Genomic DNA, 56,907 nt, shown 5'->3' on the forward strand with positions numbered 1-56,907 from the left:
GACAACGAACAGTTGTCGGCTAGAGCTTGAACCACACAACAGAAAAGTGTGCTTGTTCGCTCGAAACCATTAGGGTTTCGGTGGTCATAGCGTGAGGGAAACGCCCGGTTACATTCCGAACCCGGAAGCTAAGCCTTACAGCGCCGATGGTACTGCAGGGGGGACCCTGTGGGAGAGTAGGACACCGCCGAACAATCTTTGGAGGACCCCTGGTCCCAGCGTTCAGCTGGGACCAGGGGTCCTTTTGTTTTTAGAATGCTTGCAGTACCGATGACAGGAGTCACCATGTCCACCAACTCTCCCGACGACCGACCGGAGCGCGATCAGCAACGCCGGGACAGTGGTGACCGCGGCGATCGAGGCTACCGGGGGGACCGCGGCGGCTTCCGCCGTGACAACGACCGCGGCGGGAACGACCGCGGCGGCAATGACCGTGGTGCCAATCGCGGTGGTGGTTACGCCCGCCGTGACGATCGGCGCGATGACAACCGCGGTGGTGGCGGCGATCGTGGTGGCTTCCGCCGGGACGACAACCGCAGTGGTAGTGGCGACCGTGGGGCTCGTCCTCCGTTCCGTCGCGATGACCGGCCGGCTGGTCCTCGCCGGGACGACCGGGACCGTGGCGAGCGGGTAGAGCGCCGCGACGACCGTGGCGGTTTCCGCCGTGACGACAACCGTGGCAGCAGCTACGCGCCGCGCCGTGACGACCGTCGCGATGACCGACGCAGCGACGACCGCGGAGACCGCGGCGGCTTCCGCCGCGATGACAACCGCGGTGGTGGTGGCGACCGTGGTGGCTTCCGCCGCGATGATCGTGGTGACAGCCGTGGTGGGGATCGCGGTGGCTTCCGCCGTGACGACAACCGCGGTGGTGGTGGCGACCGTGGTGGTTTCCGTCGCGACGACAAGCGCAGTGGTGGTGGCGATCGTGGGGCTCGTCCTCCGTTCCGTCGCGATGACCGGCCGGCTGGTCCTCGCCGGGACGACCGGGACCGCGGTTTCCGGCGTGACGGTGACCGGCCTGCCTTCCGCCGTGATGACGACCGCGGCGGGGACCGCGGCGAGCGGGTAGAGCGCCGCGACGACCGTGGCGGCTTCCGCCGTGACGACAACCGTGGCAGCAGCTACGCGCCGCGCCGTGACGACCGTCGCGATGACCGACGCAGCGACGACCGCGGAGACCGTGGCGGCTTCCGCCGTGACGACCGTGGCGGCTTCCGCCGTGACGACAGCCGCAGCGGTGGTGGCGACCGTGGTGGCTTCCGTCGCGATGATCGTGGTGACAGCCGTGGTGGGGACCGTGGTGGTTTCCGCCGTGACGACAGCCGCAGCGGTGGTGGCGACCGTGGTGGCTTCCGCCGGGACGACCGTGGTGACAGCCGTGGTGGGCCCCGTAGGGACGACCGTGGTGGGCGGCCCGGTGGGTTCCGTGAGCGGGACGACCGGCGCGGTGGCGATGACCGGCGTGGCGGTGGCGGGCGGTTCCGTGATGAGCGGGACCGCGATCGTGAGCCGATCAAGCGGCTGCCGATCCCCGAGGACGTCACGGGCGAGGAGATCGACAAGGACGTACGGCAGGAGCTGCAGAGTCTGCCGAAGGGGCTTGCGGAGGACGTCGCCAAGAACCTGGTGATGGTCGCCCGGCTCATCGACGAGGACCCCGAGGGCGCCTACGGCTACTCCAAGGTGGCCCTGCGGCTGGCGTCGCGTGTCGCCGCCGTACGAGAGGCGGCCGGGTTCGCGGCGTACGCCAATCAGAAGTACAGCGAGGCGCTCGCGGAGTTCCGGGCCGCGCGGCGGATGACCGGGAACGTGGAGCTGTGGCCCGTGATGGCCGACTGCGAGCGTGGGCTCGGGCGGCCGGAGAAGGCGCTGGACATGGCCGGGGCGCCCGAGGTGCACAAGCTCGACAAGGCCGGCCAGGTGGAGATGCGGCTCGTCGCTGCCGGTGCCCGGCGTGACATGGGGCAGCTGGACGCGGCGATCGTGACGCTGCAGAGCCCCGAGCTGGCCTCCAACTCGGTGCAGCCGTGGACCGCGCGACTGCGGTACGCGTACGCCGACGCGCTGCTCGCGGCCGGTCGGGAGGGCGAGGCGCGGGAGTGGTTCGCCAAGGCCGTCGAGTCCGACAAGGACGGCAGCACGGACGCCTCCGACCGGCTCGCCGAGCTGGACGGGGTCGAGTTCGTGGACGCCTTCGCCGATGAGGAGGACGAGGGCGACGGTGAGGCCCCGACGGCCGCGACGGCTGCGGAGGTCGTGGAAGACGAGGACGACGAGGACGTTGAGGAAGACGACCTCAAGGACTGACCTGCGTTGTCGGTGCACCAGGTGAACATGTGAACAAAGGGGCGGGATCCCGGATCCCGCCCCTTTGTTGTGTCATACGTCCAGTGCGCGCAGGACCAGCCCCGACGCCGGTTTCGGGCCGAACGACGTCGACTTGCGAGGCATCGTGACGCCCTGGCGGGCGAGGTCGCGGACGACCTCCTCGCGGACCGGGTGCATCAGGACCGCCGTGCCGCCGTCGCGTTCCGCCTTCTCGACCGTGGCGGCCGTGTCGTGGATGTAGGCGATGCGCGCGGGGTCGTCCTCGGGGATGTGCCAGACGTGGGCGAGGAGCGTGGCGTGCAGGACCGTGGCGTCCAGGGTGCGCCAGGCGGTGGGGTGGTCCTGGGGGACGGTGCGGGCCAGGAGGTCCGGGTCCGGGCGGTCCACCAGGTGGAAGGCGCCGTCGCCGGCCAGGAGGAAGGCGTTTCCCGCGCAGGCCGCGTCGGCGAGGGTGTCCAGGGCCTCGGCCAGGGGGCCGTCGAGGCGTCGTACGCGGAAGAGGCCGTCGAGGAGCGCCAGGGACCGGGACACCGGGATCCCGTGCAGGAGGCGGTGGATGGCGCGGACGCGCAGGGGGTAGCGGGCCGTGTCGACGAGGAGGACCAGGCCGTGGTCCCAGGGGCTGGGGGAGGGGTGCTCCGCGCGGAGCCGGCGGTAGGTCGCCCAGCGGTGGTGGCCGTCGGCGATGAGGGCCTGGTGCCGGGTCAGGTCCGACTGGATGCGGGCCACTTCGGCAGGGTCGGTGATCGACCACAGGCGGTGGCGGTAGCCGTCCTCGGTGGTGGTCGCGAGCAGCGGGGGTTGCTCCGCCGTGCGTTCGATCGCGGTCGTCGTGACGGACTCCGAGCCGTTGCCGCGGTAGGTGAGCAGCAGGGGCTCCAGGTTCGCGGAGGTGGCGCGCATGAGGGCCGCGCGGTCGGCGACGACGTGCGGCATGACGTCCTCGTGGGGAAGGACCACGCCCTCCGAGGGCTCCGACAGACGCAGGGTGCCGATGATTCCGCGCTGGAGCAGGCCGGCGCCGTCCTGTTGTTCGTAGACGTACAGGCCGGGCTCGGCGTCGGCGGCCAGGATGCCCTCGGCGAGCCAGCCGCGCAGGGTGCGGGCCGCCTGTTCGTTGCGTTCGGCCGGGGTCGTCGCCTGCGGGAGGATCAGCCGGACGATGTTGTACGGGTCGTTCGACTGGAGCTGGTGCAGGCCGTCGGGGCGGACCACGACGTCGTACGGCGGTGAAGTCACGGCGGCCAGGCTGCCGACCCGGTCGGGGTCGTAGCGCAGGCCTCGGAACGGGGTGAGTTCCAGGCCTCGGCGCGCCGTTGCTTCCGGGTGACCTGCTGAGTTCATCCCGGCATCGTACGGGTGTCGGTGCCATGGGGGATGATCGGGGGAAAGCCGTCGAACGAGGAGCGATGCGGAATGAGCCAGCGCGCAAGGACGAGGCCCGAGGGCAGTGGGCAGGCCCTGAGCGAGGCGTACGACACCGCGCTGCTCGACCTCGACGGGGTGGTGTACGCGGGCGGGAACGCGATCGCGCACGCCGTCGACTCGCTGGCCACCGCGCGTGAGGGGGGCATGCACCTCGCCTACGTCACCAACAACGCGCTGCGTACGCCCGATGCCGTGGCCGAGCACCTCACCGAGCTGGGGATACCGACGGGGGCCGATGACGTCATCACCTCCGCCCAGGCCGTCGCGCGGCTGATCAGCGAGCAGGTGCCGGCCGGGGCGCGCGTGCTCGTCATCGGAGGCGAGGGGCTGCGGGTGGCCCTGCGCGAGCGGGGTCTTGAGCCCGTGGAGTCGGCCGACGACGATCCGGCGGCGGTCGTGCAGGGGTTCGGCGGGCCGGATCTGCCGTGGGGGCGGTTCGCCGAGGCCAGCTATGCCGTCGCGCGCGGGGTGCCCTGGTTCGCGTCCAACACCGACCTGACGATTCCGAGCGGGCGGGGGATCGCGCCGGGCAACGGCGCGGCGGTGGAGGTCGTGCGGATCGCGACCGGTGCCGAGCCGCAGGTCGCGGGCAAGCCGCTGCCTCCCATGCACCGCGAGACGATCCTGCGGACCGGTGCGAAGCGGCCGCTGGTGGTCGGGGACCGGCTGGACACCGACATCGAGGGCGCGTTCAACGGCGAGGTGGACTCGCTGCTCGTGCTCACCGGTGTCACCGACGGCCCCCAGCTGCTGGCCGCGCCGCCGCAGCACCGGCCGACCTATGTGGACGCCGATCTGCGGGGCATGCTGACCGGCCAGCCCGAGGTCAGCGAGGCGGGGGACGGCTTCCGGTGCGGGGGTTGGACGGCGAAGGCAGGCCAGGAGCGGCTGGAACTCGACGGTGACGGCGAGGCCCTGGACGGACTCCGGGCGCTGTGCGCGGCGGCCTGGACGGCGGCCGGTGAGGGTGTGTGCGAGCTGGACGCGGGGAAGGCGCTGGCCAGGCTGGGGCTGTGAGCCGCTGGGCCCGGAGAGATTCCTGTGAGTCCGGGAGCGGCCGGGTGGGCTCGGGAGCGGCAAGCCCTCGGGATCGTAGCCCGTTGCCAGGGTAGGCTAACCTAACTGCGTGTTGGTCGACAGTCCTCCCGAACAGCGCGCGGAGACCGCCCCCGCGCCCCCAACCCGCCGGGCGATACGAGTCCTTGGGCTCCTGGCGTCCGTAGTGATCCTGGTGCTCGTCGCGACGGCGAGCATCGCGGTCGGGGCAAAAGGGCTGTCCATGGAGCAGGTCTGGCACGGACTGTTCCAGGACACGGGGACCTACGGGGACGTCGTGGTGGCCGACCGGCTGTCCCGGACCGTCCTCGGGCTGCTCGCGGGCGCCGCCCTCGGCCTGTCCGGAGCGGTGCTCCAGGCGCTCACCCGCAATCCGCTGGCCGACCCCGGTCTGCTCGGCATCAACGCGGGCGCGTCCGCCGCGGTCGTCACCGCGATCACCTTCTTCGGCGTCACCTCGCTCAGCGGCTATGTGTGGTTCGCCTTTCTCGGCGCGGCCGCGGTCGGTGCCCTGGTCTGGTTCCTGGGCGGGAGCCGTGGTGCCACCCCGGTCAGGCTCGCGCTGGCCGGTACGGCGATCAGCGCGGCGCTCTACGGCTATCTCCAGGCCGTGATGATCACCGACGACCAGGCGCTCAACAAGATGCGCTTCTGGACGGTCGGTTCGCTGTCCTCGGCGAACAACTCGACCATCCTCCAGGTGCTGCCGTTCCTCGCGATCGGGTCGCTCCTCGCCCTCGCCCTCGCCCGGCCGCTCAACGCGATGGAGATGGGCGACGACACCGCCAAGGCCCTCGGCGCCCACCTCAACCGCACCCGGGCGCTGGCCATGCTCTCCGCGACCGTGCTGTGCGGGGCCGCGACCGCCGCCTGCGGACCGATCGTGTTCGTCGGCCTGATGGTGCCGCACATCGTGCGCTCCTTCACCGGCCCCGACCTGCGCTGGATCCTGCCGTACGCGACCGTCCTGTCGCCCGTGCTGCTGCTGGGCTCCGACGTCATCGGCCGGCTCGTGGCCCGGCCCGCGGAGCTCCAGGTCGGCATCGTGACCGCGCTCATCGGCGGCCCGGTCTTCATCTTTCTCGTACGACGGCGAAGGACGGCGCAGCTGTGAGGACCACCCGTGCCATCAGGACGCCCGGGGGGCTCTCCGTCCGGCTGGACGTGCGGGCCACCGTCGTCATCGCCCTGATCCTGCTCGCCGCGCTCACCGCGAGCGTCGTGCTGATCGGCACCGGCGACTTCCCGATCCCCGCGGGGGACGTGCTGAAGACGCTGGTCGGCAACGGCAACGCCGGGCAGGAGTTCATCGTCAACGAGCTGCGGCTGCCGCGGGTCCTCGTCGGTCTCCTGGTCGGCGCCTCGCTCGGACTCGGGGGTGCGCTCTTCCAGGCCGTCTCCCGCAACCCCCTGGGCAGTCCGGACGTGCTCGGCCTCAGTCAGGGGGCCACGGCCGGGGCGCTCACGATGATCGTGCTGTTCTCCGGGAGCGCGGCCCAGATCACCCTGGGCGCGCTGGTGGGCGGGCTCGTGACCGGGCTCGCCATCTATCTGCTCGCCTGGAGGCAGGGGGTGCACGGATACCGGCTGGTCCTGGTCGGCATCGGTGTCTCCGCGATCGTGACGGCCGTCAACGGCTATCTGCTGACCAGGTCAACCCTCACCGAGGCTGCCCAGGCCGTCGTCTGGATGACCGGCTCGCTCAGCGGCCGGGACTGGGCGCAGGTGTGGCCGCTGCTGTGGCTGTGCGCCGTCCTCGTCCCGCTCGTCCTCGTCAACGCGCGCGGCCTCAGGATGATGGAGATGGGCGACGACGTCTCCCACGCGCTCGGAGTACGCGTCGAGCGCGTCCGGCTGCTGCTCCTGGTCGCCGCCGTCCTGCTCACCGCCGCCGCCACCGCGGCCGCCGGACCGGTCAGCTTCGTCGCGCTCACCGCCCCGCAGCTGGCCCGCCGCCTCACCCGCTCGCCCGGCCCCAACCTGCTGCCCTCCCTGTGCATGGGCGCCACCCTCCTGGTCACCGCCGACTGGGTCTCGCAGAAGGTCTTCGGCGCCGACCAGCTGCCCGTGGGCGTGGTCACCGGAGTCCTCGGTGGCGTCTACCTGCTGTGGCTCCTGGTCACCGAGCGCAGGGCGGGCCGGATATGAACACCCCGAGGAGTACAAGGAGCACCGTGAACCGCCTGTCCGCCGACACCGTCACCCTCGCCTACGACCAGCGGGTCATCGCCGAGCAGTTGTCGGTGGAGATACCCGACCACTCCTTCACGGTGATCGTCGGCCCCAACGCGTGCGGCAAGTCCACCCTTCTGCGGGCCCTCTCGCGGATGCTCAAGCCCAGCCAGGGCAAGGTGCTGCTCGACGGGCAGGTCATCCAGTCGATGCCGGCCAAGAAGGTCGCCCGCACTCTGGGTCTGCTCCCGCAGTCGTCGATCGCGCCGGACGGGATCACCGTCGCCGACCTGGTCGGCCGCGGCCGCTACCCCCACCAGGGCATCCTGCGCCAGTGGTCCACCGAGGACGAGCGGGTCGTACAGGAGTCCATGCGGCAGACCGGGGTCGCGGAACTCGCCGAGCGGTACGTCGACGAGCTGTCCGGCGGTCAGCGCCAGCGGGTGTGGATCGCGATGGCGCTCGCCCAGCAGACCCCGCTGCTGCTCCTGGACGAGCCGACGACCTACCTCGACATCCAGCACCAGATCGACGTCCTGGACCTCTGTGCCGAGCTGCACGAGGAGCAGGGGCGCACCCTGGTCGCCGTCCTGCACGACCTCAACCACGCGGCCCGGTACGCCACGCATCTCATCGCGCTCAAGAGCGGGAGGATCATCGCCGAGGGCGCCCCGAACGACATCGTCACGGCCGAGCTGGTCGAGGAGGTCTTCGGGCTGCGCTGTCAGGTCATCGACGACCCGGAGACGGGCACGCCGCTGGTGGTGCCGGCCGCGCGCAAGGCACGCGCGCGCGTGGTCGCTACAGAAGCTTCCTGAGCTGGAGCAGGTCGCGCAGGCCCGCCTCCAGCTTGACCCGGCCCGCACCCCAGGCCTTGGCGAAGTTCAGCTCGCCGTTGACCAGCGCCACCAGGTCGTCGCCCGCCATGGTCAGTCTGATCTGGGCCTTCTCCTTCGGAGGGCCTTGGACCGTGTCCCGCACGACGATCCGGCCGCCCGTCATCCGGCCGACGAAGGTGACGTCGAGATCGGTGATACGGCAGCTCACCGAGCGGTCCATGGACGCCGCGGTGGCGACGTCCCCCTCGGCGTTGCGCATGTTGTCGGAGAGCTTCTCGAGTGCGGCTCGGCACTCCTCGATCGTGGCCATCGCGATCGACGGTACCCCAGTGGTTCGAGGTAGCGTCTGGGCATGAGCGACGCTGTTCCAGAGCCTTCACAAGAGGTCGCGGTCGACCCCGAGCACGACCCCGCCGCCCCCGCGCCTCTGCACGTGGTCCGCACCCCCACCGGTGACCCCGAGGTGGACGCCCGGCTGGAGCGGCTCGGTGACGCCGACCACCTCGCCACGGACGGACACATGGAGGTGTACGAGGATGTACACCGAGGGCTGCGCGACGCGCTCACCGCGCTCGACGCGCGCCCGGGACCTCCGGCGCCCTCGCCGTCGTACGACCAGAGGGCGCCTTCACCCTCGTATGGCACTAGGAGCTGAACCGAACGTGGCAGGAGTCGCACGCCGTCGGCTGGACGCGGAGCTGGTCCGGCGGAAGCTGGCGCGCTCGCGTGAGCATGCCAGCCAGCTGATCGCGGCCGGACGGGTCACCGTCGGCAAGACCGTCGCGACCAAGCCCGCCACCCAGGTGGAGACCGCGGCGGCGATCGTGGTGCAGAGCGACGACGGCGATCCCGACTACGTGTCCCGGGGTGGGCACAAGCTTGCGGGTGCCCTTCAGGCGTTCGTACCGCGGGGGCTCGTGGTCGAGGGGCGGCGGGCGCTGGACGCCGGCGCGTCCACCGGCGGGTTCACCGATGTGCTGTTGCGCGCCGGGGCCGCGCACGTGGTCGCCGTCGACGTCGGGTACGGACAACTCGCGTGGTCTCTTCAGAGCGATGAACGCGTCACCGTCAAGGACCGTACGAACGTACGCGAGTTGACGCTCGAAGCGATCGATGGGGAACCAGTGGATCTTGTCGTGGGGGATCTGTCCTTCATCCCGCTCGGACTGGTACTGCCCGCCCTGGTGCGGTGCGTGAAGCCGGACGCCGATCTGGTGATGATGGTGAAGCCGCAGTTCGAGGTGGGGAAGGAACGGCTGGGCAGCGGGGGAGTCGTACGGAGCACGCAGCTGCGGGCGGAGGCCGTGCGTGGAGTGGCCGAGAAGGCGGGGGAACTCGGGCTCGGGGTGAACGGGGTCACGGCCAGTCCGTTGCCCGGGCCCTCGGGCAATGTCGAATACTTTCTGTGGCTGCGTGCCGGGGCGCCCGCCCTGGACCCGGCCGATGTCGACCGTGCAGTTGCGGAGGGGCCGCGTTGAGCCAGAACCGAGCTCGTACTGTTTTCCTGCTCGCCCACACCGGGCGGCCCGCGGCCATTCGCAGTGCCGAGCTGGTCGTGAAGGGGCTGCTCCGCTCCGACATCGGCGTGCGCGTCCTGGAGTACGAGGCCGCCGACCTGCCGCTGCCGCCCGAGGTCCAGCTCGTCAAGGAGGCGACTCCGCAGTGCCTCGAAGGGTGCGAGCTGCTCATCGTGCTCGGCGGTGACGGGACGCTGCTGCGCGGCGCCGAGTTCGCCCGCGCGTCCGGGGTGCCGATGCTCGGCGTCAACCTGGGCAGTGTCGGGTTCCTCGCGGAGGCCGAGCGGGACGATCTCGACAAGGTTGTCGACCGGGTGGTGACCAAGGCGTACGAGGTCGAGGAGCGGATGACCGTCGACGTCGTGGTTCACCGGAACGGGGACATCGTCCACACCGACTGGGCGCTGAACGAGGCCGCCGTGCAGAAGGCGGGCGCCGAGAAGCTCCTTGAGGTCGTACTGGAGATCGACGGGCGGCCGGTGACGGGGTTCGGGTGCGACGGCATCGTGCTGTCCACGCCCACCGGGTCCACGGCGTACGCGTTCTCCGCGGGCGGGCCGGTGGTCTGGCCCGAGGTCGAGGCGCTGTTGATGGTGCCGATCTCGGCGCACGCGCTGTTCGCGAAGCCGTTGGTGACCTCGCCGAACTCCGTGCTGGCCGTGGAGTTGTTGCCGCACATCCCGCCGGGGGTGTTGTGGTGCGACGGGCGGCGGACGTTCGAGTTGCCGCCGGGGGCGCGGGTGGAGGTTCGGCGGGGGGCTGTGCCGGTTCGGCTGGCTCGGCTGCATCATGCGTCGTTCACCGACCGGCTGGTGGCGAAGTTCGCGTTGCCGGTGTCCGGGTGGCGGGGGGCGCCGCATTAGCGCTCTGTAGGGGGTGCTTTGGGGAGTTTGTGCGACCTGAGGTCGTATGTGGCTTGTCGCGCAGTTCCCCGCGCCCCTAAAAGCCTGACACTCCCCCGGGTGACAAGGGCACCTCGCACTCGCCCGCCCGGACCTCGTAAGGTCTTCACCGTGCTGGAAGAGATGCGGATACGGTCGCTCGGAGTCATCGATGACGCCGTCGTCGAGTTGTCGCCCGGGTTCACCGCTGTCACCGGTGAGACGGGTGCGGGCAAGACCATGGTGGTCACCAGCCTGGGGCTGTTGCTCGGTGGACGGGCTGACGCGGCGCTCGTGCGGATCGGGGCCGAGAAGGCGGTCGTGGAGGGGCGGATCACCGTGTCCGCCGGCGACTCCGTCGTCGTACGGGCCGAGGAGGCCGGGGCCGAGCTCGACGACGGGGCGCTGTTGATCAGCCGTACCGTTTCCGCCGAGGGGCGGTCCCGGGCGCACCTGGGCGGGCGGTCGGTGCCCGTGGGAGTGCTCGCCGAGCTCGCCGACGAGCTGGTCGCCGTCCATGGGCAGACCGATCAGCAGGGGCTGCTCAAGCTGAACCGGCAGCGGCAGGCGCTCGACCGGTACGCGGGTGACGCCGTCGCCGTGCCGCTCGCCAAGTACACCGAGGCCTACCGGCGGCTGCGGGCGGTCTCCGTCGAGCTGGACGAGATCGTCACGCGCGCGCGTGAGCGGGCCCAGGAAGCCGACATGCTGCGGTTCGGGCTCGACGAGATCGCGGGCGTGGAGCCGCGGGCCGGCGAGGACGTCGAGCTGGCGGAGGAGGCGGAGCGGCTCGGCCACGCCGAGGCGCTGTCGTCCGCGGCCACGGCCGCCCATGCCGCCCTCGCCGGGAACCCCGAGGATCCCGAGGGCATCGACGCCGCGACGCTCGTGGCGGGCGCCCAGCGGGCTCTGGAGGCCGTACGGTCGCACGATCCGGCCCTGTCCGCGCTCGCCGACCGGATCGGGGAGATCGGGATCCTGCTGGGCGACGTGGCCGGGGAGCTGGCGGGCTACGCCGACGACCTGGACGCCGATCCGCTGCGGCTGTCGGCCGTCGAGGAGCGCCGGGCCGCGCTCACCGCGCTGACCCGGAAGTACGGCGAGGACGTGGCCACGGTGATCACGTGGGCCGAGCAGAGCGCCGCGCGCCTGACCGAACTGGACGGCGACGACGAGCGGATCGACGAGCTGACCGCCGAGCGGGACGCGCTCAGGGCCGAACTGGGCGGTCTGGCGCAGGCGTTGACCGACGCGCGAACCGATGCCGCGGAGAGGTTTGCGGCGGCGGTGACGGCAGAGCTGGCCTCGCTGGCGATGCCCCACGCGCGCGTGTCCTTCGCCATCCGGCAGACCGAGGACGCGGAGGGCGTGGAGGTCGGCGGGCGTGCGGTCGCCTACGGGCCGGCCGGTGTGGACGAGGTCGAGCTGCTGCTCGCCCCGCATCCGGGTGCGCCGCCGCGGCCCATCGCCAAGGGCGCGTCCGGCGGTGAGCTCTCCCGGGTGATGCTGGCCGTCGAGGTCGTGTTCGCCGGGACGGACCCGGTGCCGACGTACCTCTTCGACGAGGTGGACGCCGGTGTCGGCGGCAAGGCGGCGGTCGAGATCGGGCGGCGCCTCGCGCGGCTCGCGAAGACCGCGCAGGTCGTGGTGGTGACCCACCTGCCCCAGGTCGCGGCCTTCGCGGACCGGCAGTTGCTGGTCGAGAAGACCAACGACGGGTCCGTCACCCGCTCCGGTGTGAAGGTGCTGGAGGGTGAGGACCGGGTGCGCGAGCTGTCCCGGATGCTCGCCGGACAGGAGGACTCGGAGACGGCCCGGGCACACGCGGAGGAGTTGCTGGCCACGGCCCGGGCGGACGCGTGAGGGGTACGTCCCTCGTGGTCACCGCTGCCCTGACGCGCGCCGGGACGGCCGTCCTTCGCGCCAGGGTGCCGGGCGGGCGGGAGCGGTGGGAGCGGACGAACTACGCCGGGCGGACGGTCGAGTTGTACGCCGGGCCCGCGGCCGCCGTGGCGGTGGCCCTGGGCGCGGCGCGGATACGGCCCGCCGCCGGGTGGGCGGTCGCCGTCGCCGGGCTCTGCGGGGCGTACGACGACCTCGCCGGGGACCACCGGCGGGGGTTCCGGGCGCATCTGGGCGCGCTGCGGGACGGTGAAGTCACCAGCGGGGCCGTCAAGTTGTTCGGGATCTCGGCCGCCGGGCTGGTCGCGGGCGCGTTGATGAAGGAGCGGGTCGTCGACAAGGCGCTCGCGGGTGTGGTGATCGCGGGAGCCGCCCATTTCGTCAACCTCGTGGACGTACGCCCCGGTCGGGCGGCCGGGGCGGTGCTCGCGTTCGGGGTGCCGGGGATGGCGAGGTCGGAGTTGGCCGGCGTCGCCGTGGGCGCCGCGGCGGCCCTGTTGCCGGACGACCTCGGTGAGCGCGCGATGATCGGCGATGTGGGGGCGCATGCGTTGGGGGCGGCGTGGGGAGCGGCTGTCGTCGCCGGGAGCGGGAGGGCGGGGCTCCTCGCGCATGCGGCCGCCGTTGTCGCCGCGGCTGTCCGGGGGGATCAGGTGAGTCGTGTGTCGGCTGCGGGCGGGTGGGGATTCTCGCGCGGTCGCCCGCGCCCCCTCGGGTCGGACAGCTTCGGGTCGGAAGAGGGGTCCCGTCACTCTTGTGAGTGACCCCGACGCGCCGGGCACGCCCGTCCCTCTTTCGCCGCATGCACGGAACACCCGTACGTCCTGGCATCCTTGGCAGAGAACCTGTCACGCGTAGGAAGCGCGCGGTACACCCCTCCGCTCGATCCCTTCTGTACGTTTCCTCGTGACCGACCGACCCGAACCAGGAGCCCGGCCACGTGACCCCCGTGAGCAGCCACTCACCGCACGGCCAGTCGCCGCTGCGCACCGTGCAGGTGCTGGGCGGCGGCAATGCCGGCAGCAGCGCACATGTGCGCTCCCTGACCTCGGGGCTCGTCGCGCGGGGCGTGCGGGTGACGGTGTGCGCCCCCGCCGAGGCGGATCGCTCCTACGACTTCTCCGGGGCCGGTGCCGAACACGTGCACGTACCGCGCAGCAGCGACCCGACCTCCGTGGCCGTGCTGCGGGCGGCCTGCGCGGACGCCGATCTGGTGCACGCGCACGGGCTGCACGCCTCGTTCCGCGCGGTGCTCGCGCTCAGCGGGCGGCGGACCCCGCTCGTCGTCACCTGGCACGACCGGGCGTACGCGGAGGGGGCGCGGGCACATTTCGTGCGCCTTCTGGAACGCCGGGTCGTGAAGGCGGCCTCCGTGGTCCTGGGGTCCACCTCGGCGCTCGTGGACCGGGCCCGCAGGACCGGGGCCCGGGACGCGCGACTCGCCGCAGTCGCCCTGCCCGGGCCGCGCGGAGTCGTCGAGCAGGAGGACCCCGACCGGCTGCGTCCCAAGGTGCGGGCCGAACTCGGCGCCATCGGGCGGCCGTTGCTGATGGCGGTCGGCGCCCTGGAGCGGCACAAGGGCTACGAGACACTCCTGGACGCCACCCGCGCGTGGCGCCGTCTCGACCCGCTGCCGCTGCTCGTCGTCGCCGGGGAAGGGCCGCTGCGGGCGGTCCTGCAGAGCCGTATCGAGACAGAAGGGCTGCCGGTTCGGCTCATCGGCCGGCGCGACGACATCTCCGAACTGCTCACCGCCGCCGATCTCGCCCTCCTGCCCAGCCGTTGGGAGGCGCGCTCGGTGCTCGCCCAGGAGGCCCTCCACGCGCGGGTGCCGCTTGTCGCGACCGAGGTCGGCGGCATCCCCGAACTCGTCGGCGACGCGGCCGAACTCGTCCCGTACGGCGACCCGGAGGCGCTCGCCGAGGCCGTCGTACGGCTGCTCGGCGATCCCGAGCGCTGTGAGCTGCTGAAGGAACGAGGGGTGCGGCAGGCGGCCACCTGGCCGACGGAGGACGAGACCGTCGCGCAAGTGCTCAGCGTCTACGACGAGTTGACCCAGCCCCGGCCGCTCATCTGAGAGCCCGTTCGAAGCGGGCTAGGGTCTGTCGTTTGGGTCAGGCCGGCCGTGAGGTGCGGTGCTTTTCTGGCGACGCCGGGCTGATCCAAACGACAGACCCTAGGGCACGTGCCGGCGTGCCCGCAGCGCCAGGCTCAACGCCAGTACGGTCTGCGGGTCGTCGAGGTCCGTGCCCAGCAACTCGCCGATGCGGGCGAGGCGGTTGTACAGGGTCTGCCGGTTGAGGTGGAGCTCGCGGGCCGTCTCCGCCTTGCGGCCCGCGTGGGCCAGATAGGTCTGCAGGGTCGGCAGCAGGGGCGGCTTGGAGCGGTCGTCGTGGGCACGCAGCGGGCCGATGGCGCGGTCCACGAAAGCCGCGAGGTCCGGGTGGTCGCGCAGCCGCCACAGCAGCAGGTCGATGTCGAGGCGACGGGCGTCGTACCAGGGACGGTCCGACAGGCCCTGTGCCGCCGTCGCCGTCTCGGCCGCGTGCCGCAGGCCCGCCGAGGCCGCCGCCCAGCCGCCGGCGACTCCGACGACCACGACCGGCGGCTGGGCGCCCGGGCGTTGCATCCCGGCCCGCTCCACGCCCGCCCGCAGCGCCGCCGCGACCCGGTCCGCGACCGCCGACCGCTCCGACTCCGAGCGCAGGCCGAGCAGGACCGGCACCCGGCCCTCGACAGGCCGGACGCCCAGCAGGACCGGCACGCCGACCGAGGCCAGCTCCTCGGAGACCGCGCGGGCCAGCACCGCCCAGCCGCCGCCGGGCGCGAGAGCGTCGCCGAGCCGCATCACCACGGGCAGCAGCGGCCCGCTGCCCGGCTTGAAGCCCAGCACGCGCGCCTGTGCCGGCGCGTCCTCCGGGGTGATGCGGCCCTCGGCGAGGTCGGTCAGGAAGTCGCCGCGGCCGCGGGCCGCCAGCTCCTCCTCCTGGCGGGCCTGCATCAGGACGACGGCCAGGATGCCCGCCGCGCGTTCGGCCGCCATGCGGTGCACGGGGGCCAGCGGGGCCCGTACGGGAAGCAGGACCAGCCGCGCCCGTACAGATCCCGCGCCGGGCCCGCCCCCGGGGACGTCCACCAGAGCCGAGCCGGCCGGCGGGGTGTCCTTGTGCTGGCCCCGCAGCCCCTCCCAGACCTGCAGCGGGTCGGCGCCCTCGGGACCCTCCCCGGCCGCGTACAGGAGCTGCCCGTCCGTCGTCTCCAGGAAGACCGGGTTGCCGCTGAAGTCGGCCAGGATGCCGAGCACCTGAGGGATGCCGCCGCCGCCCAGCAGGGCCTCGGTACAGCGGCGGTGCACCTCCTCGGCCCGCTGGAGCAGCGCGTAGTGGCCGTTGACGATCTCGGTGTGGATCTCCTCGGTGACCGCCACGAACGGCACCTCGCGGTGCAGTTGGACGAGGGGCAGGCCGGTGGTGCGGGCCGTGTCGACGAGGGCCGCGGGCAGCCGGGTGAAACGCGGGCCCAGCTCGACGACCAGGGCCGCGATGCCGCGCTCGGCCAGGGTGCGCACGAACGCCCGCTGTTCGGCCGGACGGGTGCCGAGCCCGTAACCGGTGGTCAGCAGCAGCTCCCCGCCCTTCAGCAGGGAAGCGATGTTCGGCACCTCTCCCGCGTGCACCCAGCGCACGGTCCGCTGCAGCCGGTCCGCGCCCGCGAGGATCTCCGGGAGCCCGCTGCGCAGACCGGGCAGCTCCAGTGCGCGCTGCACGGTGATCCCGGCGCCCTGGGTGTCGAAACCGCTGTTCGTGCCGCTGTCCATGAGCCGGACGCTACCCGAGGCGTGCCCGGGGCCGCGGTGGGGTAGCGGCCGCGCATGGACTTCAGCGTGGTGGCCGTGGCACGGGAGGACGACAGTCCGGTCGGGGAGCCGCTCAGGGTGGCGGTGGCGGCCGACCGGCTCGGGTACCGGGAGGTGTGGGCGGGGGAGGGCCCGACGTGGGACTCCTTCGTCCTCGCCACCGCGATCGGGCGGGCCACCGAGCGGGTCGCGCTGACCGCGGGTCCGGTCCCGGTGAACGTGCGCGACCCGTACACCACGGCCCGCGGTGCCGCCTCGGTCGCGGCCCTCGTCGGCCGCCCGGTCGGGGTGGCACTGGGCACGTCCAGCAAGCGGGTGGTCGAGGGCGTGCACGACCGGCCCCGGGCCCGGCCCGCCGCCGTACTGGAGGAGCAGGCGGCGGCCGTACGACGCTTTCTGCACGCCTCTCCGGGCGAGCCGGTCGTGCCCGGCAGCCCCTTCCACCGCCGTCTGCCCCCGCCCGGCGGGCCGCTCACCGTCGCCGCGTTCGGGCCCCGCGCGATCGCCACGGCCGCCGCGCACGCCGAACGCATGCTGCTGGACGTGGTCTCCCCGGCGCAGGTGCGGGCGCTTCGCGCGCAGCTGGACGCGGCGGCCGGGAAGGCGGGCCGTACGCGCCCCTCGCTCGCCGCCTGGCTGCCGGCGGCCGTCGACCCCGACCCGCGGTCGCTGGCGCAGGTGCTGGGCGGCATCGCCGGATATCTGACCGTGCCGGGCTACAGCGAGGTCTTCGCCGAGGCGGGGTTCGGGGATGCCGTGGAGCTGGCCGCGGGCGGGGCGGACCGGCAGACCCTGGTGCGGGCCCTGCCCGCGGCGGCCGCTGGCACGGTCGGGCTGGTGGGCGACCTGGACGCCGTACGGGCCCGGATCGACGCCTACGCGGAGGCCGGGCTCGACGAGATCGCCCTCGTACCGGCCACGGCGGGGGACCCGGGCGGCGAACGCACGCTGACGGCGCTCAGGCCGGCCTGAGCCGAAGCCGCCGCCCCGCAGGACCCGGAAGAGATCCGGGTCCTGCGGGGTGAGGGTCAGCCGCCGTACGCCCCCGACGCCGTCAGACGCAGGGCCGTGTCGATGAGCGGGACGTGGCTGAAGGCCTGCGGGAAGTTGCCGACCTGGCGCTGCAGGCGCGGGTCCCACTCCTCGGCGAGCAGACCGAGGTCGTTGCGCAGGGACAGCAGCTTCTCGAAGAGCTTGCGGGCCTCGTCCACGCGGCCGATCATCGCGAGGTCGTCCGCCATCCAGAACGAGCAGGCCAGGAAGGCCCCTTCGTCGCCGGGGAGGCCGTCGACGTTCTCGTCGCCGCTGGTGGTGGGGTAGCGCAGGATGAACCCGTCCGACGTGGACAGCTCACGCTGGATCGCCTCGATGGTGCCGATGACCCGCTTGTCGTCCGGCGGCAGGAAGCCCATCTGCGGGATCAGCAGCAAAGAGGCGTCCAGCTCCTTCGAGCCGTACGACTGCGTGAAGGTGTTGCGCTCCTTGTCGTAGCCCTTCTCGCACACGTCCCGGTGGATGTCGTCGCGCAGCTCGCGCCACTTCTCCAGCGGGCCGTCCGCGTCTCCGGACTCGATCAGCTTGATGGTGCGGTCCACGGCGACCCAGGCCATCACCTTGGAGTGCACGAAGTGCCGGCGCGGGCCGCGCACCTCCCAGATGCCCTCGTCCGGCTCGTCCCAGTGCTGCTCCAGGTAGCGGATCAGCTTGAGCTGGAGCAGGGAGGCGTAGTCGTTGCGGGACAGGCCCGTCATGTGGGCCAGGTGCAGGGCCTCGGTGACCTCGCCGTACACGTCGAGCTGGAGCTGGTGCGCGGCGCCGTTGCCGACCCGGACGGGGCCCGAGTTCTCGTATCCCGGCAGCCAGTCCAGCTCGGCCTCGCCCAGTTCCCGCTCGCCCGCGATGCCGTACATGATCTGCAGGTTCTCGGGGTCGCCCGCGACGGCCCGCAGAAGCCACTCGCGCCAGGCGCGGGCCTCCTCGCGGTAGCCGGTGCGCAGCAGCGAGGAGAGGGTGATGGCCGCGTCGCGCAGCCAGGTGTAGCGGTAGTCCCAGTTGCGGACGCCGCCGATGTCCTCGGGCAGGGAGGTCGTCGGGGCCGCGACGATGCCGCCGGTGGGGGCGTACGTCAGCGCCTTGAGCGTGATCAGCGAGCGGATGACGGCCTCGCGGTAGGGGCCGTGGTACGTACAGTGCTCGACCCACTCGCGCCAGAAGTCCTCGGTGGCCTCCAGGGACTGCTCGGGCTCCGGCAGCGGCGGCGGCTGCTTGTGCGAGGGCTCCCAGGAGATGGTGAACGCGATCCGGTCACCCGGGGCGACCGTGAAGTCGGAGTACGTCGTCAGGGACTTGCCGTACGTCTCGCAGTCGGTGTCGAACCACACCGAGTCCGGGCCCGCCACGGCGACCGTGCGCCCCTCGTGCTTGTGGACCCACGGGACGACACGGCCGTACGAGAAACGCATCCGCAGGGCCGAACGCATGGGCACGCGGCCCGAGACGCCCTCCACGATCCGGATGAGCTGGGGAGCGCCGTCACGCGGGGGCATGAAATCGGTCACCCGGACCGTGCCGCGTGAGGTGTCCCACTCCGATTCCAGGATCAGCGAGTCGCCGCGGTAGGTGCGCCGGGCCGCGGTGGGGGGCTCGGCGTCGGCCGCGTGCGCGGGGCCGAGGCGCCAGAAGCCGTGTTCCTCGGTGCCCAGCAGGCCGGCGAAGATGGCATGCGAGTCGAAGCGGGGCAGGCACAGCCAGTCCACCGTGCCGTCCCGGCAGACCAGGGCTGCGGTCTGCATGTCTCCGATGAGTGCGTAGTCTTCGATGCGCCCGGCCACGTGCAACTCCAGTCGAACGGCCACGTCACCCCCTCAGGGAAAAAGGGGGCTGTCGCTTGGTGCGGTCAAGGGGGTCGTTGTAATGCGTCGTTGAGCGGTGAAGCAAAACAGTCCTGCCGCTGTGAGGCAAAACGACAACTGTTGCTCAACGAACTGACGAGCTCTCGTTGTTCCGGCACTTACGGGTGGGGGTGGTCCCGAGTTTCCGGCCGGGCTCGGCAGCGAGTGTCCGAGCAGGATACGACGCACGTAGATGATCTGTGTGCCGCTCCGGGCAACGCGGCTGGGCCGAACGGGTGAGCAACGGGTGAGAAGCGGGTGCGTTCGTGCGGGTCCGTGTCCGTGTGTGTGCGGAGCGTGGCCGGAAGCCATCTCCCCGAGGCGCTGATACCCTGGTAGCCCGTGGACCGGTGGGCGTCTGACCCCCGAACCGCACCTCCAGATCGCGACCACGGGAGCCCCCTCTTGGCCATGACCGCTGCTTTTCGAAACAGCACTGCCACGACGACCAAGCACATCTTCGTCACTGGGGGTGTCGCCTCCTCGCTCGGCAAGGGACTGACGGCCTCCAGCCTCGGCATGCTGCTCAAGGCGCGGGGCCTGCGCGTCGTGATGCAGAAGCTCGACCCGTACCTCAACGTCGACCCGGGCACGATGAACCCCTTCCAGCACGGTGAGGTGTTCGTCACCAACGACGGCGCCGAGACCGACCTGGACATCGGCCACTACGAGCGCTTCCTCGACCGTGACCTCGACGGCTCCGCCAACGTCACCACCGGCCAGGTCTACAACACGGTGATCGCCAAGGAGCGGCGCGGCGAGTACCTCGGCGACACCGTCCAGGTCATCCCGCACATCACCAACGAGATCAAGCACCGCATCCGGCGCATGGCGACCGACGAGGTCGACGTCGTCATCACCGAGGTCGGCGGCACGGTGGGCGACATCGAGTCGCTGCCGTTCCTGGAGACGGTCCGCCAGGTCCGTCACGAGGTCGGCCGTGACAACGTCTTCGTCGTCCACATTTCCCTCCTGCCGTACATCGGCCCGTCGGGAGAGCTGAAGACGAAGCCGACCCAGCACTCGGTTGCGGCCCTGCGCAACATCGGTATCCAGCCGGACGCCATCGTGCTGCGCTGCGACCGCGAGGTGCCGACCGCCATCAAGCGCAAGATCTCGCTGATGTGCGACGTCGACGAAGCCGCCGTGGTCGCCTGCCCCGACGCCCGTTCGATCTACGACATCCCGAAGACCGTGCACGGCGAGGGCCTGGACGCCTATGTCGTCCGCAAGCTGGACCTGCCCTTCCGGGACGTGGACTGGACGACCTGGGACGACCTGCTCGACCGCGTCCACAACCCCGACCACGAGATCACCCTCGCCCTGGTCGGCAAGTACATCGACCTGCCCGACGCCTACCTCTCGGTCACCGAGGCGCTGCGCGCGGGCGGCTTCGCCAACAAGGCCCGCGTCAAGATCAAGTGGGTCACCTCCGACGACTGCAAGACCCCGGCCGGTGCCGCGGCGCAGCTCGCCGACGTCGACGGCATCTGCATCCCGGGCGGCTTCGGCGACCGCGGTGTGCTCGGCAAGGTCGGCGCGATCAAGTACGCCCGCGAGAACAGGATCCCGCTGCTGGGCCTGTGCCTGGGCCTGCAGTGCATCGTGATCGAGGCCGCGCGCAACCTGGCCGACATCCCGGACGCCAACTCCACCGAGTTCGACTCGGCCACCGGCCACCCGGTCATCTCCACCATGGCCGAGCAGCTCGACATCGTCGCCGGCGAGGGCGACATGGGCGGCACCATGCGGCTCGGCATGTACCCGGCCAAACTCGCCGAGGGCTCCATCGTCCGTGAGGTCTACGACGGCAAGGAGTACGTCGAGGAGCGGCACCGCCACCGCTACGAGGTCAACAACGCCTACCGCGCGGAGCTCGAAAAGAAGGCGGGCATCCTGTTTTCCGGCACCTCGCCGGACGGCAAGCTCGTCGAGTACGTCGAGTACCCGCGCGACGTCCACCCGTACCTGGTCGCCACCCAGGCCCACCCCGAGCTGCGCTCGCGTCCGACCAGGCCGCACCCGCTGTTCGCCGGCCTGGTGAAGGCGGCGGTGGAGCGGCAGAGTTCCAAGTAGCACGACAGTTGTACGGTGGCCGGGGCGCGCGCATTCAAAGAGCGAGCGTCCCGGCTTCTTTTGCGCACGTGGGGAAGGACAGGGCATGACGATCGAGGACACTCCGGAGGAGTGGGAGATCCGGGCGACGAAGACCCCCTTCGTGGGCAACAAGACCTCCGTCCGCACGGACGAGGTGGTCATGCCCGACGGGTCCGTGGTCGGCCGCGACTACCAGGTCCACCCCGGTTCCGTGGGCGTCCTCGCCCTCGACGACGAGGACCGGGTCCTGCTCATCCGGCAGTACCGGCATCCCGTACGGCAGAAGCTGTGGGAGATCCCGGCGGGGCTGCTGGACGTGCCCGGTGAGAATCCGCTGCACGCGGCCCAGCGCGAGCTGTACGAGGAGGCGCACGTCAAGGCGGAGGACTGGCGGGTGCTGACGGATGTCTACACCTCGCCGGGAGGCTGTGACGAGGCGATCCGGATCTTCCTGGCCACGGGGTTGTCCGAGGCGCAGGAGGAGCGGTTCAAGGTCGAGGACGAGGAGATCGACCTGGAGTACGCGCGCGTGCCGGTCGCCGAGCTGGTGCGGGGGGTGCTGGCGGGGGAGCTGCACAACAACTGCCTGGTGGTGGGGGTTCTGTCGTTGGTCGCGGCGCGGGCCTCCGGCGGGTTGGACGGGTTGCGTTCCGCTGAGGCGGAGTGGCCTGCGCGGCCTTTCGAGGCGTGACGGGTTCCCGGGATTGCGCCGTTGTGGTGGCGGTCCGTTGCCGGGTGCGGGTTCGTTGTGGTTGATCGCGCAGTTCCCCGCGCCCCTGGCGGTACTGCCGAACTCGGAGATCCTATGATCCGTTGATCCGATTGGGGGACTCTCGCGGCCCCACCGCCGCGCTCCGCCAGGAACGTTGCAGAGCGTGAACTAGGCTTTTGGTGCCCGAACCGGGGTCACCGGCGGGCTTTGCGCGTGCGGTGGGACGGGAGTGTGGCCCGTGACGGATCAGGCGGTGGACGCAGGCGGCACACGGGTGTCCGACGAGGGCCGATTCCTGGGCCGGACACGGGAGTTGAAGGAGCTGCGCGCCGACATCGAGCGGGCGGGACTCGACACGCTCTCCGGTAGGAAGGCACCCCGCGCGCGCGTGCTGCTGATCGCGGGGCGCCCCGGGTCCGGCCGTACCGCGCTCGCCGAGGAACTCGTCCGGGTGGTCGCTGACCGTTACGGCGACGGGGTGCTGCGCGTCCGGCTGAGCGAGCCCGACGGCACCCCTGTTCCGGTCGCGAACGCCGCCCGGGAACTGCTCACCGCGCTCGACGTACGGGCACCGGCCGGAGCCGCCGAGGACGACCTCACGGCGGTGCTGCGCGAGGCCCTCGCCGAACGTCGCGCGCTCGTTCTGCTCGACGACGCGGTCGCCGCGGAGCAGGTGGACGCCCTGCTTCCGGACACCCCGGAATGCCTGGTCGTGGCCGTGTCGGGAGGCCCGCTGACCGGGATCGCGGACGTCCGTCCGTGCACCCTCGGGGGGCTCGACACCAAGTCCGCGCTGGAGCTGCTGTCCCGGCACACGGGGTCGGTCCGGATCACCGTGGACCCCCGTGCCGCCGAGGGGCTGGTCGAGGAGTGCCAGGGCCACCCCGCCGCGCTGATGCTGGCCGGGGGCTGGCTCGCCGCCCGGCCCAAGGCGGCCGTCTCCGATCTGGCCAAGCAACTGCATGCGGAGAGTGACGAGGGAAGCCCGCTCAGCCGGGTCTTCAAGCTCGTCTACGCGTCCCTGCCCGCCGCGGCCGCCCGGACCCTGCGCCTGCTCGCCCTCGCCCCGGCCGGACTCCTCGACCCGCACACCGCCTCCGCGCTCGCCGGCTGCTCGGTGAGCGGCGCCCGCTCCACCCTGGACGACTTCGTCGGGCTCGGTCTGCTGCACGCGGTGGACTCGCCCCTGCCGCAGTACGAGGTCCCCGGCTGTCTGTACCCCCTGCTCAAGGCCCTCGCCGACACCCAGGACCGCCCGGCCGAACTCCAGCTGGCCCGCGCCCGCATGCTGGAGCGGACCGTACGGCTGCTCCAGTCCTCCCGCGCCATCACCGAGACCGACAGTCCCGACGCCCGCGAGAAGCTCCAGGGCATGCCGAACTCGGTGCGCTTCCCGAACCCGCGGGCCGCCGAGGACTGGCTGCGCATCCGCAGGCCCGCCCTGCTCGCCGCGGCCCGCCTCGCGGTCGCCGACGGGGAGCTGGACACCCTGGCCAGGCGCCTGATGTCGCAGCTCGTGCGCACCATGGTGGCCCACTTCGGCATGAAGGCCGCGGCCCCCGACCTCTACGGCATCCACGGCCTCGTCCTCGACATCGCCGAGCGGCGCGCCCTGCCCCGCGAGAAGGCCGCCGCCCTGCTGAACCTCGCCGACCTGGACGCCGGGACCGGCCGCACCCGGGAGGCGCTGGCGCGCTATCGGGCGGCCCTGGACGCCGGACGGGAGGCGAACGACCCGTACGCGACCGGCCGCGCGATGGAATCCGTAGGCGGCGCGCATCTGGAGCTCGGGGACTACGACCGGGCCGCCGACTGGTTCGGCCGGGCCCTCGCCCAGCGCCTCGCCCGGGACGAGCGCGCGGAGGCCGCCCGGCTCTACGGCCGGATCGCCGCCGCGCACACCTACGCGGGCCGCTACGGCGAGGCGGTCAGGAACTGGCGGGCCGCGCTCGCCGGACACCGCAAGGAGGGCGATGTCGCGGCCCACGCGCGGGCGTTGAGCGAACTCGCCCGGGTCCAGGAGTACGCCGGACACCCCGAGGAGTCGCTGCGCACCTGCCAGGAGGCCGTGGAGTGCGCACGGCGGGCCGAGGACGTCCGGCTGCTGGCCGCGCTCCAGCTGCGGCTCGCGGACACGCTCGACCGCCTCGGCGATCCCGCGGCCGCCCAGCTGCACCGGGGCGCCGCCGAGCGGCTGCTGGGGGAGGAGCTTTCCCAGGAGGAACCCGCCTCTCAGCAGGCCGAGGATCCGAAACACGCCGCTGATGCCTGCGAAATCCGTAGTACATCCGCTGAAGATTGATGCAATGAAAGGCTAGACAGCGGGAACACCTTCATTAGACTGGCTCTGCCGCACCTTCTCCTGCGGTGTCTCCTGGTGTGCTCACGCATGCCCGGGTATGTGTTGTATTGCCCCACACACTCTGAGCCAAGGACCGTGATCCACGTGAAGGTCGGCATCCCCCGCGAGGTCAAGAACAACGAGTTCCGGGTGGCCATCACCCCCGCCGGTGTGCACGAGCTGGTGCGCCACGGCCACCAAGTCGTCATCGAGCGCGGCGCCGGTATCGGCTCCTCCATCCCGGACGAGGAGTACGTCGCCGAGGGCGCCCGGATCCTGGACACCGCCGACGAGGTGTGGGCCACCGCCGACCTGCTGCTGAAGGTCAAGGAGCCGGTCGCCGAGGAGTACCACCGCCTGCGCAAGGACCAGACGCTCTTCACCTACCTGCACCTGGCCGCCTCCAAGGAGTGCACCGACGCGCTCATCGAGTCCGGCACCACCGCGATCGCCTACGAGACCGTCGAGCTGCCCTCCCGCGCGCTCCCGCTGCTCGCCCCGATGTCCGAGGTCGCGGGCCGGCTCGCCCCGCAGGTCGGCGCCTACCACCTGATGCGCTCGGTCGGCGGCCGCGGTGTCCTGCCCGGCGGTGTCCCCGGCACCCAGCCCGCGCGTGCCGTCGTCATCGGCGGCGGTGTCTCCGGCTGGAACGCCACGCAGATCGCCGTCGGCATGGGCTTCCACGTCACGCTGCTCGACCGCGACATCAACAAGCTGCGCGAGGCCGACAAGGTCTTCGGCACCAAGGTCCGGGCGATCATGTCCAACGCCTTCGAGCTGGAGAAGGCCGTCCTCGACGCCGACCTCGTCATCGGCGCGGTGCTCATCCCGGGCGCCAAGGCCCCGAAGCTGGTCACCAACGAGCTCGTCTCCCGGATGAAGCCCGGAAGTGTCCTTGTCGACATCGCGATCGACCAGGGCGGCTGCTTCGAGGACTCCCGGCCGACCACGCACGCCGAGCCGACCTTCCAGGTGCACGACTCGGTCTTCTACTGCGTCGCCAACATGCCGGGCGCGGTGCCCAACACCTCGACCTACGCGCTCACCAACGCGACCCTGCCGTACATCGTCGAACTCGCCGACCGGGGCTGGGTGGAGGCGCTGCGCCGGGATCCCGCGCTGGCGAAGGGTCTCAACACCCATGACGGCAAGGTCGCTTACCGCGAGGTCGCGGAAGCGCACGGCCTGGAGCACACCGAGCTCGAGACGCTGCTCGGCTGAGTCCGTGACCTGGGCCGATAGCTAAGTCACCTTTTCGTAAAGGCGATACGTCAACAAGGCGCGTCAACGAGGCACATGCGGCCGGACCTTGCCCCACAAGGTCCGGCCGGATGTGTGTATGGTCACTTTGCGACTCTCGGTCAACTCGCGTCGAACGTAACCCTTGAACCGATTCGTACACCGGCGAAACCTGCCGTGCGACTGCCGTACGCCCTTGACAGCGGGATGTTTCATTGCCGACACATCCTGCCGGGTCCGGCGGATTGTGTTGCTGTGAACACCCGACACGCCATAGAGTCGCCAACCGTCGGCATGGTGCCACGCTGACCTTGTCTAGAAGTTTCCTGGTCACCAAGGAGGTAAGACGACTTGTGAATGAGTCGACATTTTCTCCCGGGGGTGGTCAACCAGGAATGCCTGCCGGGGCCCAGAGCCCCGCAGGGTTCGAGGCTGTCGGCTCCGTCGCGGTGCGCACCTTCGCAGCCCACCAGAGTCGTCCGCAGACCGTGCGGACAGCACACCAGAGCATGGATGGCCATCACGTGAACGCCATGGCCGGCGACGGAAGTGGCGCGCCCCACAACCACTTCGCCGACTACGACGAATTGCCCGAGGGGCACTTCTACGACCCCGACGCCGAGTACGAGCCGGATCCTGAGTACGCAGCCACGCTCGCGCCCGACGCGGCCCGTCAGCGCCGCGAGCGCGTCGGTCCGACCGGACGCCCGCTGCCGTACTTCCCGATCCCGGGCCCGCTGACCGACCACGGCCCCGCGAAGATCATCGCGATGTGCAACCAGAAGGGCGGCGTGGGCAAGACGACGTCGACCATCAACCTGGGTGCCGCGCTCGCGGAGTACGGCCGGCGCGTGCTGCTCGTGGACTTCGACCCGCAGGGCGCGCTGTCGGTGGGTCTCGGTGTCAACCCGATGGAGCTCGACCTCACCGTCTACAACCTGCTCATGGAGCGGGGCATGGCGGCCGACGAGGTCCTGCTGAAGACCGCGGTCCCCAACATGGACCTGCTGCCGAGCAATATCGACTTGTCGGCGGCGGAGGTCCAGCTGGTCTCCGAGGTCGCCCGAGAGTCGACATTGCAGCGTGCCCTGAAGCCGCTCATGGCCGACTACGACTACATCGTGATCGACTGTCAGCCCTCGCTCGGCCTGCTCACGGTCAACGCCCTGACGGCCGCGCACAAGGTGATAGTGCCTCTGGAGTGCGAGTTCTTCGCCCTGCGTGGTGTCGCACTGCTGACGGAGACCATCGAGAAGGTCCAGGAGCGGCTCAACCCGGAGCTGGAGCTCGACGGGATCCTCGCCACGATGTACGACTCGCGCACGGTCCACAGCCGTGAGGTGCTGGCCCGTGTGGTCGAGGCGTTCGACGACCACGTGTACCACACGGTCATCGGGCGCACGGTGCGCTTCCCGGAGACCACGGTCGCCGGTGAGCCGATCACCACGTACGCCTCCAACTCCGTCGGTGCCGCCGCCTATCGCCAGCTCGCCAGGGAGGTGCTCGCCCGGTGTCACGCCGAGTGAGTCTGCCGGGGGCCGACGAACTGTTCCGTACGACAGGGGGGATGGCGCTCCAGGCGTCCACTCCCCGGCGGGGGGCCAACGGCGAGGCCCGGGTACCGGCTCCCGCGGGGGAGCCGGACGGGGCCGAGGACGCGCCGCAGTCCGTGCCCGCACAGGGCGGGGACGGCGACGGGGCCGAGCATGTGGCGGCCGACGCCGAGTCCGCGGAGGCGGGCGAGTCCCGTCTCCGGGCGGCCGCCGCGGAGCGCACCGCGCGACGTCAGGAGGCGCAGGAAGGTTCTGCCCAGGCCTCCGGCGGTGCGCAGCCGCGCGGCAAGCGCGGCCGGTCGCCCGCCCGGCGGCCCAGTGGGCGCGAGCGGCACGACGAGAAGATCACCGTGTACGTGTCGGCCGAGGAGCTCATGGATCTGGAGCACGCCCGTCTGGTGCTCCGGGGTGAGCACGGGCTGGCGGTGGACCGCGGGCGGATCGTGCGCGAGGCGGTCGCCGTGGTGCTGGCGGATCTGGAGTCCCGCGGGGACGCGAGCATTCTCGTCCGCCGGCTGCGCGGGCGGTAGCGGTAGCCTGCGGGGGCTATGACCTCGAACGACGTTCCCCCCGGCTCCGGCGCGACGGCCGGCCGTCGGCGTGCGCTGGGGCGGGGACCGGTTGCTCCGCAGGTCGAGCGGGACGATGCGGCGGCGCCGGTCTCGGATGGGACGCCGGTCTCGGAGGCCCCGAGGATCGAGCCCAGGGCGGCCGGGACGGCGGGAGCCGAGGTCGCGGATGACTTGGTCGTAGGGACTGGGGTCGCGGGCGCTGAGGCCGGGGCGGCGGAAGTCGCGGGGGCCGAAGGCGCGGAAGCCGCGGGCGCGAGGGCTGAGGCTGCGGGAGCCGAGGTCGCGGGGTCCGCGGTTGTAGAGACCGGGGTCGCGGTAGTCGAGGCCGGGGCGGCAGGGGCCGAGGGCACGGAAGCTGCGGGCGCGAGGGCTGAGGCCGCGGCTGCGGGGCGCTCGGGGTCCGAGGTCGTAGGGACTGGTGCTGCGGTAGTCGAGGCCAGGGCCGCGGAGACAGCAGGGGCCGGGACTGCGGAAGTCTCGGGGGCCGAGGGCGCGAAGGCTTCGGTAATCGGGGCCGGGGCGGCAGAGGTCGTAGGGGCCGTGGACGCCGAGGCCGGGACTGCGGACGCCGTGGATGCACGGGCCGGGACTGCGGAAGTCTCGGGGGCCGAGGGCGCGGAAGCCACGGGCGCAGGGGCCGAGGTCACAGCTGAGGAGATCGCGGGGGCAGCGGTCGTAGAGGCCGGAACTGCCGACGCTGAGGCCAGGGCTGTGGAGGCCGTGGGGTCCGGGGGCGTAGGGACCGGAGTCGCGGACGTCGAGGCCGGGGCGGCGGAGGCGGTAGGGCCCGCAGGTGCTGAAGGCGTGGGTGCAGGGGCCGGGTACGCGGACGCGGAGGTCGCGCAGGGGGGCGTCGTAGCGGCCGAGGGCTCTGCCGGGGGTGGTGAGTCCGACGGGGTCTTCAAGGTTCGGCTTGCCAACTTCGAGGGGCCCTTCGACCTTCTTCTCCAGCTGATCTCCAAGCACAAGCTGGACGTGACCGAGGTCGCGCTCTCCAAGGTCACCGACGAGTTCATGACGTACATCCGGGCCATGGGGCCGGACTGGGATCTCGACGAGACGACCGAGTTCCTCGTCGTCGCCGCCACCCTCCTCGACCTGAAGGCGGCCCGGCTGCTGCCCGCCGCGCAGGTGGAGGACGAGGCCGACCTGGCGCTGCTGGAGGCCCGGGACCTGCTCTTCGCGCGGCTGCTCCAGTACCGCGCGTACAAGCAGATCGCCGACATCTTCAACCGGCGGCTCGACGAGGAGGCCCGGCGCTACCCCCGTACCGTCGGACTCGAACCGCACCACGCCGAGCTGCTGCCCGAGGTCGTCATCAGCATCGGGCCCGAGGGGTTCGCGAAGCTCGCCGTGAAGGCGATGCAGCCCAAGCCCAAGCCGCAGGTGTACGTCGACCACATCCACGCGCCCCTGGTGAGCGTCCAGGAGCAGGCCGGGATCGTGGTCGCGCGGCTCAGGGAACTCGGTGAGGCCAGTTTCCGGCTGCTGGTGGAGGACGCCGACGGCACCCTGACCGTCGTGGCGCGCTTCCTGGCGCTGCTGGAGCTGTACCGGGAGAAGGCCGTGGCGCTGGACCAGGAGACCGCTCTCGGGGAGCTGCTCGTGCGGTGGACCGGCGGTGAGGGAGAGGCGGAACCGGTGGTGACCGACGAGTTCGACCGGCCGCCCGAGCCGCCCAAGGAGGAGAAGGCGTGAGCGAGGACACCACCGAGGTCCCGGCGGGGCTGTCGGCCGTCGCCGAGCTCGACCTCAAGCCGGCCCTGGAGGCCGTCCTGATGGTCGTGGACGAGCCCGCGACCGAGGAGCACCTGTCGAAGATCCTGGAGCGGCCGAAGCGGCAGATCACCCGGGCGCTCAGGGAACTGGCGGGCGAGTACGCCGCCCAGGGGCGTGGCTTCGAGCTGCGGCATGTCGCGAACGGATGGCGGTTCTACACCCGGGCCGCGTACGCCCCGGCCGTGGAACGGTTCGTCCTGGACGGCCAGCAGGCCCGGCTCACCCAGGCGGCGCTGGAGACTCTGGCGGTGGTCGCCTACCGTCAGCCGGTCAGCCGCAGCAGGGTTTCCGCGGTGCGTGGAGTGAACTGTGACGGTGTGATGCGCACCCTCCTCCAGCGGGGCCTGGTCGCGGAGGCGGGCACGGAACCCGAAACAGGTGCGATCCTGTACGTGACGACGAACTACTTCCTGGAGCGGATGGGCCTGCGCGGTCTGGACGAGCTCCCGGAGCTCGCGCCCTTCCTCCCGGAGGCGGAGGCGATCGAGGCCGAGACCCAGGAAGCCGTACCGTCGTTCGATCCGGACGCTCCGGATTCCGAGGACCCAGACGACAACTAGACGGAAACTTGATGCGAAGCAGCAGCGGCAGGAACAGCAGCGGAAACAACGGCGGGAGCCGTGGTGGCAACAGCGGCGGCCGCGGCGGGAGCAGCGGGGGCCGCGGCAACTACCGCGGCGCCGGCAACGACCGCGACGACAAGCAGGGCGGCCGGCCGAAGAAGCCCCGCCCCGAGGAGCGGCGCTACGACGTGGGCCCCGGCGGCACCCACGAAGGACCGAAGTCCGGGCGCGGTGCCTCCGCGCGCGGCGGCGCCAAGGGCGGCCCCAAGCAGGGCCAGAGCACCGGACGCGGCCGTTCGGCTCCGGCGAGTTCCCGTGAGTACGACGCCCGGGCCGAGGAGCGCAACCGGGAGCGGTACGCCGGCAAGAAGGACGTGAAGCCGCCGAAGACCTTCCCGGGCGCCGAGCAGGAGGGCGAGCGGCTGCAGAAGATCCTCGCGCGCGCGGGCTACGGCTCGCGGCGGTCCTGCGAGGAGCTCATCGAGCAGGCGCGGGTCGAGGTCAACGGCGAGATCGTGCTGGAGCAGGGCAAGCGGGTCGACCCGGAGAAGGACGAGGTCAAGGTCGACGGCCTGACCGTGGCGACGCAGTCGTACCAGTTCTTCTCGCTGAACAAGCCCGCCGGTGTCGTCTCGACGATGGAGGACAACGAGGGCCGGCAGTGCCTCGGCGACTACGTCACCAACCGTGAGACGCGGCTCTTCCACGTGGGACGGCTCGACACCGAGACCGAGGGCGTGATCCTGCTCACCAACCACGGCGAGCTGGCGCACCGGCTGACCCACCCCAAGTACGGCGTGAAGAAGGTCTACCTCGCGCACATCGTGGGCCCGATCCCGCGGGACCTGGGCAAGCAGCTCAAGGACGGCATCCAGCTGGAGGACGGGTACGCGCGCGCGGACCACTTCCGGGTCGTCGAGCAGACCGGCAAGAACTACCTCGTCGAGGTGACCCTCCACGAGGGGCGCAAGCACATCGTCCGCCGGATGCTCGCCGAGGCGGGCTTCCCGGTCGACAAGCTGGTGCGCGTCGCCTTCGGTCCCATCACCCTGGGCGACCAGAAGTCGGGCTGGCTGCGGCGGCTGTCCAACACCGAGGTCGGCATGCTGATGAAGGAAGTCGACCTGTAGTCCCTCCACGCGTGTGTATGCGGCCGGTTCCGGAATCCTCCGGGGCCGGCCGATGCGTTTTCGCCCTGCCCCTGGTCTGTATCCATGACGGAGGGAGCGGGGATGGACGCGAGGCAGGGAAACCGCGGCGAGAGGTACCCGACAGTGCTGGAGGGCCGTGTGCGGCCTTCGCGGCCGGTCAGGCTCCCCGGGGTCCGGGAGGCGCCTGCGAGGCCACTGAGGGGCTGCTGCGGCGGTCGGGCGGAGGTGCTGTCATGAGCGCCGGGGAGTTGCTGGAGCGTTCGCTCGCCTACGCGCTCGGCAGCGTGGCCGGGGCGCGGCGCGTGAGTCTCGACAGGGGTACGCCGTGCGCCGAGTGGGATCTGGGTGAGCTGCTGGAGCACCTCGACGACTCGCTGGACGCGCTGTACGAGGGGCTCAGCGGCGGGCGGATCGGTCTGCTCCCGCACACGGACCGGGTCTGCGGCTTCCGCACCCGCGCGTGTGCCGTGCTCGGCGCCTGGGCCGCCGGGCCGCCCGAGGGGGTGCTGGTGGGCGAACGCCCGCTGGACGTACGGGTGATGGCTGCCGTCGGCGCCGTCGAGATCACCGTGCACGGATGGGACGTGGCCCGGTCCTGCGGTCGGCCGCGGCCCGTTCCGGAGGGCCTCGCGGCCGAACTCCTGTCCGTCGCCCGGTGCGTGGTGGGGGAGGAGGACCGGGGCGTGCGGTTCGGTGCACCGGTGGCTGTCCCGTCCGGCTCGCCCGCCGGGACACGGCTCCTCGCCTTCCTGGGCCGGTGCCTCTAGGGGCTTGTCGAGCACCCCGAAGCCCCTTTATAGTCGTGATGACTATTAGTCATGCTGACCATAAAGGGGGCGAGTGCGAGTGGACTACGACAAGTACGCCCACGAACCCTTCGCCGTCACCGTCGACCTCGCCGTCCTCACCATCGCCGAGGGCGCCCTGCACGCGCTGCTCGTGGAGCGAGGGCAGGAGCCGTACGCCGGACACTGGGCGCTGCCCGGGGGGTTCGTGCACCCGGACGAGTCCGCGGAGACGGCGGCCCGGCGTGAACTCGCCGAGGAGACCGGGCTGTCGGACCTCTCCGGCCTGCACCTGGAGCAGCTGCGGACCTACAGCGAGCCCGACCGCGACCCCCGGATGCGGGTCGTCTCCGTCGCGTTCGCCGCACTGCTGCCCGATCCTCCCGAGCCGCACGGCGGCAGCGACGCGGCCGAGGCCCGCTGGGTGCCGTACGGCAAGGCGGGACCGCTCGCCTTCGACCACGACCGGATCCTGGCCGACGCCCACGAACGTGTCGGCGCCAAGCTGGAGTACACCTGCCTCGCCACCGCCTTCTGCCCGCCCGAGTTCACCCTCGGCGAGCTCCAGCAGGTGTACGAGACCGTGTGGGGCACCACCCTGGACCGGCCCAACTTCCGCCGCAAGGTGCTCGCCACGCCCGGCTTCGTCGAGGCCGTCCCCGGCGCCGCGCGGCTGACCGGCGGCCGCGGCAAACCGGCGGCGCTCTACCGCGCGGGACCGGCCGCCACCCTGCACCCCCCTCTCCTCCGACCGTCCCCGGAAGGACGCCCGGCATGACCATGATCCTGACCAAACGCGCCGCCACCGGCACCCTCGTCGGCCTCGCCCTCGGGGACGCCCTGGGCTTCCCGACCGAGTTCAACGACGTGCGGTCGATCCTCGCCAGGTGCGGGCCGTGGCGGGAGATGGAGCTGTGCACGCCGGCCGTCGTCAGCGACGACACCCAGATGACGCTGGCCGTTGGCAGAGGACTGCGCGCGGCGATGGACCGGGGCGTGCTCGGGCCCGAGATGGCGGAGCCGATCCGGCGGGAGTTCATCGCCTGGAACCGTTCCCCGGAGAACAACCGTGCCCCCGGCAACACCTGCCTGCGGGCCTGCGACCTGCTGGAGCGCACGGATCTGCCCTGGCAGGACGCGAGCCAGATCGGCTCCAAGGGTTGCGGCGCCAACATGCGCGTGGCCCCCGTCGGGCTCGTCCCCGGACTCAGTGACGAACAGCGCGCGGGCGCCGCCCAGTTGCAGGCCGCGCTCACCCACGGACACCCGACGGCGCTCGCCGCGTCCGACCTCACCGCGCGTGCCGTGCGGCTGCTCGCGCAGGGCGCCGGGCCGGGTGAACTGGTCGGGCTCCTGCGGTCGTACGCGCTGGTGAACCGGGGTCAGTACCACGAGCGTTGGCTCGGCGGTCTGTGGGAGAGGAGCCAGGATCCGACGCGCGGGCAGTTCATCGCGCGCGGCTGGGACGAGTGCCTGGCCGTCCTCGACCGGCTCGACGACGCCGTGCGCAACGCCTCGCCGGAGGAGGACCCGTGCCTGGCCACCGGGGCGGGCTGGATCGCCGAAGAGGCCCTGGCGACCGGGCTGTTGTGCTTCCTGCAGTTCCCGGACGAGCCGCTGACGGCCCTGCGGCGGGCGGCGTGCAGCTCCGGCGACTCCGACTCGATCGCCTGCCTGACGGGCGCCTTCGCGGGCGCCCATCTGGGAGCGGAGGCGTGGCCGGTCGAGTGGGCCGACCGGATCGAGTACGGCAGTGAACTGGTGACCCTCGGGGCGCTCTGGGACTCCTGAGACTGCGGCCGGCGGACCGGCCGGGTCGGCGAGGGCTTGTGCCGACCTAGGTCAGATCGCGCTGGTACCAGGTGCCCGGCTTGCCGCCGAGTTCGGATGGATCGGCCGGACCGACGGGGACGAAACCGGCCTTGACCAGCACTTTCCGGGACGCGATGTTCTCGTGGGCGGTGGCCGCCCGCAGGGTGCGCAGCCCGTACCGCGCCGCCGCCAGGTCGCACAGCTCCAGGACGGTCGCGGTCGCCGTACCGCGGCCGGTCGCGTGCTGCGCGACCCGGTAGCCGAGTACGGCACCACCGTCCTCGAAGTCGTACAGGTTGAACCGCCCCAGCACCGAACCGTCCTCGGCGACGAGCACGTGGAAAGCGCAGATGCCGGCCTCCTGCTCGGCCAGCAGGGCGTCGAACCGGTCGGTGAACCGGTCGAAGAAGTCGTCACCGCGGTCGGAGACCGCGGCGGCGAAGTACGCGCGGTTCGCCAGCTCGAAAGCCAGGACCGCCGGGGCGTGACCAGCACGCAACTGTTTCAGCTCGGGCACCGCCCGACTCTATCCGGACGCCGCGCCGGGGCCGGGCGCTAGGCGAGCTCGATCGAGTCCCCGTTGACCTTGATCTGCTTCTCGGGCAGCGGGCGGTTGGCCGGCGGGTTGGCCACCGAACCGTCCGTGATGTTGAACTTGCTGCCGTGGCAGGGGCAGTTGATGGTGCCGCCGGAGACGCTGGTCACCTGGCAGCCCTGGTGGGTGCAGATGTCCGAGAAGGCCTTGAACTCGCCCTTCTTCGGCTGGGTGACGACGACCTTCTCGTCCTTGAAGATCTTCCCGCCGCCGACCGGGATCTCGCTCGTCTTCGCCAGTTCGGTGCCGGCCTGCACCGAGCTGGAGCCGGAGGCGCCGTTCCCGTCGCCGTACTCGCCGCACCCGGCGGTCAGCGTCGCCGCACCCGTCGCGAGAAGGATCGTGCGCCGCGTCGGGCTGTGCGTCATGTCGTGACTCCGAAGGTGCGGAAGAACCAGAGGGCGGAGGTCAGCCACAGGATCGTCAGCGCGCTGAAGACGAGCCCGCCGACGATCGGCAGCAACCACCCGGGAAGGCGCTCCGAGCGGAGCAGCAGCATCTTGGCACTGAACACTCCGAAGAAGAAACAACCCAGGAGGGAGTGCCACAGAACGCGTGATTCGTACGACTGGAAGCCCAGCGCGTACAGGCAGTGCACCGCGACCGGCACCGCGACGAGGAACGCCACTCGGCCGGACCAGCGGTGCGCGGTGGCGGCCCAGCGCGGGCCCGGCAGCTTGCCGTACAGCATCAGCGCCGACACGAGCTGCACGAGCGCGAAGAAGACGCGACCGTCGCGAGCCATGACTTCACCGCGCCGGTACTGCTGAAGCCGGCGAGGTTGAAGGCCGTCCCCGCCGGGTCGTGGACCTTGCCGTAGGCGCCGAGGGCGACCGCCACCGCGGCGGCGACCAGGGCCGGGATCAGATAGCGGGCCGCGCCGGGGCGGCGCTCGGGTTCGGGCGAGGGCCAGCTCTGGGTGGCCGCATTCGGGTCGACGGTCATGATCGGCTCCCTCGGGAGGAGGTCAGGGGGTTACCGGGCGGGCCGTGAGCTGCTGTCCGTCGACCGTCACCGCACCGGTCCCGGGGTCGATCTCCGGTGCCGGGGAGGACTTGCCGTCGCGCTTGAGGATGCCGACCTGCTCGCCGTCCGGCAGGACGATCCAGCCGCCCTCGATCCGTGCGCCGGCCACCGTGCTGTTCGCGCGGTAGAGCCCGGACGACTTCTTCGTCCTGCCGATGCCGAAGGCGTGGTTCCCGCTGCCGACGTGGGCAGTGCCGCGGATCTCCTTCGTCCCGCGCACCTTGCCGTCCAGGCTCGCGCCGCCCTTTCCGGTGAGCCGCAGGCTGCCGTCGTCCCGCACGTCGCCCTGGAGCCACGACTCGATGTTGTGGCCGTCGCAGACGTACGCGATCGCCTTGCCGTCGCGCACCGTGATCGCGACCGCGGAGGAGTCGTCGTCGGTACGGCCCGTGTAGACGCCCTCGGGCACCGGAGTCCGGGCCGGGGACGGGCTGGGCGGCGCGGACGTCGGCGCGGTGCTCGGTGACGCCTTGGTGCCGGGCGACGACTTCACGGACGCCGACGGCTCGACCGACGCCGAGGTGGGCTTCTCTCCCGTCGTCGCGTTGAGCGAGAGCATGAACAGGCCGACCAGCAATCCCGCGAGCAGGGTCAGCAACGGTCCGGAACGCTTCATGAAATGGGGCCTCCCCCGAGGCGAGTTTCCTGCCATCAGAGCGGACCCGGGGTCCCGCGTCCAGAGGCGCACGGGTGTGTATTCACCCCTGGTAGCGGAACTGGGACATTCGGGTGACATCGGAACGGTCCGGGAGGCCGTCTCAGGAGGCGGGCGCCGCACCCCCGCCCCGCACGGGCTGACTAGGCTGGTCGTACAGAGAGCCGGGTTGTACATCAGCGAGGAGCAATGCCGTGGCGGTACGAGCGGTCCGGGGCGCCGTCCAACTCGAACAGGACGAGGCCGGCCACATGGACGAGCAGGTCGGAGCGCTGCTCACCGCCATCATGGAGCGGAACGAGCTGACCCCGGACGACCTGATCAGCATCTGGTTCACGGCCACGCCCGACCTGCACAGCGACTTCCCGGCGGCCGCGGCCCGCAAGCTCGGCATCGTCGACGTACCGCTGATCTGCGCGCAGGAGCTGGACATCGAGGGCGCCATGCCCCGGGTCGTCCGCGTGCTCGCGCACATCGAGTCCGACCGGCCCCGCGCCGACATCGCGCACGTCTACCTCGGCGCCGCGGCCGCCCTGCGCAAGGACATCGCCCAGTGAGGACCGCACTCGTCATCGGGACCGGTCTGATCGGGACGTCCGCCGCGCTGGCGCTCGCCGGGCGTGGCGTCACCGTCCACCTCGCCGACCACGACCCCGAGCAGGCCCGCACGGCCGCGGCCCTCGGCGCGGGCACGGACGAGGCACCCGAGGGGCCCGTGGACCTCGCGATCGTCGCCGCGCCGCCCGCGCACGTGGCCGCGGTGCTGGCCGACGCGATGGGGCGGGGAGTGGCCCGCGGGTACATCGACGTCGCCAGCGTGAAGGGCGGGCCGCGGCGGGAGCTGGAGGGGCTGGGCCTCGACCTCTCCTCGTACATCGGCACGCATCCGATGTCCGGGCGCGAGAAGTCCGGGCCGCTGGCCGCCTCCGGGGATCTCTTCGAGGGGCGGCCCTGGGTGCTGACCCCCACCCGGGACACCGACACCGAGGTGCTGAACCTCGCGCTGGAGCTGGTCTCGCACTGCCGCGCGGTGCCCGTGGTCATGGACGCCGACGCCCACGACCGAGCCGTGGCGCTCGTCTCGCACATGCCCCATCTGGTCTCCAGCATGGTCGCGGCCCGGCTCGAACACGCCGAGGAGGCCGCCGTACGGCTGTGCGGCCAGGGCATCCGGGACGTGACCCGGATCGCCGCGTCCGAACCGGGGATGTGGATCGACATCCTCTCCGCGAACCCGGGCCCGGTGGCCGATCTGCTCACCGATGTAGCCGGGGACCTGGAGGAGACGGTGCGGGCGCTGCGGGCCCTGCAGTCCGCGGACGAGGCGAAGCGGGTCGAGGGCACGTCCGGGATCGAGGACATGCTGCGGCGGGGGAACGCCGGGCAGGTGCGGGTGCCCGGCAAGCACGGGTCCGCTCCTCGGGTGTACGAGGTCGTGGCCGTGCTCATCGACGACCAGCCGGGCCAGCTCGCCCGGATCTTCGCGGACGCGGGGCGGGCGGGGGTCAACATCGAGGACGTGCGGATCGAGCATGCGACAGGGCAGCAGGCCGGTCTGGTGCAGCTGATGGTGGAGCCGTCGGCCGCACCGGTGCTCGCGGCCTCGTTGCGGGAGCGGGGCTGGGCCATTCGGCAGTAGGGGCCCGCCCCGCGGCCCCCGTCCGGCCCGGACCGGCGCCGATCGGGCACGCGTCCGGACGAGTGACGCGCACCCAGTAACCTGGTGCGGGGCACAGTCGCGCCCCCACACCACTCGCCAGACCGCACCCGAAAGGTGTCCCCCCGTGGAAAACGGCGCCGCCCAGCCCGTGATTGTCGCCATCGACGGCCCCTCCGGCACGGGCAAGTCGAGCACCTCGAAGGCTGTCGCCGCACAGCTGGGGCTGAGCTACCTGGACACCGGCGCCCAGTACCGGGCGATCACCTGGTGGATGGTGACCAACGGGATCGACATCGACGACCCGACCGCGATCGCCGCCGTGGCGGGCAAGCCGGAGATCGTCTCCGGCACCGACCCGGAGAACCCGACGATCACGGTGGACGGCACGGACGTGGCCGGCCCGATCCGGAGCCAGGAGGTCACGTCCAAGGTCAGCGCCGTGAGCGCCGTGCCCGAGGTGCGGGCCCGGATCACCGAGCTGCAGCGGTCCCTGGCCACCTCCGCCGAGAAGGGGATCGTCGTCGAGGGCCGGGACATCGGTACGACCGTGCTGCCCGACGCCGACCTCAAGGTCTTCCTCACCGCCTCGCCGGAGGCCCGCGCCGCCCGCCGCAGCGGGGAGCTGAAGAGCACGGACGTCCAGGCCACCCGCGAGGCGCTGATCAAGCGGGACGCGGCCGACTCCAGCCGCAAGACCTCGCCGCTCGCCAAGGCGGACGACGCGGTCGAGGTGGACACCACCGAGCTCACCCTCGCGCAGGTCATCGAGTGCGTCGTCACCCTCGTCGAGGAGAAGCGGGCCGGCAAGTGAGCGAACTGCCATCGGGACGGGGCGCCGAGGTCGGGCGGCGGATCGGCGTCGGCCTGATGTACGGGCTGTGGAGGCCGCGGGTGCTCGGCGCCTGGCGGATGCCCCCGACCGGGCCGGCGATCCTCGCCGTCAACCACTCCCACAACATCGACGGCCCGATGGTCATGGGCGTCTCCCCCCGGCCGACGCACTTCCTGATCAAGAAGGAGGCGTTCGTCGGGCCGCTCGATCCCTTCCTGACCGGCATCGGGCAGGTCAAGGTGGACCGCTCGGTCGCCGACCGCGGGGCGATCACCCGGGCGCTCGACGTGCTCAAGGCCGGCGGGGTTCTCGGTATCTTCCCGGAGGGCACCCGGGGCGAGGGCGACTTCGCCTCCCTGCGGGCCGGGCTCGCGTACTTCGCGGTGCGCAGCGGGGCGCCGGTCGTGCCGGTGGCGGTGCTGGGAAGCTCCGGGAAGCCGGGACGGTTGATAAAGGGGCTGCCTCCGCTGCGCAGCCGGGTCGACGTCGTCTTCGGCGACCCCTTCGAGGCGGGCGACGGCAGCGGCCGGCGCACGCGCAAGGCGCTCGACGAGGCGACCGAGCGCATCCAGAAGCAGCTCAGCGCGCACCTGGAAAACGCCAGGCGCCTGACCGGGCGCTAGGCGACACTGAGTAGTGGATCAAACCGGCGGAAAACCGGGGATCCACCGATCACCACGATGAACGAGGTACGGACTTCATGAACGACCACATCCACTCCGAGGGCTCGGGCGAGGAGCACGACCACGGGGCGCTTGGCGATGCCGAGTACGCGGAGTTCATGGAGCTCGCCGCGGAAGAGGGCTTCGACGTCGAGGACGTCGAGGGGGCCATCGAGGCGGCCGGTCACGGCCCGCTCCCCGTGCTCGCCGTCGTCGGACGCCCGAACGTCGGCAAGTCGACTCTGGTGAACCGCATCATCGGGCGCCGCGAGGCCGTCGTGGAGGACAAGCCCGGCGTCACCCGCGACCGCGTCACCTACGAGGCCGAGTGGGCGGGGCGCCGCTTCAAGGTCGTCGACACCGGCGGCTGGGAGCAGGACGTCCTCGGCATCGACGCCTCCGTGGCCGCGCAGGCCGAGTACGCGATCGAGGCCGCCGACGCCGTCGTGTTCGTCGTCGACGCCAAGGTCGGTGCCACCGACACCGACGAGGCGGTCGTACGACTGCTGCGCAAGGCCGGCAAGCCCGTGGTGCTGGCCGCCAACAAGGTCGACGGCCTGAGCGGCGAGTCCGACGCGGCGTACCTGTGGTCCCTGGGCCTCGGCGAGCCGCACCCCGTCTCCGCGCTGCACGGCCGGGGCACCGGCGACATGCTGGACGCCGTCCTCGAGGCCCTGCCGGAGGCGCCCGAGCAGACCTTCGGCGGCGCCGGGATCGGCGGTCCCCGCCGGATCGCGCTGATCGGCCGCCCGAACGTCGGCAAGTCCTCGCTGCTGAACAAGGTGGCCGGCGAGGAGCGGGTGGTCGTCAACGAGATGGCCGGCACCACCCGTGACCCGGTCGACGAGCTGATCGAACTCGGCGGCGTCACCTGGAAGTTCGTCGACACCGCCGGTATCCGCAAGCGGGTCCACCTCCAGCAGGGCGCTGACTACTACGCCTCGCTGCGTACCGCCGCCGCCGTCGAGAAGGCCGAGGTGGCGGTCATCCTGATCGACGGCTCCGAGTCCATCTCGGTCCAGGACCAGCGGATCGTCACGATGGCCGTCGAGGCGGGCCGTGCGATCGTCCTCGCCTACAACAAGTGGGACACCCTCGACGAGGAGCGCCGCTACTACCTGGAGCGGGAGATCGAGACCGAGCTCGGCCAGGTCGCCTGGGCACCGCGGGTCAACGTCTCGGCGCGCACCGGCCGGCACATGGAGAAGCTGGTCCCCGCGATCGAGACGGCTCTCGCGGGCTGGGAGACGCGCGTGCCGACCGGGCGCCTGAACGCCTTCCTCGGTGAGCTGGTCGCCGCCCACCCGCACCCGATCCGGGGCGGCAAGCAGCCGCGCATCCTCTTCGGCACCCAGGCCGGCACCAAGCCGCCGCGGTTCGTGCTCTTCGCCTCCGGGTTCATCGAGGCGGGCTACCGGCGCTTCATCGAGCGCCGGCTGCGCGAGGAGTTCGGCTTCGACGGCACCCCGATCCACATCTCGGTGCGGGTGCGCGAGAAGCGCGGCGCGAAGAAGAAGTGACGCAGGCATGAGGAAGGGCGGCCCCGACGGGGCCGCCCTTCCTCATGTCTCAGTTCCCTCGGCGCGGACCGGGCGGCAGCGCCGCCGGGACGTGCTGCATCCCGGTGTGCTGCTGCCCGATGTGTCCCACCCGCTGCCACTGCGACTGCTGGCGGGCGCTGAACGCCCCCGCGCTGTAGGCGCTGTACGAGCTGCTGAAGGAGCCCGAGGCGTGCGGGGTGTTCCCGAACGCCGTGAAGCCCAGCTCCTCCTCGCCGCTGCGGTCGCCCGGCAGCGAACGGAAGGTCTTGACGTACTCGGAGTAGAGCGCGTCGTAGATCGGCGTGGCCGATGGTCCGCCGGGAAACCGGCGCGGAGCGTCGTATGGGTGCACACAGGTCCAAACGACACCGGGGACCCCGGGGATGCGGTCCGGCGTGATCCTTCAGCCGGTCTTCACGTCCCGGCGAGAGGCATCGCGGCCGCGACCAGCTTTCCGTTCGCCGCCGCCTTGTCCAGGGCGTCCCGCAGCAGGTCCTCCCGGGGCTGCCGGCCGATGGACCCCACCGGCGCGGCGAACATCAGCACCTGCTGGTGCTTGTTGGCGGCGGCCCGCCAGCTCTCCGTCACCTGGAGCGGCTGGTGCGCCTGCCACCAGGCCACCGGCTGCCCGCCGGTCGGCGACGGCTGGAGCACCGCGTGCAGCTGCCCCACCGCCAGCAGCACGGACCATCCGTGCAGCACGGACGGCACCGACTCGATCGCCGTCAACGGCATGAACCCCTGCTCGATCAGCAGCGGAAGGAAGTCGTCGCCGCGTCCCGTCGCGCCCGGCCGCGCGATCGGCCCGGTCGGCTCCACGACCAGGGCCGGGTGCAACTCCCCGGCGATCAGGATGAGTCCGCTGGTCACCCCGAGCACCGCCTGCTCGGGTACGACCTTGTCGGGGTCCAGGTCGACGGTGTCGCCGGTGATGGACTTCACCGCTCCCCGGAGCTGTTCCTCGGTGACCTGGACGACCTGGGAGGGCAGGCAGGTGGCGTGGGCGAAGGCCAGCACGGCGGTCTCGTCGCCGATGAACAGGACGGTGCTGGTGCGCTCCTGTTCGGAGTCGCCCTGGGTGCGGCAGGACGTGCAGTCGTAGCCGCCGGGGGCGTTCTCTCCGGCGAGCAGCCGGTCGGCTTCTTCGTCGCCGATCTCAGCGCGTACCTCGTCGCTGACGTCGAGCATGCGCGGCACGGGTGGCTCCCTCGGGAAGTGGTGCGTGGCGGGACCGGGTGGCTCCCGGCCCGTGAACCGGGCGGTTCCCGGGCTCATGAAGAAGACAACGGGCGATCTGTGGCGGGAGTCACGCTCCACGGCGAACGGAATCGAACCATCGACAGCACAGGGTCACAGCTCGTGCGGAATCCGGCACTCACTGTCAATTCCTGGGAAATGCAAGGAAGTTGGTCGCGTGAAGTGGGTCACAGATCGCCATGGGGACTGGTCGACAAATCAGGAAATCAGCGAATGAAGTGGGTGGCCGGAAATCGCCGATACCTTCGGTAACGGCGAACTGGCCTGGAGTGACAAGGAGTTGGTTGATACCGGCCGGTCGGGCTCTCTACATTCCTCCGCCGTGTGCAGCGAGCACCGCTCGGGAACGTCCGCCGACGCACCAAGCCAGCACCACGCACCACCGTCCGGCGGACGGGGCGGAGCGCGGCCACCCGGCCCCAGTGCCGGGAGCGCGCGCCGCCTTGGGGGACCCCGAGTCCTTCGGGAGGGAACTACATGTCCGAATGTGCCGATACCACGCGCGACACCGCTCGTAAGCCCCGAACCACCGTGGCCCTCGTCGGGGCCGCCCTGCTCGCGCCCCTCGGACTGCTGGCCGCGGCCGGCAACTCGGTGGCCGCGGACGGCGGGGTGTGGGACCGCATCGCCCAGTGCGAGAGCGGCGGGAACTGGCACATCAACACCGGAAACGGCTACCACGGAGGACTCCAGTTCTCCGCCGGCACCTGGCGCGCCTACGGCGGCACGGCCTACGCGCCCACCGCCGACCAGGCCACCAAGTCCCAGCAGATCGCGGTCGCCACCAAGGTCCAGGGTGCCCAGGGGTGGGGCGCCTGGCCGACCTGCGCGGCACGCGCCGGAGCGTACGGCAGTGCACCGGCGGCCTCCTCGGGCTCGGCGGGCACCTCGTCCGGGACCACCCAGGCCGCTCCCACCGAGTCGGCGAAGACCCCGACCCGTTCGGAGCACCACGCCGACCGCGGCGCCTCCCGCGGCGACTACACCGTCCGCGCCGGCGACACGCTGAGCAAGGTCGCCGCCCGGCACGGGACCACCTGGCAGAAGCTCTACGCCGTCAACAAGGACGTGATCGGCGCCGATCCCGACATGATCGTGCCCGGGCAGAGCCTCGACATCTGAGCGCTCCCCCCTGTCGCGGGCACGGGCCCCGTCCGGTCTCCCGACCGGGCGGGGCCCAGGGCGCGTGGGCGAGTGGGCGCGTACGAGCCCGTCAGGCTCGCCTTGGGCGCAGCTCCGCCGCCTCCCCGCTGAACACGACCGCGCCGCGCCGCAGTTCGTACACGATCGTCGTCCGGTCGTGCGGCACGGGTGGGAGCCGTTGCTCGGCCACGACCACGCACGCGTCCAGCCCCGCCAGGAGTGCGTACGTGCGGGCCGCCACCGTGGGGGACATGCCCTGCGCGGGTTCGTCGACGAGAACCACGCGCGCGCGTGTCAGCAGGGCCCTGGAGAGGGCGAGCATGCGCTGCTCGCCGCCGGAGAGGGTGCCGGCGCGGCGGGGGAGCAGGGGGGCCAGCTGCGGGTAGGCGTCCAGGGCCAGGGACAGGTCGGGTGCGGGGGCCGCGAGTTCGAGGTTCTCGCGGACCGTGAGGGACCCGAACACCGCCCGGCGCTCGGGGACCAGACACAGGCCCCGCCGGGCCCGCTCGTACGCCGGTACCCGGGTCACGTCGACGCCGTCCCACACCACGCTGCCGTCGGTCAGCGGCACTGTTCCGGCCAGGGCGCGCAACGCCGTCGTACGGCCCGAACCGTTGCGGCCCAGCAGGACGGTGAGGCCGGGGCCCGCGGCGGTGAGAGCGATGCCGTGCAGGGCCTCCAGCGGGCCGTAGCGCACGCGCGCGCGGCGCAGGGACAGGACGGTGTTCGCTGTCATACGGCGCTCTCCCGGGCGTCGAGCGTGTCCAGCACGTGGGCCGGGGGGCCGGAGGCGATGACGCGGCCCGCCGTCATGACGTGCACGACGTCCGCGAGGTCGGCGACCAGGTCGAGGTCGTGCTCGACCACGAGGAGGGCGGTGCCGTCCGCCGCGAGGGCCCTGAGCACACGGGCCAGGGCGGTCACCTCGGCCGTGTCCAGACCGGCGGCGGGTTCGTCGAGGAGCAGGACGTCCGGGGAGCCGGCGAGTGCTCGGGCGAGTTCCACCCGGCGCAGGGTGCCGGTGGGGAGACCGGCGGCCGGGGCGTGCCGTAGGGGGCCGTCGAGGGCGAGCAGTCTCAGGGCGCGGGCCGCGGCGGCCGGATCGATGACGCGGCCCTGCTCCGCGCCCACCTGGACGTTCTCGGCCACCGTCAACGTCGGGAAGACGGCGAGCTGTTGGAAGGTGCGGGCGATGCCGAGGCGGGTGCGGGCGTGCGGGGACAGGCGGGTGATGTCGCGGTCGCCGTAGCGGACCTGGCCGTGGGTGGGGCGGACCGTGCCCGACAGACAGTGGAAGAGGGTGGACTTTCCGGCTCCGTTGGGGCCGACGATCGCGGTGATCCTTCCGGGCGGGACGCTCAGGTCGACTCCGGCGAGGGCGGTGAAGCCGTCGTAGCGGGCGTGGAGCGCGTGGGCGGTGAGCACCGCCCGGCCCTCGGCCTGGGCCGTGTTCCCCCGCGCACGGCGCGTGCGGGGCGCGCGGTCGGGCGACGGGGGCACGGGTGGGGGAGGAGCGCCGTCGGGTGGGATGTCGCGGTCGGGTGCGCGGAGGGAAGCGCGCAGGCGGTGTCGCAGCTCGGCTCCCAGCGGGGTGAGGACGGCCGGTTCGCCCGGCCGCCGGCGCCCTGCCAGCGCCCGCACCGCCTCGTACGGCCCCCCTGGAAAACGGCCGACCAGGACCGCCAGCACCCCGATCAGCGCCGCCGCCACCCCGCCCCGGGCCCCCGCGTCCAGGCCGACCAGCAGAGCCGCCGCTCCCAGGGCGCCCAGGGTGCTGTCGGCGCCCAGGACGACCACCGCGGCGAACCAGAGCAGGCCGCGGACGGGGTCGTAGGCGGTCGGGTCGAAGGCGCGCAGGCCCATGCCGAGCATGCCGCCGCCCAGCGCGGCCAGCGCGGCGCCCGCGACGAAGACGAGCAGCTTCAGGGCGGGGACCCGGACGCCCGCCGCCGAGGCTCCGGACTCGTGGTCGCGCAGGGCGGCCAGGGCCCGGCCCGTGCGGCCCCTGCGCAGCGCGCGGGTGGCCAGCAGGGCGAGGGCGAGCAGGGCCAGCTCCAGGACGTAGTAGGCGCGGTCCCCGTCGAAGCCCTCGGGCCGGCCCAGGGACAGGCCGGACGTGGCGTACGGCTGGGCGAAGACGAAGCGGCTCACGCCGACGCCGACCGCGAAGGTCGCGAGGGCGAGCGCCAGGCCCCGGCGGGTGATCGCCGGCCAGCCGGTCAGCAGACCCAGGGGGGCCACCAGGACCACCGCCAGCGCCAGCGCGGCCGGCTCCGGCAGCCGGGGCAGGCCGGGGAAGCGGCCCGCCGCCAGCAGGGCCGTGAACAGGGCGCCCAGGCCCGCGTAGGCCGCTTGGCCGAGGGAGATCTGGCCGCTGCGGCCGGTCACGACCACCAGGGACAGCAGCACCACGCCCAGCGCGGGGACCTGGACCGAGGTGTGCAGGTCCGAACCCGCGAAGCCCAGCGGCAGCAGGAACAGCACCACCGCGACGATCCAGGCGCCCTGAGGGGTCGGCACGCGCGCGGTCGCCGTGCGCGGGAGCGCGTCCCGGGTGCCGACGCGGGGCAGCGCCAGGGCCGCGAGGAGCAGGGCCACGACGAACAGGTTCGCGCCCACCGCCTGGAGCAGCGGCTCGGCCCGGCCCGACGGGTGCAGCCGGGTCAGCTGGCTCTGCCCCACGCCGATGGCCAGGGCCGTCACCACCGCCACCGGCAGGCTGCGCATCCGCGCGGCCACCGCGACCGCCACCACCTCCATGACGAGCAGGGGCAGCCCGTACGGGTCCAGGCGGACGAAGGGGGCCAGCAGCACGCCCGTCAGACCCGCCGTGAACGACCCGAACGCCCAGCCGGCCGCCGCCACCCGGTCGGCGTCGATCCCGCCGAGCACGGCCAGACGGCGATCGTCCACGACGGCCCGCAGCTCCCGTCCGAAGCGCGTCCAGCGGATCACCGAGCCCACACCCGCGGCCAGGACCAGGACGACCGCAAGCTGCCCCCACGGGTCGGCCGGCACCAGCTCCGGGGCGTCGTCCCGGGCACCCTGACCCCACAGCAGCGCGGCCCCGCCCACCAGCAGCACGAAGACGCCGAGGGAGGCCACCAGGGTCTGCGCCGGGTCGCCGCCCAGGACGGACAGGGGCCGGAAGACGAAACGCTCCAGCAGCACGCCCAGGGCCGGCGCCAGGAGCAGCAGGGTCACCGCGGCCCCGGCCCACAGCGGCCAGCCCCACTCGACCACGCACTGCCGCAGCACGTACGCGCACACCATCGCGATCGCCCCGTGCGCGAAGTTCAGCACGCCCGTCGCGCGGTACGTCACGATCAGGCCGATTCCGGTGAGCGCGGCCGCGCCGCCGACCGACAACCCGGCGAGGGTGAGGTCGTAGGTCAGCGACGACATCAGTCGGTTTCCTCGACGGGCTCACAGATCGGGCAGGGGCCCAGCCCACCGCCGGCCAGGAGCTTGGCGTCCACCGGGATCGACTCCGGCTTCCCGGCGACCAGCGGGCAGTCCGCGCGGTGCCACAGCGTGCCGCCGGGCACCATCAGCAGGTCCCCGCTGACCGCCAGGGGCGCGTCGGCCGCCGTGCCGGACTCCTCGGGCCCGGCGGGCTCGGCGGCGACCAGGAGGCCGTACAGCTCCTCCACGCGCGCGGCGGCGAGCGCGCTGCGGCCGTGGGTGAGCAGCACCGCCCCGGCGACGATCAGCGCGGCGCCGGGCACCGTGCAGGAGGCGAGGTAGGGCAGCTGCCGCTCGGCGTAGAGCTCGCCGGAGACGCCGTACCAGCCGAGGACGCACAGCACCGCGCCCGCGGCGAGCGCGGCCCAGCCTGCCCACAGGACGGGGTGCACGGTCCGCAGTCGGGCTGTCCGCATCTCTGGCTCCCACATGTCGCATGCCTGTCCATGTAAGCCAATCGCTTGCACTATGCCTTCTTGAAGCTGACCCTGAAAGCACCGGGCGCACGTGGCCCGGACCGACACCCGGTGGTGAGCCAGATGGTTCTCGGGAGCGACCGCACGTGGGGGAACGGCAGCCGGGGGCTGATGGCGGTGGGGTTCGCCCTCACCGTGGCCCTCACGGCGTGCAGCGACGACAGCGGCGGCGGCAGCGAGAGCCCGCCGCCGACGCCTTCCGTGGAGCGGACCACGCCGTCCGCGTCGCCCTCGCCGAGCGGACCCGCCGACGCGGCCGCCGCCCGGCGGGAGATCAAGACGAACTGGGAGAAGTTCTTCGACCCGAAGACCTCCACCGAGGACAAGCAGGCCGTCCTGGAGAACGGCGACGAGATGGGGCCGGTGCTCCAGGCCTTCAGCGGTGACCAGCGCGGCGGACAGGTGCAGGCCAAGGTCACGAAGGTCGGGTTCACCAAGGCGACCGCGGCCGACGTGACGTACACCCTGATGCTGAACGGCGCCACCGCCCTGCCGGACGCCTCGGGGACCGCTGTCGAGCAGGACGGCACCTGGAAGGTGTCGGTCAACACCCTCTGCGCGCTGGTCCAGTTGAGCGGCAATGCCACGGCGTCGGCTCTTCCGGGCTGCTGAGGTCGTCCTCGCGGTCCTGCTGCTCGCGCCGGCCACGGCGTGCGGCAGCCGGCTCCCGGAGAGCGACTTCGAGCACCGGGAACGGGCCACTCCCGCCCAGGACGCCACCCCGATCCGGGTCGGCATCGTCACCAGCGCGACCAGCCCGGTCGGCGGCGGCGCCTTCACCGGCCCGCGCGACGGCGCCAAGGCGTACTTCGAGCGCCTCAACGCGCGCGGGGGCGTCGACGGCCGCCGGATCGAGGTGCGCGAGTGCGACGACGGCGGCAGCGGGGCCGGCAACAACACCTGTGTGCACCGGCTGATCGACGAGGACAAGGTGGTGGCCCTGGTCGCCACCACCGTCCTCGACTACGCGGGCGCCCCCCGCGTCTCCCACGCGCGCGTGCCCGACATCGGCGGCCAGCCCATCGGCGCCGCCTACGACACCTGGCCGCACCTCTACGGCATCTACGGCAGCCTCGCACCCCGCGACGGCAGGACCGGCTGGAACGGGAAGCAGTACGGCGGCACCGAGGTCTACCGCTACTTCAAGCGCGAGCACGGGGCCCGTACGGCGGCCGTCGTGTCCTACAACCAGGCCGCGTCCGCCGCCTACGCCCGGCTCGTCGAGCAGGGACTGAGGGCCGAGGGCTACCGGGTGGTCACCGAGCAGGTCGACTTCGCGCTGCCCAACTTCCGTGCCGTCGCGGCCGACCTGAAGGAGCAGAAGGCCGACCTGGTCTTCGACGCCGTCGACAGCCATGGCAACGCCCGGCTGTGCGAGGCGATGGACGCGGCCGGCGTCGAGGTAACCGCCAAGGTCACCAACGTGCAGAACTGGACCTCCACCGTCCAGGACGACTACAAGGACGCCCCGCACTGCCGCAACGCCCTGTGGGCGACCGGGTCCAGCAGGAACTACGAGGACGTCGGCGACCCGGCCGTCCGCGAGTTCAGGGACGCCACGAAGGGCTTCGAGACGCACTCCCAGTGGCAGGTGGAGGGCTGGGCGGCCGCGATGTGGTTCACGGACGCGGCGAAGTCCTGTGCGCCACAAGGTGTCACGCGCGCGTGCGTCGACGCCTTCATGAGCCGCAGCCAGGACTACACCGCGCAGGGTCTGCTCCTCCCCGTCCGCTTCGAGCGCCTGGCCGACCCGCCGAGGTCCCGCAGGACCTGCCTCTCGGTGGCCCGCTGGCAGGACGGCCACGGCTGGGTCTCCCAGGGCGACATGAACCGCACGTGCTTCGACGTCCCGCAACTGCCGTATCAGCAGTGAGGGCCCGCCTGTCACCGCAGTGAGGCGAAGAACTCCCTCACGTCACCGGCCAGCAGGTCGGGCACCTCCAGGGCCGCGAAGTGGCCGCCGCGGTCGAACTCCGTCCAGCGGACGAGGGTGTTGGCCTGCTCGGCCCAGCGGCGGATCGCCACGTCCTCGCCGAAGTTGGCCACCGCGGTCGGCACTCCCGAGGTCCGCGTCGGGAACCAGTCCGGCACATGGCTGTTCTCGTAGTACATCCGGGCCGCGGAACCGGCGGTGCCGGTCAGCCAGTACAGCATCACGTTGGTCAGGAGGGTGTCCCGGTCGATCGCGTCCTCCGGCAGCGCGGCCGAGGAGTGCGTCCACGCCTGGAACTTCTCCATGATCCACGCCAGTTGGCCGACGGGCGAGTCGGTGAGCCCGTAGGACAGGGTCTGCGGGCGGGTCGACTGCAGGGCGTTGTAGCCGAAGCCGTCCGTGGTGAACTCGGCGATGCTCGCGAGGCTCCGCAGCTCACGGTCGGTCAGCCCCTCGCGTGCCTTGTCGTCGACCGGGCCGAGCGGGATGAAGCCGACCGAGGCGGCGTTCACATGCACGCCGACCACGGACTCCGGCGCGATCCGGGCCAGCGCGGGGGCGATCAGCGCGCCCATGTCGCCGCCCTGCGCGCCGTAGCGCTCGTAGCCGAGCCTGCGCATCAGCTCCGCCCACGCGCGGGCCACCCGGTTGACGTTCCAGCCCTTGTCGCGCGTCGGCCCGGAGAAGCCGAAGCCCGGGATGGAGGGGATCACCAGATGGAAGTCCTCGCTCAGCGAGCCGATCACGCCGAGGAACTCGACGACCGACCCGGGCCAGCCGTGCGTCAGGATCAGCGGGAGCGCGTCCGGCCGGGCGGAGCGCAGGTGCAGGAAGTGCACCTGGGCGCCGTCGATCTCGGTGACGAACTGCGGGAGCTCGTTGAGGGCGGCCTCGTGCTTGCGCCAGTCGTAGGCGCCCCGCCAGTACGCGGCGAGCTCGCGCAGATACGGCAGGGCGGCGCCGTACTCCCAGCCGGCGTCCGGGAGCTCGTCCGGCCAGCGGGTGAGGTCCAGACGGGTGTGCAGGTCGTCGAGCTGCGCCTGCGGGATGTCGATCCGGAAGGGGCGGATCTCACGGTTCTCTGCGGTCGCGCTGTTGTCTGCCATGAGTCCAAGGTAGGAAGGCTTGCGGACAGCTTCTGTCCGCAATGGCTGGCAGACTCGGCGTCATGTTGGAGACCTCGGCACGACTTCTGCGCCTGCTCTCGCTCCTCCAGGCCCACCGCGAATGGTCCGGCAACGACCTCGCCGACCGCCTGGGCGTCACCGCGCGCACCGTGCGCCGGGACGTGGACCGGCTGCGCGAGCTGGGCTACCCCGTCAACGCCAGCCCCGGCACCGGCGGCGGCTACCAGCTGGGCGCGGGCGCCGAGCTGCCCCCGCTGCTCCTGGACGATGACGAGGCCGTCGCGGTCGCCGTCGGCCTGCGCACGGCCGCGGGACAGGGCATCGAGGGCATCGGCGAGACCTCGGTACGCGCCCTGGCCAAGCTGGAGCAGGTGCTGCCGAGCCGGCTGCGCCGCCGGGTGGGCGCCCTGAACGCCTTCACCGTGCCGATGCTGCGTGGCCCGCAGCCGAATGCCGTCGATCCCGGCGTCCTCACCGAGCTCGCCCACCTCTGCCGGGACGCCGAGCGGCTGCGCTTCGAGTACAGCGACCACGGCGGCGCCGCCAGCCGCCGTACCGTCGAACCGCACCGCCTGGTGTGCAGCGAGCGGCGCTGGTACCTGGTCGCCTGGGACCTCGACCGGGACGACTGGCGGACCTTCCGCGTCGACCGGATCATCCCGAAGCCGCCGCACGGCCCCCGGTTCGCGCCGCGCACCCCGCCCGCCGAGGACCTCGCCGCCTACGTCTCGCGGGGAGTGTCCACGCGCGCGTACGCCTCGCACGCGGTGGTACGGCTGCTGGTGCCCAAGGACCGGGCCGCCGAGCGGATCTCACCGAGCGCCGGGGTCCTGGAGGCCGAGGGACCCGACAGCTGCATCCTGCGCACCGGGGCGTCGAGCCTCGACGTGATGGTGATCCACGTGATGATGACGGGCTTCGACTTCGAGGTGCTGGAGCCGGCCGAGCTGACCGAGGCGATCAGGACGGCTCACGACCGCCTCGCTCGCTCGCTTGCTCGCTCTTCGGCTCGGGCTGCGGAGCCAGGGCCGCGTACTCCGGATGGTGCAGGTCGAACGCCGGGGACTCGGAGCGGATCCGCGGCAGGGTCGTGAAGTTGTGCCGCGGCGGCGGGCAGGACGTCGCCCACTCCAGGGAGCGGCCGTAGCCCCAGGGGTCGTCGGTCTCCACCGGCACGCCGTACTTGGCGGTCTTCCAGACGTTGTAGAGGAACGGCAGCGTCGAGGCGCCGAGCAGGAACGCGCCGATCGTCGAGATGGTGTTCAGGGCCGTGAAGCCGTCGGCCGCGAGGTAGTCGGCGTACCGGCGGGGCATGCCCTCGGCCCCCAGCCAGTGCTGGACCAGGAACGTGGTGTGGAAGCCGACGAACAGCGTCCAGAAATGGATCTTGCCGAGCCGCTCGTCGAGCATCTTCCCGGTGAACTTCGGCCACCAGAAGTACAGCCCGCCGAAGATCGCGAAGACGACCGTGCCGAACACGACGTAATGGAAGTGCGCCACCACGAAGTAGCTGTCGGAGACGTGGAAGTCCAGCGGCGGCGACGCCAGGATCACCCCGGTCAGGCCGCCGAACAGGAACGTCACAAGGAAGCCGCACGCCCACAGCATCGGCGTCTCGAAGGACAGCGAGCCCTTGATCATGGTGCCGATCCAGTTGAAGAACTTCACGCCCGTCGGGACGGCGATGAGGAAGGTCATGAACGAGAAGAACGGCAGCAGCACCGCGCCCGTGACGAACATGTGGTGCGCCCACACCACGATCGACAGACCGGTGATCGCCATCGTCGCGCCGACCAGCGTCAGATAGCCGAAGAGCGGCTTACGGCTGAAGACCGGCAGGATCTCCGTGATGATCCCGAAGAACGGCAGCGCGATGATGTAGACCTCGGGATGCCCGAAGAACCAGAACAGGTGCTGCCACAGCAGCGCCCCGCCGTTGCCCGCCTCGAAGACCTGTGAACCGAAGCGCCGGTCCGCCTCCAGGACCAGCAGCGCGGCCGCCAGCACCGGGAACGCCAGCAGGATCAGGATCGACGTGAACAGCGTGTTCCAGGTGAAGATCGGCATCCGGAACATGGTCATGCCGGGCGCGCGCATCCCGATGATCGTGGTGATGAAGTTGACCGCGCCGAGGATCGTGCCGAAGCCGGCCAGCGCCAGACCCATGATCCACAGGTCGGGGCCGACACCGGGGGAGTGCGCGGAGTCGTTCAGCGGCGCGTAGGCGAACCAGCCGAAGGCGGCCGGACCGGTCGGCACCAGCAGCGACCCCATCACGATCAGGCCGCCGAACAGGAAGAACCAGTACGACAGCATGTTCAGCCGTGGGAACGCGACGTCCGGGGCGCCGATCTGCAGCGGCATCAGCTCATTGGCGAAGCCCGCGAAGCTCGGGGTGGCGAACAGCAGCAGCATGATCGTGCCGTGCATCGTGAACAGCTGGTTGAACTGCTGGTTGTCCACGATCTGCAGGCCCGGCCGGGCGAGTTCCGCGCGCATCAGCAGGGCCATGACCCCGCCGACCAGGAAGAACAGGAACGACGTGATCAGATAGAGGTGACCGATCTTCTTGTGATCGGTGGTGGTCAGCCAGTCCACGACCAGCCGCCCGTGCCCCTTGGTCCGCACGGGTCGTGCCGTCGCCTGCACGGTCTGCGTCCCCATCGCTCGCCCCTTCGCTCGGCTCACGCCATGATGCTCGCGCGGTCGTGCGCGGCGACAGGGGGCGTAAGGGGGTTCTGTGCTGGAACCGTGTATTTCCTATGCGGTGTCAGCTGGCACGGGCCTGTCCGGAATCGGCGGACAAAGGGGCCCGGGTCAGTTCTCGGACAAGCCTTCTCACGGGGCTTTCGGAGAAGTCGTACGACACGCGGTAATTGCGTTCGAATACCTTCGGAAGGGTTAGGGAAACGCCCGTCCGTGTGACGCAGTGCGAGGGAAACGGGTGAGGCGATCCTGTGACAGAAGCGTGACAGGGGGCGTGCGGGATCCGGACTTCCGCGGCCGTCGGGCAGGGCCTAGCGTGGCGGTATGGCACCCATTCCGACACCGCCCGCCGAACCCCAGGACAGCCCGGACACCTACGTCGGCCTCGACTCCGGCGCCGCCGAACGGCTCGCGCGCGAGCGGGGCTGGCCGACGGTCCGGTCGCTGCCGCCGGGGGCGATCATCACGATGGAGTACCGCGCGGGCCGGCTGAACTTCGAGGTGAAGGACGGCCGCGTGGCGCGGGCCTGGAAGGGCTGAACCGCACGACTCGGGCCCCGGTTCCATGAAGGGAACCGGGGCCCGATCTCTGTCCTGGGGCGGTGTGCGTACCGGCCCTGTCGTGGATGAGGTGGAGATCAGCCGCCCGACACCGGCCGGGTGGACGGGGAGGGCGTACCGCGCATGATCCGGTCCGGGTGCGGCGGGCGGCGGCTGCCGGCCGGGGTGACCGGGGTGCGCTCGGAGCGGGTGGTGTGCGGGCCGGGCGCCAGATGGGCGGGCGGCCTGAGGCCACGCACCGGTGCGGCGGCCTCACGGGCCGCCGTCTCGTTCTGCGGGGCTGTGAGCGGCTTGAGACGGGCGGGGGCGGGAGCCGTGACGGGGGTGACCGGGGCCGGGGCCTTCGCGCCGCCACGGGCCCGCCAGCGGTCGCGCAGGTCGAAGGCGTAGGCCTCGGTGCGGGCGATCAGCGGCTCGAACCAGGGCAGCGCGAGCAGGATCAGCAGACCCGCGACCCAGCCCAGCACGACGTCGCTCAGCCAGTGCGTACCGAGGTAGACGGTGGCCATGCCGACGCCCAGCGAGGTCACCGCGGAGATCGCGGACAGCCAGCGGCGGGCACGCGGAGTGGAGGCCAGATACGCCAGGATTCCCCAGGTCACCACGGCGTTGGCGGTGTGGCCGCTGGGAAATATATCGCCGCCCAGACCCATCTCGTTCGAGCCGATGACGGTCGCGTAGTGCGGTCCGAGCCGTCCCATGCCGTACTTGGCGGCGCCCACCGTGATGTTCAGCAGCAGCAGCGAGGCGCCCAGCGTCAGCAGCGGGCGCACGGTGTGCTGCCGCCAGGAACGCCAGCCCAGCCAGGCCGCGACCATCACCGCGGTCGGGCCGCGCTGGCCCAGCACCACGTAGTAGTCGACGAACCAGTGGATGGACGCCCACTGCTGGTACGGCCGGAAGAACATGACCTGCCAGTCGAGGCGGACCAGCCACGAGGTGGTCACCACCAGCCACACGATCGCCAGGTAGAACGCCAGGGCGGCGACCACGAGGACGGTCCGGTGACGGCTCGCCCGCGGCACGCTGAGGTGGGCCGGCCGTTCCGGCTCACGGTCCAGCCTGGCGAACACCCGGTCCAGACGGGTGGGGTTTCGTTCGGTACGCACCCAATCGACGTTACAGCGAGTGAGCTCTGTTCCCCGTCGAATCAGCGGCTTTGTGATGACGATGTGATGTGGGATTCCTCTCAGCCGGGGGTTTATTTCCAGCGATTCCGCAAAGGCGGGCGGCTGCGTCCTTCAATTCCTTTGATCATTCCGGGTTCCGGTTTTATGGCCCTTATGAATTCGTTCACCGAATCATGGGGCGGAATTCTCCGGGCGCTCATCGGCGCTCCGGGCGATCATGGCGGGCCGGAGCCGTTCAGCCAGAAGGCGCCGTACAGGGCGGAGGCGGTGGCGATCAGGGCCACGATCACGGCTGACCTGCGCGTCCTCGCGTGGGCGAGGGCCAGGGCGAGGGGGAGCAGAAGGGGGAAGGCGGGCATCAGCAGGCGCGGTTTCGAGCCGAAGTAGCTCGACGCGCACAGGGCGAGCGCGGTGACGACGCCGGAGTACACCAGCAGGGGCAGCGGCTGGCCCTGCCGGACGCCGACGACGTACAGCCACACCACCAGCCCGACCCCGACGACCAGTCCGGCTCCGGCCAGGGCCGAGGGGAACGACGTGAACTTGTCGGAGACGAATCGGGCGAAGGCGTACCCGCCGTCGAACCCGTTGCGCCAGCCGGCCTGCACGTCGAGGTAGCCGAGCGGGCCCCTGCCGGTGCGGTGACCGACCCACAGGACGTAGGCGGCGGCGCCGAGGGGGGCGAGGGCCATGCCCAGGACGCGGCGGACGGGGCCACGTGCCGGGCGCTCCCCGGCCGCGTCTCGGTTCCGCACGACAGAGCCCGCCCGAGGCGACCCGGACAGGTCACGGTCCCGTCGGTCCCGCAGGAATGCCGCGATCCCCGTCACCCACACCGCCGCGACCACCGCCAGGCCCACCGGACGGGTCAGGCCCGCCAGCGAGGCCAGCAGGCCGGCCGTCACCCAGCGGCCGGTCAGCACCGCGTACAGCGACCAGGCCGCCAGCGCCGTGAACAGCGACTCGCTGTACGCCATCGACTGGACGATCCCGACGGGCAGCACGGCCCACAGAAGCACCGCGCAGACACCCGCCCGGCTGCCGTAGACATGCTCCGTCACCGCGAAGACACCCCAGGCCGCGGCCAGGGAGGCGAGCAGGGCCACCACGAAGCCGGCGTCGGCGAAGGACAGCGGGGTCGTCGCGTGCAGCAGCCGCTCCAACCAGGGCAGGAGCGGGAAGAACGCCAGGTTGGAGTGCACGTCGCCGTTCGGCAGCCGCACCTCGTAGCCGTAACCGAGCTCGGCGACCCGTGTGTACCAGAGGGCGTCCCAGCGGGCCGTCAGCAGCGTGTACGCGTTCTTGTCGCGCGCCGCGCTCCACAGGGCCAGCGTGAGCAGGCCCAGCGCGCGGACCGCCGCATAGCCGAGCAGCGCCGGGGCGGCGCGGCGCAGGGCCGGTTCGGTGCGCGTTCCAAGATCGGTCACGGGTCCGATTATCGACCGCTCCCGGAACCCGCCTGCCCGCCGGGGCGTGACGACAGGCGGGGAGAGTGGCGTACGCCACACGTGTTCCGTCCGAAGTCTGAGAGGTCCGCCACTGGGCGTTCGCGCGAACTCGCGTACGCTGACGTGTCACCCGCCGTTCGCTGCGCGGGCCGGAGACCACCGCTCCTCTCCGGCCGAGATCATGGGGAGTCCCCACCCCGTGTGCCCGCCGAACGCCAGGGAACATCTGGGAGGTACGTACATGTCCGGGACGACCACGGCCGCCGCGATGCTGCGCCGTCGGGCGGCCGGGGCCGGTGCAAACCGCTGGGTCGTCCTCGTCGTCCTGTGCGTGAGCCTGCTCCTGGTCGCCCTCGACGCGACGGTGCTGCACGTGGCGGTGCCCGCCGTCACCGAGGACCTCAAGCCCGGCGCGATAGAGCTGCTCTGGATCGTCGACGTCTATCCGCTCGTCTGCGCCTCGCTGCTGATCCTCTTCGGCACCCTCGGCGACCGCGTGGGCCGCAGGAGGGTCCTGCTCCTCGGCTACGGCCTCTTCGGCGTCGCCTCCGGTGTCGCCGCCGTCGCGGACACCGCCCAGGTGCTGATCCTCGCGCGGGCGCTGCTCGGCGTCGGCGGCGCGATGATCATGCCCGCGACGCTGTCGATCCTCCGCCAGGTCTTCCCGGACCGGCGTGAGCGGGCGCTCGCGATCGGCATCTGGAGCGCCGTCGCCGCGGTCGGCGCCGCGGTCGGGCCACTGCTCGGCGGCTTCCTGCTCGAACACTTCTGGTGGGGCTCGGTCTTCCTCGTCAACATCCCGTTGATGCTGGTCAGCCTGCCGGTGGGCCGCCTGCTGCTGCCCGAGTCGAAGGGCAGCGGGGAGGGCCCCTGGGACGTCGTCGGTGCCCTGACGGCCGCCGCCGGGCTGTTCGCCCTCGTGCTCGGCGTCAAGCGGCTCGGCGGCGGGGAACTCGACGCGTTCACCGCGATCCCGCTGCTCGTGGGCGCGGCCCTGCTCGTCCTCTTCGTACGGCGCCAGCGGCGGCGCACGCATCCCCTGGTGGACCTGCGGATGTTCGCGCGCCCCGCGTTCAGCACCTCGGTCGGCTGCATCGTCCTGGCGATGCTCGCCCTGGTGGGACTCGAACTGATCGCGGCGCAGTATCTCCAGCTGGTCCTCGACCTGTCCCCGCTGGAGACCGGACTGCGGCTGCTGCCGCTTACCATCGCC

General features: G+C 71.9%; 50 protein-coding genes, 1 rRNA gene and 3 pseudogenes (1 of these 54 only partly in view). 37 read left to right on the forward strand and 17 right to left on the reverse strand.

Annotation, left to right across the window (positions count from 1 at the left end; translation table 11 throughout):
• Positions 1-76: 76 nt before the first annotated feature.
• From rrf to AQI94_RS46320, 3 genes and pseudogenes are all read left to right on the forward strand, one after another.
• A 5S ribosomal RNA gene (gene rrf / locus AQI94_RS34340) occupies positions 77-193 on the forward strand.
• A gap of 500 nt (positions 194-693) precedes the next feature.
• Positions 694-1,371: pseudogene (locus tag AQI94_RS46765) on the forward strand (hypothetical protein); the annotation flags it as partial.
• Between the two features lie 153 nt (positions 1,372-1,524).
• Positions 1,525-2,310 (forward strand): tetratricopeptide repeat protein, encoded by a 786-nt coding sequence (locus AQI94_RS46320; RefSeq protein ID WP_199814346.1) that lies wholly within the window; start codon positions 1,525-1,527, stop codon positions 2,308-2,310.
• Positions 2,311-2,382: 72 nt separating this feature from the next.
• On the opposite strand, the gene AQI94_RS34350 is transcribed toward AQI94_RS46320, so the two are convergent.
• Positions 2,383-3,675 carry a DUF1015 domain-containing protein gene (locus AQI94_RS34350; protein ID WP_031048937.1) on the reverse strand — a complete coding sequence of 431 codons (1,293 nt, stop codon included), beginning with the start codon at positions 3,673-3,675 and terminating at the stop codon, positions 2,383-2,385.
• 72 nt (positions 3,676-3,747) lie between these two features.
• Here AQI94_RS34350 and AQI94_RS34355 point away from each other — a divergent pair, with 72 nt between their 5' ends.
• The 4 genes from AQI94_RS34355 (at position 3,748) to AQI94_RS34370 (ending at position 7,805) form a co-directional block, all read left to right on the forward strand.
• The gene (locus tag AQI94_RS34355) at positions 3,748-4,776 is read left to right on the forward strand and encodes an HAD hydrolase-like protein (protein WP_031048935.1); all 1,029 of its coding nucleotides are present in this window, start codon (positions 3,748-3,750) and stop codon (positions 4,774-4,776) included.
• Positions 4,777-4,885: 109 nt separating this feature from the next.
• Positions 4,886-5,929 (forward strand): FecCD family ABC transporter permease, encoded by a 1,044-nt coding sequence (locus AQI94_RS34360; protein WP_031048931.1) that lies wholly within the window; start codon positions 4,886-4,888, stop codon positions 5,927-5,929.
• Positions 5,926-6,963: a FecCD family ABC transporter permease gene (locus AQI94_RS34365; protein WP_031048928.1), complete on the forward strand. Its 1,038-nt coding sequence runs from the start codon at positions 5,926-5,928 to the stop codon at positions 6,961-6,963. Before AQI94_RS34360 ends, AQI94_RS34365 begins: the two co-directional genes overlap by 4 nt.
• Positions 6,960-7,805: an ABC transporter ATP-binding protein gene (locus AQI94_RS34370; protein ID WP_078902800.1), complete on the forward strand. Its 846-nt coding sequence runs from the start codon at positions 6,960-6,962 to the stop codon at positions 7,803-7,805. Before AQI94_RS34365 ends, AQI94_RS34370 begins: the two co-directional genes overlap by 4 nt.
• Here AQI94_RS34370 and AQI94_RS34375 read toward each other — a convergent pair.
• Entirely contained in the window at positions 7,789-8,136 is a 348-nt protein-coding gene (locus tag AQI94_RS34375; RefSeq protein ID WP_031048925.1) for an SCP2 sterol-binding domain-containing protein, read from the reverse strand. The genes AQI94_RS34370 and AQI94_RS34375 overlap by 17 nt on opposite strands.
• A gap of 42 nt (positions 8,137-8,178) precedes the next feature.
• Here AQI94_RS34375 and AQI94_RS43535 point away from each other — a divergent pair, with 42 nt between their 5' ends.
• The 6 genes from AQI94_RS43535 to AQI94_RS34400 all read left to right on the forward strand — a co-directional run bounded on the left by AQI94_RS43535 (position 8,179) and on the right by AQI94_RS34400 (position 14,203).
• Positions 8,179-8,481 carry a hypothetical protein gene (locus tag AQI94_RS43535; RefSeq protein ID WP_078902799.1) on the forward strand — a complete coding sequence of 101 codons (303 nt, stop codon included), beginning with the start codon at positions 8,179-8,181 and terminating at the stop codon, positions 8,479-8,481.
• Between the two features lie 7 nt (positions 8,482-8,488).
• The gene (locus tag AQI94_RS34380; protein WP_031048923.1) at positions 8,489-9,304 is read left to right on the forward strand and encodes a TlyA family RNA methyltransferase; all 816 of its coding nucleotides are present in this window, start codon (positions 8,489-8,491) and stop codon (positions 9,302-9,304) included.
• Positions 9,301-10,206, forward strand: a complete 906-nt coding sequence (locus tag AQI94_RS34385; protein WP_031048921.1) for an NAD kinase — start codon at positions 9,301-9,303, stop codon at positions 10,204-10,206. Before AQI94_RS34380 ends, AQI94_RS34385 begins: the two co-directional genes overlap by 4 nt.
• A gap of 162 nt (positions 10,207-10,368) precedes the next feature.
• Positions 10,369-12,087 carry a DNA repair protein RecN gene (gene recN / locus AQI94_RS34390; RefSeq protein WP_031048918.1) on the forward strand — a complete coding sequence of 573 codons (1,719 nt, stop codon included), beginning with the start codon at positions 10,369-10,371 and terminating at the stop codon, positions 12,085-12,087.
• Between the two features lie 14 nt (positions 12,088-12,101).
• On the forward strand, positions 12,102-12,890 hold the full coding sequence (locus AQI94_RS34395) for a hypothetical protein (protein WP_225890374.1): 789 nt from the start codon (positions 12,102-12,104) through the stop codon (positions 12,888-12,890).
• Positions 12,891-13,066: 176 nt separating this feature from the next.
• Positions 13,067-14,203: a glycosyltransferase family 4 protein gene (locus AQI94_RS34400; protein ID WP_031062034.1), complete on the forward strand. Its 1,137-nt coding sequence runs from the start codon at positions 13,067-13,069 to the stop codon at positions 14,201-14,203.
• Between the two features lie 99 nt (positions 14,204-14,302).
• Here AQI94_RS34400 and AQI94_RS34405 read toward each other — a convergent pair whose 3' ends face one another.
• A complete protein-coding gene (locus AQI94_RS34405; protein ID WP_062230085.1) occupies positions 14,303-15,943 on the reverse strand; it encodes a PucR family transcriptional regulator in 1,641 nt (546 codons plus the stop codon).
• Positions 15,944-15,997: 54 nt separating this feature from the next.
• On the opposite strand from AQI94_RS34405, the gene AQI94_RS34410 reads away from it, so the two are divergent.
• The gene (locus AQI94_RS34410; protein ID WP_062230087.1) at positions 15,998-16,954 is read left to right on the forward strand and encodes an LLM class F420-dependent oxidoreductase; all 957 of its coding nucleotides are present in this window, start codon (positions 15,998-16,000) and stop codon (positions 16,952-16,954) included.
• Between the two features lie 56 nt (positions 16,955-17,010).
• Here AQI94_RS34410 and AQI94_RS34415 read toward each other — a convergent pair whose 3' ends face one another.
• Complete coding sequence (locus AQI94_RS34415; RefSeq protein WP_062230089.1) at positions 17,011-18,813, reverse strand: glycoside hydrolase family 15 protein; 1,803 nt, start codon at positions 18,811-18,813, stop codon at positions 17,011-17,013.
• Between the two features lie 471 nt (positions 18,814-19,284).
• Here AQI94_RS34415 and AQI94_RS34420 point away from each other — a divergent pair, with 471 nt between their 5' ends.
• From AQI94_RS34420 to AQI94_RS34475, 12 genes are all read left to right on the forward strand, one after another.
• Positions 19,285-20,949 carry a CTP synthase gene (locus tag AQI94_RS34420; protein ID WP_031059438.1) on the forward strand — a complete coding sequence of 555 codons (1,665 nt, stop codon included), beginning with the start codon at positions 19,285-19,287 and terminating at the stop codon, positions 20,947-20,949.
• An 85-nt stretch (positions 20,950-21,034) separates the two neighbouring features.
• On the forward strand, positions 21,035-21,661 hold the full coding sequence (locus tag AQI94_RS34425) for an NUDIX domain-containing protein (RefSeq protein ID WP_031059439.1): 627 nt from the start codon (positions 21,035-21,037) through the stop codon (positions 21,659-21,661).
• A gap of 259 nt (positions 21,662-21,920) precedes the next feature.
• On the forward strand, positions 21,921-23,984 hold the full coding sequence (locus tag AQI94_RS34430) for a tetratricopeptide repeat protein (protein WP_031059440.1): 2,064 nt from the start codon (positions 21,921-21,923) through the stop codon (positions 23,982-23,984).
• Between the two features lie 144 nt (positions 23,985-24,128).
• Positions 24,129-25,244, forward strand: a complete 1,116-nt coding sequence (gene ald / locus AQI94_RS34435) for an alanine dehydrogenase (protein WP_107064352.1) — start codon at positions 24,129-24,131, stop codon at positions 25,242-25,244.
• A gap of 413 nt (positions 25,245-25,657) precedes the next feature.
• A complete protein-coding gene (locus tag AQI94_RS34440) occupies positions 25,658-26,788 on the forward strand; it encodes a ParA family protein (RefSeq protein WP_020117888.1) in 1,131 nt (376 codons plus the stop codon).
• Positions 26,773-27,345 (forward strand): hypothetical protein, encoded by a 573-nt coding sequence (locus AQI94_RS34445; RefSeq protein ID WP_031059442.1) that lies wholly within the window; start codon positions 26,773-26,775, stop codon positions 27,343-27,345. The genes AQI94_RS34440 and AQI94_RS34445 overlap by 16 nt, the downstream gene beginning before the upstream one ends.
• A gap of 846 nt (positions 27,346-28,191) precedes the next feature.
• The gene (locus AQI94_RS46090) at positions 28,192-29,085 is read left to right on the forward strand and encodes a segregation and condensation protein A (protein WP_051832960.1); all 894 of its coding nucleotides are present in this window, start codon (positions 28,192-28,194) and stop codon (positions 29,083-29,085) included.
• Positions 29,082-29,726 carry an SMC-Scp complex subunit ScpB gene (gene scpB, locus AQI94_RS34455; RefSeq protein ID WP_031059444.1) on the forward strand — a complete coding sequence of 215 codons (645 nt, stop codon included), beginning with the start codon at positions 29,082-29,084 and terminating at the stop codon, positions 29,724-29,726. The genes AQI94_RS46090 and scpB overlap by 4 nt, the downstream gene beginning before the upstream one ends.
• A gap of 11 nt (positions 29,727-29,737) precedes the next feature.
• Positions 29,738-30,859, forward strand: coding sequence for a pseudouridine synthase (locus tag AQI94_RS34460; protein WP_031059446.1), 1,122 nt, complete (start codon positions 29,738-29,740; stop codon positions 30,857-30,859).
• A gap of 254 nt (positions 30,860-31,113) precedes the next feature.
• Entirely contained in the window at positions 31,114-31,647 is a 534-nt protein-coding gene (locus AQI94_RS34465; protein ID WP_031059448.1) for a TIGR03086 family metal-binding protein, read from the forward strand.
• Positions 31,648-31,726: 79 nt separating this feature from the next.
• A complete protein-coding gene (locus AQI94_RS34470; protein WP_031059450.1) occupies positions 31,727-32,443 on the forward strand; it encodes an NUDIX hydrolase in 717 nt (238 codons plus the stop codon).
• Entirely contained in the window at positions 32,440-33,456 is a 1,017-nt protein-coding gene (locus AQI94_RS34475; protein WP_031059452.1) for an ADP-ribosylglycohydrolase family protein, read from the forward strand. Before AQI94_RS34470 ends, AQI94_RS34475 begins: the two co-directional genes overlap by 4 nt.
• A 46-nt stretch (positions 33,457-33,502) precedes the next feature.
• On the opposite strand, the gene AQI94_RS34480 is transcribed toward AQI94_RS34475, so the two are convergent.
• From AQI94_RS34480 to AQI94_RS34495, 4 genes and pseudogenes are all read right to left on the reverse strand, one after another.
• Positions 33,503-33,994: a GNAT family N-acetyltransferase gene (locus AQI94_RS34480; RefSeq protein WP_031059454.1), complete on the reverse strand. Its 492-nt coding sequence runs from the start codon at positions 33,992-33,994 to the stop codon at positions 33,503-33,505.
• Between the two features lie 38 nt (positions 33,995-34,032).
• Positions 34,033-34,440, reverse strand: coding sequence for a Rieske (2Fe-2S) protein (locus AQI94_RS34485; protein ID WP_031059456.1), 408 nt, complete (start codon positions 34,438-34,440; stop codon positions 34,033-34,035).
• Positions 34,437-35,017: pseudogene (locus AQI94_RS34490) on the reverse strand (DUF6529 family protein). Before AQI94_RS34490 ends, AQI94_RS34485 begins: the two are co-directional and overlap by 4 nt.
• 22 nt (positions 35,018-35,039) lie before the next feature.
• A complete protein-coding gene (locus AQI94_RS34495; protein WP_031059458.1) occupies positions 35,040-35,714 on the reverse strand; it encodes a hypothetical protein in 675 nt (224 codons plus the stop codon).
• 233 nt (positions 35,715-35,947) lie between these two features.
• Between AQI94_RS34495 and aroH the strand changes: the two genes are divergently transcribed.
• The 5 genes from aroH to der all read left to right on the forward strand — a co-directional run bounded on the left by aroH (position 35,948) and on the right by der (position 40,427).
• Positions 35,948-36,310, forward strand: coding sequence for a chorismate mutase (aroH, locus tag AQI94_RS34500; protein WP_031059459.1), 363 nt, complete (start codon positions 35,948-35,950; stop codon positions 36,308-36,310).
• On the forward strand, positions 36,307-37,392 hold the full coding sequence (locus AQI94_RS34505) for a prephenate dehydrogenase (RefSeq protein ID WP_062230091.1): 1,086 nt from the start codon (positions 36,307-36,309) through the stop codon (positions 37,390-37,392). The genes aroH and AQI94_RS34505 overlap by 4 nt, the downstream gene beginning before the upstream one ends.
• 145 nt (positions 37,393-37,537) lie before the next feature.
• Positions 37,538-38,224 (forward strand): (d)CMP kinase, encoded by a 687-nt coding sequence (gene cmk, locus AQI94_RS34510; RefSeq protein WP_031050466.1) that lies wholly within the window; start codon positions 37,538-37,540, stop codon positions 38,222-38,224.
• A 56-nt stretch (positions 38,225-38,280) separates the two neighbouring features.
• The gene (locus AQI94_RS34515) at positions 38,281-38,868 is read left to right on the forward strand and encodes a lysophospholipid acyltransferase family protein (RefSeq protein ID WP_391181674.1); all 588 of its coding nucleotides are present in this window, start codon (positions 38,281-38,283) and stop codon (positions 38,866-38,868) included.
• A 77-nt stretch (positions 38,869-38,945) separates the two neighbouring features.
• Complete coding sequence (der, locus tag AQI94_RS34520) at positions 38,946-40,427, forward strand: ribosome biogenesis GTPase Der (RefSeq protein ID WP_031050472.1); 1,482 nt, start codon at positions 38,946-38,948, stop codon at positions 40,425-40,427.
• 49 nt (positions 40,428-40,476) lie between these two features.
• Here the strand turns inward: der and AQI94_RS34525 are convergent, their stop codons facing one another.
• A complete protein-coding gene (locus tag AQI94_RS34525) occupies positions 40,477-40,800 on the reverse strand; it encodes a hypothetical protein (RefSeq protein WP_031050475.1) in 324 nt (107 codons plus the stop codon).
• A 62-nt stretch (positions 40,801-40,862) separates the two neighbouring features.
• The gene (locus AQI94_RS34530) at positions 40,863-41,645 is read right to left on the reverse strand and encodes a hypothetical protein (protein ID WP_031050478.1); all 783 of its coding nucleotides are present in this window, start codon (positions 41,643-41,645) and stop codon (positions 40,863-40,865) included.
• A gap of 537 nt (positions 41,646-42,182) precedes the next feature.
• Here AQI94_RS34530 and AQI94_RS34535 point away from each other — a divergent pair.
• A complete protein-coding gene (locus AQI94_RS34535; RefSeq protein WP_031050481.1) occupies positions 42,183-42,827 on the forward strand; it encodes a LysM peptidoglycan-binding domain-containing protein in 645 nt (214 codons plus the stop codon).
• A gap of 91 nt (positions 42,828-42,918) precedes the next feature.
• On the opposite strand, the gene AQI94_RS34540 is transcribed toward AQI94_RS34535, so the two are convergent.
• From AQI94_RS34540 to AQI94_RS34550, 3 genes are read right to left on the reverse strand one after another with little or no spacing between them, the layout of a single operon-like run.
• On the reverse strand, positions 42,919-43,584 hold the full coding sequence (locus AQI94_RS34540) for an ABC transporter ATP-binding protein (protein WP_031050483.1): 666 nt from the start codon (positions 43,582-43,584) through the stop codon (positions 42,919-42,921).
• Entirely contained in the window at positions 43,581-46,253 is a 2,673-nt protein-coding gene (locus tag AQI94_RS34545) for an ABC transporter permease subunit (protein ID WP_062230092.1), read from the reverse strand. The genes AQI94_RS34540 and AQI94_RS34545 overlap by 4 nt, the downstream gene beginning before the upstream one ends.
• A complete protein-coding gene (locus AQI94_RS34550) occupies positions 46,253-46,729 on the reverse strand; it encodes a hypothetical protein (protein ID WP_031038671.1) in 477 nt (158 codons plus the stop codon). Before AQI94_RS34550 ends, AQI94_RS34545 begins: the two co-directional genes overlap by 1 nt.
• Positions 46,730-46,852: 123 nt before the next feature.
• Here AQI94_RS34550 and AQI94_RS34555 point away from each other — a divergent pair, with 123 nt between their 5' ends.
• Both AQI94_RS34555 and AQI94_RS34560 read left to right on the forward strand, forming a co-directional pair.
• Positions 46,853-47,401, forward strand: coding sequence for a hypothetical protein (locus AQI94_RS34555; RefSeq protein WP_031038674.1), 549 nt, complete (start codon positions 46,853-46,855; stop codon positions 47,399-47,401).
• Positions 47,370-48,662, forward strand: coding sequence for an ABC transporter substrate-binding protein (locus tag AQI94_RS34560; protein WP_031038677.1), 1,293 nt, complete (start codon positions 47,370-47,372; stop codon positions 48,660-48,662). The genes AQI94_RS34555 and AQI94_RS34560 overlap by 32 nt, the downstream gene beginning before the upstream one ends.
• An 11-nt stretch (positions 48,663-48,673) precedes the next feature.
• On the opposite strand, the gene AQI94_RS34565 is transcribed toward AQI94_RS34560, so the two are convergent.
• Positions 48,674-49,828 (reverse strand): epoxide hydrolase family protein, encoded by a 1,155-nt coding sequence (locus AQI94_RS34565; RefSeq protein WP_031038680.1) that lies wholly within the window; start codon positions 49,826-49,828, stop codon positions 48,674-48,676.
• Positions 49,829-49,890: 62 nt separating this feature from the next.
• Between AQI94_RS34565 and AQI94_RS43540 the strand changes: the two genes are divergently transcribed.
• Entirely contained in the window at positions 49,891-50,943 is a 1,053-nt protein-coding gene (locus tag AQI94_RS43540; RefSeq protein WP_078902621.1) for a helix-turn-helix transcriptional regulator, read from the forward strand.
• Here AQI94_RS43540 and ctaD read toward each other — a convergent pair.
• Positions 50,942-52,513: pseudogene (gene ctaD, locus AQI94_RS34570) on the reverse strand (aa3-type cytochrome oxidase subunit I); the annotation flags it as partial. The gene AQI94_RS43540 and the pseudogene ctaD sit on opposite strands and share 2 nt — an antisense overlap.
• Positions 52,514-52,879: 366 nt before the next feature.
• Between ctaD and AQI94_RS34575 the strand changes: the two are divergent.
• Positions 52,880-53,095 carry an I78 family peptidase inhibitor gene (locus AQI94_RS34575; protein WP_031038689.1) on the forward strand — a complete coding sequence of 72 codons (216 nt, stop codon included), beginning with the start codon at positions 52,880-52,882 and terminating at the stop codon, positions 53,093-53,095.
• A gap of 98 nt (positions 53,096-53,193) precedes the next feature.
• Here the strand turns inward: AQI94_RS34575 and AQI94_RS34580 are convergent, their stop codons facing one another.
• Together AQI94_RS34580 and AQI94_RS34585 are read right to left on the reverse strand one after the other, a co-directional pair.
• Positions 53,194-54,225 carry a phosphatase PAP2 family protein gene (locus tag AQI94_RS34580; RefSeq protein ID WP_031038692.1) on the reverse strand — a complete coding sequence of 344 codons (1,032 nt, stop codon included), beginning with the start codon at positions 54,223-54,225 and terminating at the stop codon, positions 53,194-53,196.
• Between the two features lie 236 nt (positions 54,226-54,461).
• On the reverse strand, positions 54,462-55,673 hold the full coding sequence (locus AQI94_RS34585) for a mannosyltransferase family protein (RefSeq protein ID WP_031038695.1): 1,212 nt from the start codon (positions 55,671-55,673) through the stop codon (positions 54,462-54,464).
• Between the two features lie 262 nt (positions 55,674-55,935).
• Between AQI94_RS34585 and AQI94_RS34590 the strand changes: the two genes are divergently transcribed.
• Positions 55,936-56,907, forward strand: partial view of an MFS transporter gene (locus AQI94_RS34590; protein WP_031038699.1) — the 5' portion only. 630 nt of this gene lie beyond the right edge of the window; the window shows 972 of its 1,602 coding nt (coding positions 1-972); its start codon is at positions 55,936-55,938; its stop codon lies off the right edge, out of view.

Origin of the sequence: Streptomyces pseudovenezuelae, from assembly GCF_001513955.1 — a bacterium.
Taxonomy (GTDB): Bacteria; Actinomycetota; Actinomycetes; order Streptomycetales; family Streptomycetaceae; genus Streptomyces; species Streptomyces pseudovenezuelae.

What these genes read in the sequence shown, in the direction of transcription:
- AQI94_RS34515 (WP_391181674.1), top strand. Translation starts at nt 38,281, where the DNA reads ATGTACGGGCTGTGGAGGCCGCGGGTGCTCGGCGCCTGGCGGATGCCC.
- AQI94_RS34420 (WP_031059438.1), top strand. Translation starts at nt 19,285, where the DNA reads ATGACCGCTGCTTTTCGAAACAGCACTGCCACGACGACCAAGCACATC.
- AQI94_RS34545 (WP_062230092.1), bottom strand. Translation starts at nt 46,253, where the DNA reads ATGTCGTCGCTGACCTACGACCTCACCCTCGCCGGGTTGTCGGTCGGC.
- AQI94_RS34495 (WP_031059458.1), bottom strand. Translation starts at nt 35,714, where the DNA reads ATGAAGCGTTCCGGACCGTTGCTGACCCTGCTCGCGGGATTGCTGGTC.
- AQI94_RS34565 (WP_031038680.1), bottom strand. Translation starts at nt 49,828, where the DNA reads ATGGCAGACAACAGCGCGACCGCAGAGAACCGTGAGATCCGCCCCTTC.
- AQI94_RS43540 (WP_078902621.1), top strand. Translation starts at nt 49,891, where the DNA reads ATGTTGGAGACCTCGGCACGACTTCTGCGCCTGCTCTCGCTCCTCCAG.
- AQI94_RS34575 (WP_031038689.1), top strand. Translation starts at nt 52,880, where the DNA reads ATGGCACCCATTCCGACACCGCCCGCCGAACCCCAGGACAGCCCGGAC.
- AQI94_RS43535 (WP_078902799.1), top strand. Translation starts at nt 8,179, where the DNA reads ATGAGCGACGCTGTTCCAGAGCCTTCACAAGAGGTCGCGGTCGACCCC.
- AQI94_RS34405 (WP_062230085.1), bottom strand. Translation starts at nt 15,943, where the DNA reads ATGGACAGCGGCACGAACAGCGGTTTCGACACCCAGGGCGCCGGGATC.
- AQI94_RS34460 (WP_031059446.1), top strand. Translation starts at nt 29,738, where the DNA reads ATGCGAAGCAGCAGCGGCAGGAACAGCAGCGGAAACAACGGCGGGAGC.
- AQI94_RS34475 (WP_031059452.1), top strand. Translation starts at nt 32,440, where the DNA reads ATGACCATGATCCTGACCAAACGCGCCGCCACCGGCACCCTCGTCGGC.
- AQI94_RS34425 (WP_031059439.1), top strand. Translation starts at nt 21,035, where the DNA reads ATGACGATCGAGGACACTCCGGAGGAGTGGGAGATCCGGGCGACGAAG.
- AQI94_RS34410 (WP_062230087.1), top strand. Translation starts at nt 15,998, where the DNA reads ATGGACTTCAGCGTGGTGGCCGTGGCACGGGAGGACGACAGTCCGGTC.
- AQI94_RS34485 (WP_031059456.1), bottom strand. Translation starts at nt 34,440, where the DNA reads ATGACGCACAGCCCGACGCGGCGCACGATCCTTCTCGCGACGGGTGCG.
- AQI94_RS34355 (WP_031048935.1), top strand. Translation starts at nt 3,748, where the DNA reads ATGAGCCAGCGCGCAAGGACGAGGCCCGAGGGCAGTGGGCAGGCCCTG.
- recN (WP_031048918.1), top strand. Translation starts at nt 10,369, where the DNA reads ATGCGGATACGGTCGCTCGGAGTCATCGATGACGCCGTCGTCGAGTTG.
- AQI94_RS34560 (WP_031038677.1), top strand. Translation starts at nt 47,370, where the DNA reads ATGCCACGGCGTCGGCTCTTCCGGGCTGCTGAGGTCGTCCTCGCGGTC.
- AQI94_RS34555 (WP_031038674.1), top strand. Translation starts at nt 46,853, where the DNA reads ATGGTTCTCGGGAGCGACCGCACGTGGGGGAACGGCAGCCGGGGGCTG.
- AQI94_RS34465 (WP_031059448.1), top strand. Translation starts at nt 31,114, where the DNA reads ATGAGCGCCGGGGAGTTGCTGGAGCGTTCGCTCGCCTACGCGCTCGGC.
- AQI94_RS34440 (WP_020117888.1), top strand. Translation starts at nt 25,658, where the DNA reads ATGCCTGCCGGGGCCCAGAGCCCCGCAGGGTTCGAGGCTGTCGGCTCC.
- der (WP_031050472.1), top strand. Translation starts at nt 38,946, where the DNA reads ATGAACGACCACATCCACTCCGAGGGCTCGGGCGAGGAGCACGACCAC.
- AQI94_RS34540 (WP_031050483.1), bottom strand. Translation starts at nt 43,584, where the DNA reads ATGACAGCGAACACCGTCCTGTCCCTGCGCCGCGCGCGCGTGCGCTAC.
- AQI94_RS34370 (WP_078902800.1), top strand. Translation starts at nt 6,960, where the DNA reads ATGAACACCCCGAGGAGTACAAGGAGCACCGTGAACCGCCTGTCCGCC.
- AQI94_RS34535 (WP_031050481.1), top strand. Translation starts at nt 42,183, where the DNA reads ATGTCCGAATGTGCCGATACCACGCGCGACACCGCTCGTAAGCCCCGA.
- AQI94_RS34550 (WP_031038671.1), bottom strand. Translation starts at nt 46,729, where the DNA reads ATGCGGACAGCCCGACTGCGGACCGTGCACCCCGTCCTGTGGGCAGGC.
- AQI94_RS34350 (WP_031048937.1), bottom strand. Translation starts at nt 3,675, where the DNA reads ATGAACTCAGCAGGTCACCCGGAAGCAACGGCGCGCCGAGGCCTGGAA.
- AQI94_RS34375 (WP_031048925.1), bottom strand. Translation starts at nt 8,136, where the DNA reads ATGGCCACGATCGAGGAGTGCCGAGCCGCACTCGAGAAGCTCTCCGAC.